The sequence below is a fragment of the Winslowiella iniecta genome (assembly GCF_001267535.1).
In the GTDB taxonomy this organism is placed as follows: domain Bacteria; phylum Pseudomonadota; class Gammaproteobacteria; order Enterobacterales; family Enterobacteriaceae; genus Erwinia; species Erwinia iniecta.
The window spans coordinates 1-57,671 of sequence record NZ_JRXE01000003.1; the positions used below are offsets into that span (position 1 = coordinate 1).

Sequence of the window (57,671 nt, forward strand, 5' to 3'; positions counted from 1 at the left end):
TGCACGCGCCGACAGCAGCGCCAGCAGACAACCGCCAATAATCGCCGGAGCGACAAAGGTCATATTGCTCAGTGAACGGATATCCAGCGTACCGGCTTGCCAGATCCGCATCTGATCGAAAGTTTGCGGATTCAGCAGCGCCAGCGAGGAGGTCATACCGCTCAGCACCGCGCTCAGCGCCACGCCGGCTAACGTCAGACGCACCGGGTTTACCCGCCCGCCGCCGAGTGAACCGATCAGCCAGACGGCAATACTGGCAATCAGCGCGCCACTCCAGGCAAAACCCAGCCAGCCCAGCACCCCGGTCACGCCAAACAGACTGATGCCAAGGGCAATGGCAAAACTGGCTCCGGCATTGACGCCTAAAATTCCCGGATCGGCCAGTGGATTGCGCGTCAGCGCCTGGATCACCGCCCCGGCTCCGCCCAGCGCCAGGCCGGCCAGAATCCCGGCGAGAGTACGCGGCAGGCGCGACTGCATGACAATTACGCTGTCGGCATTGTCCAGCTGACCGCGCAGACTGTACCAGATATCAGCGGGGGCAATGGTTTTCGCCCCTGACAGTAAACTCAGCAAGCTGACGACTGCCAGCAGCAGCAGCAGGCCGCCGACAATCGTCAGCTGACGGCGCAGGCTACTGGCGGCCAAAATGACGCTCGATGCTGCTTAACATATTGCTGGCACTGTAGTAATCCAGCCGGAAGGTATCCGGCCCCATGGCATACACGCGCTGCTGCTGTACCGCGTCCAGATGTTGCAGGAAAGGGTTGGCACTGACCTCTTTTACCGTGCGGTCGTCAGCGGAAAACAGCAGCAGCGTGTTGCCATTCAGACCGCTGGCCATATTCTCCCCCGACAACTGGATAATATCGTTACGTTTTCCCATACTGGTTTGCGGCGTGACGCTGTCAGGCAGCGTGGCAAGGGTAAAGCCGAGTTCGGATAATAATTTCCCCTGCGCGGAAGCGTCGGTCCACAGATTGACGCCGCGTCCATCCTGATAATAAACCAGGGCGGAAACCGGCTGCGGCGGTAAGTTAATGGCCTGTTTGACGGCCGCCACCCGCTGCCCGAAGCCATCGATACGGCGTTGCGCGTCAGCTTCATGGCCCGTGGCTTTTCCCAGCAATTGCGCCAGCTGCTGCCAGCTTTTATCGCCGTAATCAATCACCAGCGTTGGGGCTATCGCTGATAACTGATCGTAGAGTTTCAGCGCCGAGTCACCGCCGGTGGCGGCAATCACGATCAAATCCGGCACTTCGGCGGCGATTGCCTCTGCGTTTGGCTCCGTGATATACAGGGATTTCAGATGGCGCGCTTTGGCTTCCTGACTCCACTGGGTGAAAAAGCCCTGCTCATCCGCTACTGTGCTGTTACGGCTGGTGGAACCGGAGGCGATAACCGGCGCATCGATGGCCAGCAGTGTACCGGTCAGCGTGACGCTGGTTGAGACAATGCGGGCTGGCGGATGCGCCAGCGTCACTGGTCCTCTGGCGGTAATCAGCGTGCGCGGCCAGCCACGTTCTGCGGCGGTTTGTGTCTGAGGTAATGAAGGATCCGTCGGGCTGAAATCACAGCCGGTCAACGTCAGCAGCAACGGCATGGCAAATAACAGTGAGAGTCTGGATAACAAAATTTTCATTTATTAGCGAAATTTATGTAAATGCGTATCATTATCATACAGATAAACTGACTGAATTGAAATGTGTTTACCGCCCCATGCGGGCTGACTGGCGGTTCTGCGGGCAGGCTAAAAGGACTTTTCGTGCTCTGACTGATAAATAGATTGATTATTATGCGCTCCTTAACCATCCTTTAACCACTCCCCCTGAATTTTCTGATCTTGCTGGTACTCACTTGCTAAAGCTGCCCACAATTTTGCTGCGTGCTGTTCAACGCACGGCATGGTATCCGAAACGGCATTCCTACCGTGTTCTGCTAAAGCGTGAGATTACCCCGCTGGCGGTACCGATCTTCTTTGAAAATCTGTGCGTCTTGCTGATGGGCGTGCTCAGTACCTTTCTGGTCAGCCGGTTAGGTAAGGAAGCGATGGCCGCCGTCGGACTGGCCGAAAGCTTCAGTATGGTGATTATCGCTTTTATTGCCGCGGTCGATCTTGGCACCACGGTGGTTGTGGCATTCAGTCTGGGTAAACGCAATCGCAAGCGCGCCCGTGCCGCCACCCGGCAATCACTAGTGCTGATGACGCTGGCTTCGGTACTGCTGGCGCTGGTTATCGAATTTTCCGGGCAGTCGATTATCAATATCATTGCCGGTCCCGCCGCTCCGGAAGTCAAAGAGCTGGCGCTGACCTACTTACGCATCACCGTCTGGAGCTATCCGGCCGCCGCCATCGCGCTGATTGGCTGCGGTGCGCTGCGCGGAGCGGGCAATACCAAAATGCCGATGCTAATCAACGGCGGCATGAATATCCTGAATATTATTATCAGTAGCGTACTGATCTACGGCTGTTTTTCCTGGTCCGGGCTGGGGTTTATCGGTGCCGGAATTGGCCTGACGCTGTCACGCTATATCGGTGCGGCAGCGGTGATTTATGTGTTGATGATCGGTTTTAACCCGGCGCTAAAAATCACCCTCAGCAGTTACTTTCGCCGCATGGATATTCCGATCCTGCGCGAAGTGTTAAGTATTGGCCTGCCCGCCAGTATCGAGTCGGTGCTGTTTAACGGCGGCAAACTGTTAACTCAGGTGTTTGTGGCGGGTATGGGCACCAACGTTATCGCCGGTAACTTTATCGCCTTCTCGATTGCCTCGCTGATTAACTTGCCGGGAAACTCGCTAGGCTCCGCTTCGACGATTATTGTCGGCACCCGGCTGGGCAAAAACCAAATCGGCCAGTCGGAGCGTCAGCTTAAACATATCTTTTGGTTATCGACCATTGGACTCTGCATGCTGGCACTGCTTTCTGTCCCGCTGGCGGGCGTGCTGGCCTCGTTCTATACCAACGAAGAAGATGTGATTGAGGTGGTGAAGATGCTGGTATGGCTGAACGCCGCGTTTATGCCGATCTGGGCCGCCTCCTGGGTACTTCCTGCCGGGCTGAAAGGCGCACGCGACGCGCGCTTTACCATGTGGGTGTCGATTCTCAGTATGTGGGGATGCCGTATCGTCGCCGGTTATACGCTGGGGATTGTGTTTGGCTTTGGTGTGGTCGGTATCTGGCTGGGCATGTTCCTCGACTGGATAGTGCGCGGTCTGTTTTTCTGGTGGCGTCTGGTCAGTGGCCGTTGGTTATGGAAGTACCGCAACGTGTCGGCTGAAAAGTAACCTCTGGCGACACAGTCAGCGTGAGGGTTGCCGTCTGGAGGTGTGGAAAATGCGCAGAATACGCACTTCATTGTCAACGATAAGATAAACCAGAATAAACGGGAAATGAGGGATAACCAGTTTACGCTGGTTCGTTGCCTTGCCGGCAACCGCACCGGCATGGGGGTTATCGATAAGTATTGCCGCCATGCGGGTAAATTTTTCATCCGCCGCCAAGACAACCGGCGATCCCGCCTGCCTGGCAAGCCAGCTAAAAATTGCTTCCCGGTCAATGGCTGCCCGGCTTTCCCAACGAACCTGAGTCATAGGTCTCCTTTTAACGCCTTAGCTTTCAGCACGTCCATGCGCGTTTTCATTTCGTCATCACTGATGAAATGGGTTATCTGGTTTTCATGATATTCAAACGCTTCAGCAATCGCGTTTTCCCGCCAGCGATCCTGTTCCATGCTTTGCATCTCCTGTTCTTCGGCAGCCAGTTGCTCAACCCGCTGACGAACCAGTTTAGTCAGGTCGGTATTTTTACGTTCTGCTGCCTGCATCGCCAGACGCTTGGTGGTCTCATCAATGCGAAAATGGATATTTGACATGCTGATTACTCCAACGTGTTGTCATTTGTGTAGTCACTATGCCAGTGCGGTTCAATACTGTCACCATTCTCTGCTGCGTAAAATCAATCTGCGCCAAATTTGCGGCAGATGCCGAAAAAATGCTTCTTACGCGCAGCGGCATTACCGTTACTGCGCTAGTTAATAACCCATTGCTGAACAGGCTGCATCCGGTGATAAGCCTGATTGACAGCGACCGAAAGTTTGATTACCGTCAGAATATATTTAACCAGAATCAATTCGAATTATTATTCGGGCGCTTTCCCGCATGCGCAATAATATAAAAACCCATCATTACGCGATAATTTATTAATTTAAAATAAATATGATTAATCACTCGCCATAAGGACAGGCAAATGACCCATCGTTACCCGATTATTTATATTCGTGGTTTTACCATGACCGAAGCCGAGAGAAATAAAACCGTTGCCGATCCATTCTGTGGTTTTAATTACGGCTCGACTCTCTATCGCGCGGCGGAAAGCAAGCAGCAGCGCGCAGATAAATTCTTTTTTGAATCACCGCTGGTCAGGCTGAGTACTGAATATCAGTATCAGCCGGTTTATCACAATGGTGATGATATTGTTGATGCTGGCTGGCAAGGAAAACCGGATGAAGACGGCAATATCATCCCAGGCATCCCCGCTGCTTCAATTATTATTTATCGCTATTATGACGACGACTCAACGTTTTTGGGTGACGGTAATTCACGCTCCATTAGCGAATATGCGGCGGGTCTCAATGCACTGATCCTGCGGGTCAAACAACTGGTGCTGCAATATCCCTGCGCAGAGGGTTCATTGATGCGGGACAGTGATTTCCGCTGCTATCTGGTGGCGTATTCGATGGGAGGGCTGATAGCACGTGCTTTTCTGCAAAGTACAGAGCAGAGTTTTCATCAGGCGCAGCAAGCGGTCGCCAAACTGTTTACCTATGCCACGCCCCACAACGGCATTGATATTCTGGGGATGAATGTCCCCGGCTGGTTAACCGCTGGCCAGATGAATACCTTTAATCGCGCAAAGATGAGGCAGTACCTTAATCTGCAAACGCTCTCGCCGCACTTTGACCATCGTGTTGACCTGATCCCCGAATCCGCGCTGCCGGCCGATCGGATTTTTTGTATGATTGGCACCAATCGCAGCGATTACGAACCTTTGCAGGGCATGCTGCGCAATTTTGTCGGCCATGGCAGTGACGGGCTGGTATTAATCGATAATGCCTCACTGTGGGGAGTGAAAGAGGATAACATGCCGGTTCAGGTGGCGACGGCCTATGCTTTCCGTTCTCACTCGGGCTATTTCGGCATTGTTAATTCTGAAGAGGCGTATCAAAACCTGGTGCGTTTTCTGTTTGGTGATGTGCGGGTTGATGTCTGGGCTGATATTCATACGGTTACGTTACCGCCAGCCATCGAGCCACAAGCGGCAAAAGTCTCCGGGCTGTATCAGTTTGAGTTTCGCGCCGCACCCAAGGGCAAGCGCTGGTTTCTTACCCGGCGCGCCTCGGTGGAAGACTCCCCGGCCTGTCGCAGTCATGCGCAATTAACCGCAACCAACCACTCCGATCGGCAAGTCTATCTGTCGAGCCTGTTTTTATCCAGACACGGCAAAGTCGACCAGGTTACCCGTGATCTTTGCTACTCAATGACCTTCTCCGCCAAAGTGCCAGATTACAAAATTGAGCGAAAATTCTGGTCTGACGGGCATCACGAAGGAGCCGATCTGTTTCGCGACATGGCCATTATTACCCTCACGCCACCGCCACGACGGGACGGCATCGGCGACTGGACGGTAAAATACGGCTGGTCAGAGAATCCGACTGAGTATCAGCACACTCTCAATTTTCATATAGCCAACGATCGTCATGAATTGCGCCTGCCGTTTGAAAATAGCGCCAGGCCGGGAATTCGCGGGGCAATACGAATGATTGTCCGTCCATGGTCGTAAGCGGTTAACTGCTGGCGACCCGCTCTCTGAGTCGCAGAACCTATACCAGCAGCCGATCATTATTGATGATGATGCGCCAGTTCTCTCGCCGGTGGTAGCATCTGGTGCAGACCATCGGCAACCCGTTCGCGTATCGCTTTGTCATGGAAAATGCCGACAATCGCTGCGCCGCGATCGCGCGCTTCTTCAATGAGCCTCACGACCGCCGCACTGTTATTGCTGTCGAGCGACGCGGTCGGGTCATCCAGCAGTAAAATCGGATAGTCAGCGATAAACCCGCGCGCGATATTCACCCGCTGTTGTTCGCCGCCGGAGAAGGTCGAGGGTGCCAGCGCCCATAAGCGCTCCGGTACATTAAGACGCGTCAGTAAATGACGTGCGCGTGCCTCACAAATGGCGCGTTCGACACCGCGCTCCAGCAATGGCTGCATCACCACTTCAAAGGCAGAAATGTGGGGAGCGACGCGTAATAACGGACTGACCCAGCCAAGAGTTTCACGGCGTACCGCAAGGATCTGACGCGCCGGGGCATTCACCAGATCGATCCACTGCTGTTGATGGCGCAGCCAGATATGGCCACTTTCCGGCTGATAATTGGCATACAGCAAGCGCAGTAAGGTCGATTTACCGCTGCCGGATTGACCATCGAGCACCACACATTCTCCGGCATTTACGCTAAAACTGGCATCACGCAATACCGGCAACACCGCCCCTTGCTGATTATGTAACACAAAGGTTTTACTCAGATTTTCGACGCGAAGTTGGCTATTCATTGCATGTTCCCTTATCAGCTTAAAACCGACGACACCCACAGTTGGGTATACGGGTGGTGCGGATCGTCCAGCACCCGATCGGTGAGCCCGCTCTCCACCACGCGCCCCTGCTTCATCACCAACAGCCGGTGAGCCAGTAAGCGCACCACCGCGAGATCATCGCTGGCTATCACCACCGCCAGATCCAGCTCGCGCACCAGCTCGATCAGGCGCGACTGTACTGACATATCCAGCCCGTCGATTGGCTCATCGATAAACACCAGCCGCGGATGTTGATGCGCCAGGCTCCATTCACTGCGCAGCAAGTGACGGCGCTCACTTTCACTCAGACCATACAGTTCGTTGCCCTGATAAAGAATGCTGCCCTGCTGCGGCTTCAGCCGGGTAGAGATCGCCTGCAGCAAGGTGGTTTTCCCCGCCCCGGACTCGCCGACAATGCCGAGGACTTCTCCCGGAAACAGCTCAAATGAGACGTGCTCAAAGCCCTTGCCAGGCGCCCAGAGATGCGTCAGGTTGTTAACCGCAAGCAGCGGTTGTTCACTTTTCATCACGGGTATCCTGTCGCTGACAGGCATTGGCGACAGCCATCAGCACACCTCAACTTGCGTGGTGTGCGGCAAGGCCATCATCGCTTCACCACAGGTAAAGATCAGGTCGATAGGTTGTGGAAATACCTGCGCCCGCTGACGCAGAAACGCCAGCAATTTTTCCGGCAGCTGCGGGGCGATGGCGCGGGTTTCCCTCAGGCCGGAGCCGCGAAGGCGTAGCGTCAGCCCACCATTCAGCGACGGCACTTCAAAAATCACCGTGGTGCTTTTTTCCGGCGACAGATTGTCGCCAGCAGCAAAATGCTGCGGGTCAATATCCGATCGGGCATGCAACAGGGCAACGGGCGCCTGATACCTGTCGGTCACCGGTGCGCCGGTGTGAAAACGCAGGTTAGCCAGCAGTGTTTCGTTGTACAGTGCCTTATCCAGCCACAGCGGGGTTTCGCGATCGACCAGCGTCAGTAACACCACCGTCGCCGCAGGTGAAATCGATCCCCAACCGTGTTGCAGTGGCAGAGATACCATCACGCCCGGCTCGCTCATGGCTTTCAGTATGCGGCGAAAGGCGTGCTGCGCGTCGGCAACCGGATGGTTAAAACTTGCCAGTAAAGTCATTCATTATCTCCGCGCATCAGGGTGAGGAAATCGACGCAGCTGGCTGTTAGCGTTTCCATTTAATGCTCCATTGTCAGCTCAATCATGTCGGCGCGCGTCAGGCTGACGGAGTATTCCGCCATCTCGCCGCTCGCCATTTCGTTCAGCGTGCGTACGCATAACAGCGCGGCCTGCAAGCTGGTTTCCAGCAGCTTGCTCTCTTTAGCCTGTGCACGACGGGCGCTGATACGGGTCTGACGACGCGTCAGTGACTGATTAAGATGTTGTTGAATAAATTGATGCAGTGAGCCGCTGTGGAAATGCTGTAGTTGCGGCCACCACGTGAGGTGGGGAATAAAATGGTTTATCAGACATACCGGCACGCCGTTCGCCCGACGCAGAGTGCGCAGATGAATTACGCTGTCGCCCTCCTGACAGCCCAGCGCAGCAGCCACATCGCTGCTGGCCGGACGCAGTACCGCCAGCAGACGCTCACTGGTCGGGTGGCTGCCTTGCTCCATCAGGTTCTGACTGAAGTGTGTCCGGGCGTGCAGCGGATAATCCCACGGGCGCATCAGCACCAGGATGCCGACGCCGTGACGACGCTGTAATAATCCCTTGCTAACCAGCTCATCTACCGCCCGACGCAGGGTATGACGATTCACCGCATAACGCGTCGCCAGCTGCTGTTCCGACGGCAAATAGTCACCGCAGCGATAGCCTTTGCGCAGCTCCTCTTCAAGCTGAGTGGCAACCGCCTGATAGACAGTGGTCGGATGTCTGGACAAGTTCATCATTGGCATAACCTCCGTAACGCGAAGCTGACGACATACGAGGATCAGAAATTTTTACTGGCCAGGGATTCTGGCGTGCCATTACCTTGCCGTGGGGGTGTGACAGAGAGGTTAAAGAGAGATTACGCGCAGATGAATTTGGCAATGTCTGACGCAAACTGCCCTTGCGTCAGCATTGACTCCTTCCGCCATTTGGCTATTATTTACTATGTCAAATGGCAGCAATACGAGGCCCAATGAAAACCTACACTCCCCCTGCAAAAAGAGAGAAGCCCACCAGTTTATGGGTGGCCGCTAATCTGCCGAATGCCTCTGGTCCTGAGCTACGCTGCATGATGTCACGCGGCCTCAACATTGGTGTTATCGATAATATTCGCGATATCGTTGGTTTTAAAAAAGAGGAATTCCTCACCACGCTGGGGCTGAGCGCACGCAGCATTGCCCGGCGTAAAGATCGCCTCTCGCCCGGCGAGAGTGAATCCATTACTCGTTACGTCACGGCTTTTGATCTGGCGCTGGCGATGTTTGGTAACGATTATCATAAAACCATCAGCTGGATGGATACTCCGGCCAGAGTACTTGGCGGCGAAACACCGAATCAGGCGATGAAAACCGAAACCGGCGCCCGCGATGTAATGAGCCTGATTGAAGGCATCAAACATGGCGTCGTGATGTGATTTTATATCGATTTTGCCAGAAGCAATGGATAACCACCGCCTGGAGCGGAGTCGGCGCGGTAAATAACAGCGTGGCGCGCTGGAATAATCTCGGCACCCCGATGGTGTATCTCGCCAGCTCGGTTTCGCTGGCGATGCTCGAAATTCTGGTCCATGTCCAGGATGAATCGATTCTGTCGCTGTATCAGTTGATGAGCATTGAGGTGCCGGATTCGTTGATTGTCAAGCTTAACCCGGGCGATTTGCCAAAAAACTGGAACGCCGAAGTGCCAGGTCGGGAAACCAAAGAGATTGGCAGTGAGTGGTTCAGTGGCGGCTCCAGCGTGGCCATGATGGTGCCCTCAGCGATTGTGCCGATGGAATACAATGTGCTGCTCAACAATGAACATCCTGATTTCGCTGCCTGCCTGCCTGCCATCGGTAAAAATGCTTAATTTTTCCTTTGATGCGCGCTTAATATAGCGCAGGAAGCCAACACTTAGTCCAGCGCTTCACATACCACTTCGCAAAACCAGCGCACGCCAGCAGGGATCACATTATCATTAAAATCATACGCAGAGTGATGTAGCGGTCGGCTGTCGCCGGAACCTGGCCACAAATAAGCGCCAGGCGTTTCCTACAACATATTCCGGACGTTTTTTTCGCTGCTATGGGTAACAGGGTCAAAAAACGAAAAAAGCAGGGGTGGTTAATCCCCTGCCTTATTCAAGTTCCATCTTCCCTTACGGGCGTCCGGTCAGTTGCTTGATGGCAACGATAATCTGCAATGTCACGTGAATTATCTTCAACGCCACAAGGATAGTTGTCAGACTTATCACTTAGCTGCCTCCTTATCAGGAGAGAGCCACACGGCATAACTGCTTTTGGGCTACCCATTATGGCGTGTACCAGTAGTTAGCAGGTACAAGCAGCACTCTTTTGGGTGGAAACAAACCGGCCAGCACCACCTGTGTCCGGTCGGGATTTAAAACCTACGCGACTAAGCCCAAATCCCCTTCTGAGAGGCCACAATAACTTATAACTGATAACGGGGGTGATTATAAATCCACCTTCCAACCGCCGCAACAGTTGCATTATTGACCATTTCGTTAATTAGCAGTAAGATTGACCACAGTTAGCAGGTACAAGCAGCACCGTTGTTGAAAGCAGTCACCAACCGTTCAACAACAGAAAAACAACTCGGCTTACCAGGCCGGGTTTTTTTTCGCCTTACTTTCGCCCTTCATCCTATTCGTTCAACTCCTGACTACTTCAGGATCATCAAGTTCGCTAAAACCGCCGTTCTGTAAAATTGTCTTTTATCATCTGTCTTAACATGTTGTTATAAATCTTTGTCACTCTGTACTTAAGTGAAAAAATGGACGATCGCTCCTGCAGAACTGTCAAAGCCCTTTATGAAAAACATAGTGCGGCTTTTGAACAGTTACGGCCAACAAACCTGGTTGAAAAAGCCTGGCTGGACAGATTTATCACTAACATCAAGCCGGAAGGACACATTCTGGACATCGGTTGCGGCAACGCAACACCGATTGCCGAGTACCTGCTCAGCCAGGGATTCAGCGTGACAGGCGTTGATTCATCTCCATCCATGATCACCCGATGCAAAGCAAAATTTCCGCAACAAGCGTGGTTAATCGCGGATATGCGGGAACTGAATCTGGGCATTAAATTTGATGGCATTCTTGCCTGGGACAGTTTTTTCCATCTCCCCCGCGCTGATCAACGTCAGATGTTCAGGATTTTTTCTGCTCATGCCCAGGCCGGGGCGGCTCTGATGTTCAACACTGGCACCAGTGATGGTGAAGCTATCGGCAAGTTTGAAGGCGAGCCTCTTTATCACGCAAGTCTGGCACCTGATGAATATACATTGTTAATGCAGAACTCCGGCTTCCAGGTAATCCAACAGATTGTTGAGGATCCGCAATGTGGCGGCCGCACGGTCTGGCTGGCCGGTACAAACCCGTGAGGTCAACAATGCCAATTCTGACTGTTTCTCAGGCAGAGAAACCCACCCTGCATCTTGTATGCGGAAAAATTGCATCAGGAAAATCGACGCTTTCAGCCAGGCTGGCAACGGTTCCCGGCACGGTACTAATAAGTGAAGATCAGTGGCTCGCTGCCCTCTATGCGGACGAAATGCAGTCTGTAGCCGATTATGTTCGTTGCTCATCAAAGCTAAAAGACGCAATAAAGCCGCACCTGATTTCATTACTCACCGCAGGCATCTCTGTTGTGCTGGATTTTCCGGCAAATACCCAGGCAAACCGGGAATGGATGATGAGTATTATCAACGAATCAGGTGCCAATAATTGCCTGCATTATCTCAGGGTGTCCGATGAAATATGTAAATCCCGTTTGCAAGCCCGTAATGCAGCAGGCTCACATGACTTTTCCGCAACGGATGAGCAGTTTGAGCTGATAACTCGTTATTTTAATCAGCCAAGCGCCGACGAGGGTTTTCATATTATTGAGTACCGCTAAATCACCTTTCCGGGTGTGATACCGCCCGGAAAAACCTGATGTTATAGAATTCGACATTGTTTATATTGAAATGTCGTGGTCCCAGCTGCCGGACGTCTCTTTTCGGGAACCCTGCAATATGGTCATTATTTCTACTTTAAAACTTCAAATCCTGTGGCAGCAGCAGCCGTCAATCCAGACTAAACCTGCTCCCACAGGGCCGTTAAACGACTGCTGAAAGTCAGTGCCGAAAGAAGTGATATTGATGATATGACCGCGATCGGCTTTACGAAGGGTTGACAAGCTGTTCAAAAAGGACAGTCGCCGCTGAGCATAGCTCTATTGGAGCAAATAACTCAGGAAGATAACGATGAGAACGGTAGAATTCTTGCTAAACACGCTTGAACCCGGAACTGGCCACGATTTCCACAGAATAATGAAAGCGTTATATAACCCGTATTCCATTCCCGTCATTGTCAACCTGAAAACCGTCAGACCATCCGATTAATCAGCCCATCGCCTGAGTCATTAAGCCAAACACCTGTGTGCCACCTGCGACGGGCTGCCACGGTGTTCCTTTCACCATAATGGTCGGTGCATCCACCGCCACTAATCCCTGTGCGCTTAGCCACTCGCCCAGCCCTGAAACGGCATCGGTATCAATACGCACAAACTGGCCGGACAGGTCGCTCAGTGACTGACTTACCAGCAGGATCGCCTGTGGCAAGCTGTGGGCAATAATCGGGCCGATGGAATAACCATGGCCAAAGCGACGGACGCAGGCGAACCCAGCGATGTCGCCATCCTGTTCCAGTACCCGCACCCGCTCGGCGTGGCTGAGCAGTTCGGCAATAAGCTGTGGCCGGTACTGACCGTGCGCCTGATGATCGAGCAGGGTCAGCCGTTCAGCATCATTAGCTTGTGCATCACGCAGCTGTTGCCCGGCGGCGGGCAGTTCGGCGATGATACCGCCCAGTTCGCGGCACTGATGTTGCTGAACCTTGCCGATCGCGACAAATCCCAGTTTTTCATACAGCCCTTTGCCCGCTTCGGTCGCGTGCAACCGCACATTACTGTCGGCCAGCGTATCCAGCACCGACTGCATCAGCTGTTGACCAATGCCTTTGCCCTGCGCCGCATCAGCCACAATCACCAGCCCCAATGTGGCGTAGTCGCGGCCCCAGCGCCAGCACAGCGCGGTGCCGATCAGCTCGCCATCCCGTTCCGCGGCTACCCCTTCCCCCAGTTGCAGCGCCTGCTGCCAGTCGGCACGCCGATGCGGCCATTTCAGCTGCTGAGTCAGGACAAATGCCTGATCGAGATCGCCCTCATTCATTACCCGAAGTTGTATGCTCATCACGGCTCCTTACATCATGCCTGGCGTATCAAGGCCCGACCTATCCACCAGACGCGAATAACGGTACGGACGAGGATCGACAATCGGTTGCTTATTCATCATCAGATCGGCGGCCAGACGTCCCGCCCCCGGCCCGATACCAAAACCGTGACCGCTGTAGCCCGCCGAGATCACTAAGCCTGGCAGTTGCGGCACGGTGGAAATCACCGGAATCGCATCCGGCGCACTGTCGATCATCCCGCCCCATGCCTGCACCATGCGAAGATTGCCCAACGCCGGATACTCGTTACGCATCGCGTTAATGCCTTCCTGTACCATGGCGAAATCGGCTTGCGGATCGAGAATACGGACTTTCTCAAACGGTGAAATAGCGTCAAATTGCCAGCGTACCAGCGCTTCCGGCCCGCGTAAAAACGGCGCAAGCCCAAGACGGAGGGTGAGATTTTTGCGGCGCGCTTTGAATGTCGGATAAAACTGGCGCGCGTAGCGTAAACCTTGCGCTCCCGGCTCCAGACGCCCGCGCCCGGACACCGACACCGTGTAACTGCCATCCAGTTGCGGACGGCAGGCAAAGGCAGGCGTATACAGTGGCATGGTAATCGCCTGCTCAATCGGCGCGGTGCGAAACGCGGTGCCAATCACATTACCCAGCGGCAGATCGATGCCATGGCGACGACAGAACATCGACGTCCAGGCTCCACCGGCGCAAATCACGCTGGCGGTTTTGATCAGTCCACGTTCGGTCCAGACGCCGCTGACCCGACCAGCAGAAATATCCAGCCCGCGCACCGCACACTGCTGAATCACACTGGCTCCCAGACGCTGCGCGGCAATGGCTAAACCCGGTGCCGCCAGCGAGGGTTCAGCATGACCATCGGTCGGTGACGAGACGCCGCCCAGCCAGTCAGTGGTGCTGCCTGGCGTCATCGCTTTCGCCTGTTCAGCATTCAGGATTTCACTACGAATGTCGTAGCTTTTTGCCATTTTTCCCCAGTTATCCCAGGCATCAATTTCACTCTGGTTGCGCGTGGCGTACACCAGCCCGGTACGGCGGAAGCCCAGCTCTTCACCGGTCTCGCGGCCAAGTTCTTCCCAGCGGCGCATGGCATAAATAATCAGCGGCAGTTCACGTTCATCACGGTTCTGTTGACGACACCAGCCCCAGTTGCGGCTGGACTGCTCGCCAGCAATCAGCCCCTTTTCCAGCAGCAGCACGCTGACGCCTTGCTTCGCCAGCTCATAAGCCGCAGCGGCACCGGCGATCCCGCCGCCGATCACCACAACCTCTGCGGATTCAGGAAAATGCGTGCTGTCCTGTACATATCGAATCGGTGCTGGCATTCGGTGTGTTACCTCATGATCAGATTTTTTGTATGAATGGCGATGTTGGTCGTCAACATAATATGACCATTTACTGCTGAATCGCCACAACAACACCGACGTAAGTATCGCGGCGAGAGAGATTTTAACCAGGTGACGGGGTGTTGATAGCAACAGACGGGCGGCCAGAATGCCGCCCGTGGGAACGGAAAATTAAATCTGGAAATCGATGACTGGCGCTTCTTCATCCTCTAATGACAACGCCTGGCGCTTAATCTCTTCCAGCGACAGGTTAGCATTACATAACTCAAGGAATTGCCAGACGTAATTACGTTGCAGCTGGCCGCGTTTCAGCCCCAGCCAGACGGTATTGGATTCAAACAGATGTTTCGCTTCCAGCCGCGTCAGCCTGGAATGCTGATCCAGCTGGCAAGCCTGATCGGCCAGCACGCCGACGCCAAGCCCCAGTTCGACATAGGTTTTCACCACATCAGAATCCTGCGCACTCAGCACGATATCCGATTTTAAACCTGCGGCGTGGAAGGCGCGATCAACGCGCGAACGGCCTGTAATCCCCTGACGATAAGTGATCAGCGGATAGCGACTCAGCGCCGCCAGCGTCACCGGTTGCTGCTGTTCCAGTTCATGACCCTTCGGCACCAGCAAGGCATGATGCCAGCTAAACCAGGGAAATGCCGCCAGCGCCGGATTATTTACCACCTGCTCACTGGCAATACCGACATCCGCCTCACCGGCCACCAGCATCGCCACAATTTCCTGCGGTGAACCCTGATTCAGTTCCAGCCGCACATTGGGATACAGTGCACGGAACGCTTTAATCACGCGCGGCAGGCTGTAGCGTGCCTGAGTGTGGGTGGTGGCAATGGTCAGCACGCCGCTGGATTCATTGGTAAACACATCCGCCAGACGACGCACTTTACCCGCTTCATCCAGAATACGCTCGGCAATGGTGAGTAACGCTTTACCCGGCTCGGTCATGCCTAACAGGCGCTTACCGCGACGAATAAAGATTTCCACGCCCAGTTCATCTTCCAGATCGCGTATATGTCGGCTGACGCCAGATTGTGAGGTGAACAGCGCATTAGCGACTTCGGTGAGGTTAAATTCGCAACGGGCGGCTTCTTTGATAATTTTAAGTTGCTGGAAATTCACGCGCTTTCCCCCTCTGTTATTTGTTAAGTTGCCTTTATGTTAAGGAGGCAAATTGATAGCAACAAATAATAAAAAAGGGTTTCTTATGCGATTTAGTGATAAGGCTTGCGCCGCTTCCCTGCGCGCCCGGCTGCTGGTGAAGCATTTGATTAGCTGACTAACATCAGGCCACGTTCTTCCAGCTGCGGTTTATTCAGTAGTGACAGCAGGATATTTTTCACTGCCTGTGCCGACGGAGACAGCGGCAGTCGTGCAGAGATATTCAGTGACAACGGCAGATTCAGTGACGGGCTGGTGATCCGCGCCATCCACGCATTCGTGGCGCTGACCAGCGCACGCGCCGCCGATTCGGGAAGTACCGTTACGCCCATCCCGCTGGAGATCGCCGCACTCAGCGTGGCGATGGATTCAATTTCGCCGATAATCCGCGCACTGAGGCGGCGCAATGAAAAGGCTTCATCAACCCGTTTACGAACCGCACTGTAGTCGCGAGGCAGAAAAAGATTCATTTGCGCCACATCGGCCAGATCGATGCTGGATCCCGGACAAGGCGTCGCCCCGACCAGATACAGCTCCTCTTTCATCAGTGGCATACTGGTGATGCCGGCCATCGGCGCACGGTCATAAAGTACCGCCATATCCAGCTGACCATTCAGCACTTTTTCATTAAGGGATGCGCCGCTGTTTTCATGTAAATAGACCAGCACATCAGGAAACTGCTCGCGCACCGTTTGCAACAGTGGCATCGTCAGCGATGACGCTGCCGTACCGGGAGCCAGTCCGATAGAAACCTGGCCATTCAGCGCCTGTCCGGCGTTAATAACCGCCGTTTGTGCCTGCTCACACTGGCGCAAAATCGTACGTGCATGGGCATAAAGAATTTTGCCCGCCTCGGTCGGCGTGACGCCGCGCTTGGTGCGGATCAATAACTGCTGATCCAGTTCATTTTCCAGCGTCGCCACCTGCTGACTGAGCGCAGGCTGTGCAATATGCAACACTTCTGCCGCCTGAGTCAGGCTGCCGATATCGACGATTTTCACGAAATATTTCAGTCGTCTTAAGTTCATTTTGCCCCCGTTGCGAATCTCTGAATGCCTGATTTCGGCCGTTGCTAACAGATTGCAATTTACAGGCCAGTTTTTTTAGCCGAAGCCGTCAGAAAATAGCGGCGGCCGCTAAACGCCGGTAAAATAAGAGAATCTGATTACCTCCGAAGAGGTAATCAGTATCAGTAATACTCTACCGGGCAGAGCAGTCAGGCAGGACGCACTATTCTGGTGCGCGAAATGCGTTAGTGATGTGCAATACTAGTACGCTAAGTCACTATGACTCATTGCAGGCAATGTGAACCCGCTCAGTGTGCAACAGCCTATAACCAATTATCTTTTCTTACGGTTACGGTGCATATCAATGGAAACTGCCGCCACAATAATGATGCCTTTAATAATATCCTGCACATAGGCATCAACACCGACAAAGGTGAAACCGCTCTTAATCAGCCCGAGAATCACCGCGCCGATCAGCGTGCCGGTGATACGACCCACGCCACCCATCAGGCTGCTGCCGCCAATAACCGCCGCGGCAATCGCGTCGAGTTCGTAGGACATACCCATGCTCGACTGGCCGCTGCTGACGCGTGCCGCCAGCACCACGCCCGCCAGCCCTGCCAGGCCACCGGCAATGGTATATACGATCACCAGATACTTATTAACGTTGATACCGGAAACTTTGGCTGAGGTCATATTACCGCCAATGGCGTAAACATATTTGCCGTAGCGGGTATGCTTCAGGGCGATATGAAATATCACTGCGACCACCAGAAAAATGATCACCGGCATCGCGCCCTGCCCGATGGCGGTAAAACCATCAGAGAGGAAACTGATCGGATTCCCCTGCGTATAGTATTGCGCCAGGCCGCGAGCCGAGACCATCATCCCCAGGGTGGCAATAAAAGGGGGAATACCGGTTTTAGTAATTAAAAATCCGTTAAAAACTCCGCACACCAGCCCGACCCCAATCCCGGCGACAATCGGCACCACCGCTGGCAGGTTAACCAGTGACGGGAACATCGGTGACAGACTGTCGGAGGTTTGCGCCAGACTGGCCGCCACCACCGCGCTCAGTGCAATCAACGAGCCGGATGAAAGGTCGATGCCGGTGGTGATAATCACCTGCGTCACCCCGACGGCTATAATTCCGATAATCGCCACCTGCAACACGATTAACACCAACCGGTTAGGGTTCAGCAAAAACGACTGGTCGCGCACATACCAACCGGCGATTTCAAAAATCAGTGCAATACCAAGCATCACCACAAAGATGCCGGTATCTTTCGGCATTTTGCTTTTTAAATTGCCGAACAGCGAACCGCGTTCCGCTGGCTGCTGCTGAGAGCTGACTTTTACGTTACTCATAATTTTTCCTTACGCCTCACTCGGATGCCAGCGACATAATGGTTTCCTGATCGGCGTTCTCTTTATCGAGGATGCCGGTTATACGACCTTCATGCATCACCATGACCCGGTCGCTCATGCCGAGAATTTCCGGCAGTTCCGACGACACCATAATGATGGCGACACCGCGGTTCGCCAGTTCACTGATCAGACGGTAAATCTCAGCTTTGGCACCGACATCAATGCCGCGCGTTGGCTCATCGAGAATCAGGATTTTCGGTTGTGCCAGCAGCCAGCGAGCAATCAACACTTTCTGCTGATTACCGCCGCTGAGGTTATTGATAATTTGATCCATGGTGGGGGTTTTAATATTGAGCCGCCGAATCTGCTCCATACAATCTTTCGCCATCTGCACGTGGCTGACAAAACCGGCTTTGGCGCTGTATTCCGGCATATTGACGATGCTCATATTCTCCATCACCGACAACACCAGAAACAGCCCGGACTTTTTGCGATCCTCAGTCAGAAACGCCAGCCCTTTCTCTATCGCCACTGAGGGAGAATCGATTTTAGTCGGCACGCCATCAATCAGCACTTCACCGCTGTCAAAAGCGGTCATGCCAAACAGGCTCTCCATCACTTCGCTGCGCCCGGCACCGACCAGCCCGGCGACACCCAGAATCTCGCCGCGCCGCACGCTGAAGCTGATATCGTGAAACTTATCTTTCTGCGTCAGGTTGCGCACCGTCAGCACTTCTTCACCGATATCGTTATTAAATTTCGGAAACAGCTGAGTAAGCTCCCGCCCGACCATTTGGGTGATCAGCGACTGACGCGTGTAGCTGGCGGTCTGATCGCTGGCTACCCAGGTTCCGTCGCGAAACACACTGACTTCATCGGTAATGGCAAAGATCTCATCCATTTTATGGCTGATATAGATGATGGCTTTACCCTGCGTACGCAGGTCACGAATAATGGTAAACAGGTGAGCCACCTCACCTTCGGTCAGCGCCGAAGTCGGCTCATCCATAATCACGATATCGGCATTCCACGATACCGCTTTGGCGATCTCCACCATCTGCTGCGCGGCGATACTCAGATCCCCCACCATCTGCTCGGCTTTCAGACGAATATTCAGTTTACTCAGCAGATCCTGGGTAATTTTGTTGAGCTTTGCGTGGTCGACAAAACCGTATTTCATCGGTTCGCGGCCTAGCCAGATATTTTCGGCTACCGTCATATGCGGCACCAGATTAAGCTCCTGATGGATCATCGAGATACCTGAACGCAGCGCGTCCAGGGTATCTTCAAACTGCACCGGCTCCCCTTTAATGCGAATCAAACCGTCATCGGGACGGTAAATCCCGATGAGGCATTTCATTAAAGTGGATTTACCCGCGCCATTCTCTCCCATCAGAGCATGAACCGTTCCTGGCTTAACGCGTAAAGACACCTTATTCAGTGCTTTTACACCCGGGAAAAATTTGCTGATGCCTTCGGCTTCAAGCGCATAAGCGGCCATACATCACCTCCGTACCACTGGGTCAGGAACGATTATTTTTGATTCATGCTGGTAAATTTTTCGTAGTTATCTTTATTAATCAGCTGGAAGGGAATATCGACAATTTTCTCTACTTCCTCACCTTTCACCAGTTTGATCGCCGTTTGTACCGCACCTTCACCCTGGCCTTTGGCATCCTGGAATACCGTCGCCACCATCTTGCCGTTTTTGATCATCTGCAACGCATCAGGCGTGCCATCAACACCGGCAATCAGCACCTTATCGTTATTTTTGCCCAGTGCCTGCAAAGCACCAATGGCCATTTCGTCGTTATTCGAGGCAATCGCATTGATATCATCGCCCGCCGTCATCCAGTTACTGACCACATCCACCGCGTCATTACGGGTGAATTTCGCGGTTTGTTTCTGCACGATTTTGATATCCGGATATTTCGCCACCACCGCTTCCACCCCTTTGGTGCGCTCACGCGTGGATTCGTTGGCTAAATCCCCTAACAGGATGGCCACATTTCCTTTACCCTTCATCTCTTTAGCCAGCGCCTCCATTTGCAGACGTCCCGCCAGTTCAGAATCCGAACCCACATAGGCCATTTTGCCGGTCAGCTCAGCCTGCGGGCGACGGTTAACAAAAATCAGTGGAATACCGGCTTTAGTGGCTTGATCCATAATCGGTTTTACCGCATTGGTATCCACCGGATTGACGATAATTGCGTCAACACCCTGACCAATAAAGTTCTGCACCTGTTGCAGCTGCTGGGCAACATCGCCTTTCGCGTCCTCAACCTGGCCTTTAACACCGTCTTTTTGCATCTCTTTCTGCATCGACGTTCTGACGATAGTCAGAAAGTTGTCGTCAAACAGCGCCATCGACACGCCCAGCTGAATATCTTTGGCCCAGGCGGCGGCTGGCAACATACAAGCTAACAAGGACGTTACGATCGCTTTTTTAAAGTTCATAGGTCACCCTTTTAATCGTTAACATGCGAAGGCTGGCTGGACCACGAATGAAAAATATCTTTTACATTCACTCAACGTCACCGACGGATTTATTAGTAGTCAGAGGTCAGATATAGCGTTATTGCAGTTTATGGTGCTGGTCACTCCTGTTAAGCAATCTGTTGATTATCAGACTTTTAATTTCAAACCACTGTTTCATTTTCACCGGACAAAAAACCACACCCGGCGAAATAGTTCATTTGTTTCATAATCATACGGTTTGAAATTTTCATCATGAAAGCATTGAAACGCGTGTTTTAAAATCGCTAAACAACAAAAATTTGACACACCTCTAACATCTGCGGCGAATTCGCTTTAAAGTGAGATCCAGCTCAGCAGATTACCTTTGCGCCATATCAGTCGTAAAAACAGCAATTCGCTGTTTTTGCCAGCAAACGCACCGAAAAGCCCGATCTGCCCTTTGACATCTGTGCGGCGCATCGCTAATATTCGCCCCGTTCCAACGATTCCTCTGTAGTTCAGTCGGTAGAACGGCGGACTGTTAATCCGTATGTCACTGGTTCGAGTCCAGTCAGAGGAGCCAAATTCTTGTTTTCATGCCGCTTTGCGAATGCTTATGTGATTTAGATTCAATAGGTTGGCGTGAAAAGTCTTCCCGATGCATTTTCATTCCCCCCTCCGCATCGGGCAAGATTGGTGGTCTGATTTGCGGTCATTTCAGTTCGATTATGGTGTGACCACCATATGTCTCTGAACAACACTAAAATCCTCAGGATTAACCGACGTATCCGCCCGTGACAAACAGGCGTCAGTGTCAAAGATATCTGATTAGTGTACGGCTCAGGAGCGGTTCACCTGAACGATTATCTCCTGTCGCAGATGTCGCCCCCCTGTTGTTATCACGCGAGTATCTTCACGACCACTTTGCCCTTCGCATGTCCCCCGGCCAGGTAAATAAGAGCATCTTTTGCTTCGGCAAAGGGAAACACCTTGTCGATCACCGGCCTGATTTGTTCCGCCTCAATGAGTTTGCCGATTTGTGTGAGTTGATTGCCATCTGGACGGACAAAAAGAAATGAATAGCTCAGGCTCCGTTTTTTCGTAAGACGCATAATCTTACGGCTCATCAGCCCGAATACTAAACGCAGGAGGAAGTTTAATCCCCGCGCCCGGGCGAACGCGGCATCTAACGGGCCGATGAGAGAAACAATCTTTCCACCTGGCTTGAGAATTTGGGTAGACTTTTCAATTGAATCGCCTTTAATAGTGCCGAGAACCATATCGTAGCCACTCAGTTCATTTTCAAATTCTTGCTTTTTATAATCGACCACTTCGTCTGCGCCAAGATGACTCACCCACCCGACGTTGTCTGTACTGGTTGTCGTTGCCACCTGTGCGCCAAGGTGCTTCGCCAGTTGGATGGCAAAACTGCCAATCCCCCCGGAACCTGCCGGGATGAATACCTTCTGACCAGGCTGCAACCCGGCTCGCTCTGTCAGCGCCTGCCAGGATGTGAGGCTCACCATCGGGAGGGAAGCCGCCTGCACGAAATCCAGGTTTGCGGGTTTCATCGCCGCAGCGCTTTCAGGCACTAAAGCAAATTCGGCAAGAGAACCTGTTCCCCTGTCGAAAATGCTGGCAAAAATTTCGTCGCCTGGCTTGAAACGCGTCACGCGACTCCCCGCTGCGATGACAACCCCGGACAAGTCGCTGCCCAATGTGGCGGGGAGCCTGAAATGCAAAACCGGCTTGAATATTCCGGTTGGGATCATGTTATCAATCGGGTTCAGACCCACAGCGTAAACTTTAACCAGGATTTCATCAGCATCGGGAGCAGGGTAATCGATGTTATCGAATCCCAGCTCAGGAGATTTACCATAACGTTTAAACGTAAACGCTTTCATCGTCTTAGCCTCCATTTATTCTTTCGCATCAAGCTGAAGACTTTTGCGCACCACCTTATCCAGGAATGACGCAGGGGCGAATCTGAGAATAAAATTCAATTGATCTGCCAGCCTTCCCGCCGTGTAGCGCATCTTCGGATGTAAAGTCTGAGCTGCTTTAACCACCACGTCAGCCACCACCTCCGGACTTTCCGCCTCAGCCATTGCCTTGCTGACCACTTTCGCCAGCTTAGCCCGGATCAGGTCATATTCTTCAAGCCTGACATCCGGCTCGATATTATTGGCTGCAAACTGTGTTTTTATATAGGCAGGTTCAATGACAGAAACTCTGATGCCCTGCGTGCGCAGTTCATGATCCAGTGCGCCCGAATACCCTTCTACCGCATGCTTACTGGCCGCATAAAGTGCCATATAAGGCAGCGGAACGATGCCGAGTATCGAACCGATGTTAATGATGCGCCCGCTGCCCTGACGGCGCATATGAGGAATCACTGCCCGGCTCAACCTGACGATGCCCAGAAAGTTGGTGTCGAAAATGCTCATGGCCTGTTCCGCAGAACTTTCTTCTGCCGCCGCCGGAGCGATCCCAAAGCCCGCATTGTTCACCAGAACATCGATCCGCCCCTCCAGACGCAGCAACTCCTCAATGGCAGCTCCGACAGAAGCGTCGTCCGTCACATCAAGCGTCAATAAAGGAAACGGACGTTTTCCCGCCTGGGAGCCACGCCGGCTGGTGCCATATACCCTATACCCTGCGGCTGAAAGTTTACGGGCAGACGCTTCGCCGATACCAGAGGACGCGCCGGTAACCAGTGCTACACGTTTTTTTGTCATGCTGAATAAGGCCTTTATGATGTGTTTGAGGTTTCTCATCGCTGATGAGACGACAGGCTGTAAGGGATTTATGTCGGATTTATCTCTGTGCAGAACAACCGGGAGACCGTTCTGCACAGTGCACCTCATTGACTACAGTGCTTTATAACGTTCGGCGGCCTCACTTGTTTGATATCTGAAAGCAGAGCCTGACGCGAAGCATCGAGGGAGTCCCAGCGGGCAGCATTATGTAAAGGCGGGATGGTGACCAGTTCACGGCGATCAAAGCCCAGCAGTGCGGCATCCACTAACTCGCCCACTTCCATTAATTTTGCCGAGTTACTGAGGTCGATACCCGCACGGTCCCAAATTTCCGTGTAAGTGCCGGCAGGGAGCACAGCCTGGATATAAATGCCCTTAGATGACAGCTCCACATTCATTCCCTGAGACAGGAAAAGAACAAAGGCTTTGGTTGCGCCGTAAACCGTCATGGCAAATTCCGGAGCCAGGCCTACGACGGAACTGATATTGACGATCGCGCCCTCTCCGGCTTTTACCAGGCGTGGTGCCACGGCACTGGCAAGTCTCGTCAGGGCGGTGATGTTAAGCGCGATAAGGCTTTCTATCGAATCAGGCGTCTGCTGTGTAAAACTGCCGGACTGCGCGATACCCGCGTTATTGATAAGGATGCCAATCCGTGTGTCTTCACGCAGACGAGCTTCAACCGCGGCTAAATCATTCGTTTGCGTAAGGTCGGCAGGCAGAACGTCGACAGAAATAGCATTTTCTTGTCGCAGACGCGCGGCCAGTATCTCTAACTTCGCTTTGTCGCGTGCGACCAGAACAAGGTCGTGGCCCCGGCGGGCAAACCGTTCAGCATAAACAGCACCAATACCTGTGGATGCGCCGGTAATGAGAACTGAAGCTTTAGTCATAAGTTGTCCTTCTTTATTAAGGTGTAAACAGAAGCCGCAATGTGCGATGTATGTAGAACCGTGACACCGAAGCTTTACTTGCTGGTCTCAGTAAGCGAGGGGTAATCGGTATATCCCGCTGCGCCACCGCCATAAAGTGTTTCAGGATTGAGTGAGGCCAGAGGTGCACCCGTTTTAAGCCTTTCGACCAGATCCGGATTGGAGATGAACGGGCGACCAAACGCGAACAGATCGGCTTTACCCTGCGCAAGCTGAGCGGACGCCAGTTCCAGGTCATAGCCATTGTTGCCAATGTAGGTGTTTTTAAAACGCCGGCGCAGGGAGTCGTAATCGAACGGTGATACATCACGCGAGCCGCCCGTAGCACCTTCAACCACATGGAGGTACACGATGCCTAATCCATCGAGTTGTTCAGCGAGGTAGTCATATTGTGGCTGCGGATCACTGCATGAAATCGCATTAGCAGGTGAAACCGGTGAAATACGTACGCCGATGCGTTCTGCGCCGATCTCATCTTTTACGGCCGCCGTGACTTCCAGCAGCAGGCGCGCACGATTCTCAACAGAGCCGCCGTATTCATCAGTACGCTGATTTGCACCATCTTTAAGGAACTGTTCCAGCAGATAACCATTCGCGCCGTGGATCTCTACACCGTCAAATCCGGCGGCAATGGCATTGGCCGCTGCCTTTCTGAAATCGTCGATAATCCCCGGTATTTCATGCACCTCCAGCGCACGTGGCTCAGAGACGTCAGCAAAACTGTTGTTCACAAAGGTCTTAGTCTCGGCACGGATCGCGGACGGAGCAACCGGCGCAGCGCCACAAGGTTGTAAATCGACATGCGAAATTCGTCCTACGTGCCATAGCTGTACAAATATGTGCCCACCTTTGGCATGCACCGCGTCGGTCACTTTGCGCCAGCCATCTATTTGAGCCTGCGTGTAGATCCCCGGTGTATCCTGATAACCCTGCGCCTGTGCAGAGATCTGCGTCGCTTCGGTAATCAGTAAGCCTGCTGTAGCACGCTGGGCGTAATAAGTTGCTGCCAGTTCGCTCGGTACCAGCCCTGCGCCAGCCCGGTTACGTGTCAGCGGTGCCATCACGATGTGGTTGGCAAGTGTTATTGAACCAAGATCATAGGGTTGAAATAGTGGTCGATTCGTCATGTTTATTCGCCTGCTAAGTAGTGAGCCAAAGGTCAATATAATGATGATGATCATAATCTATAAAGTCAACCAGTTTGATTATGGTCATCATCAATGTATACTTAAACCCTATTTTTGAGAGGGGCAGGAAAGCATGAAAGTGTCAAAAGAGCAGGTTCGGGAAAACCGGATGCGCATTGTTGAAACGGCCTCAGAACTTTTTCGTGAACGCGGTTACGATGGCGTGGGCGTCGCGGAATTGATGTCTGCGGCAGGCTTAACCCACGGCGGGTTCTACAAACACTTTGGTTCCAAGACTGATCTGATGTCCGAGGCGATGAGCTGTGGTTTTAGGCGATCCGCAGAAAGCACGGCAGGTGTGAACCGGGAAAAATTTATTGAATACTACCTATCCCGACAACATCGGGCTGATATGGGAAAGGGTTGTGTGATGTCGGCACTTGGCACCGATACAGCCCGTCAGTCTGAGTCAATCAAGGCGGCATTTGCAGCCGGAATTGAACGTCAGCTTGCAGTTTTAGGAAACGAAAAAAATGTGGAAGGCAGCACGCGCGCCGACCTGATTGACACTATTGCCCATCTTGTCGGTGCCCTGGTGCTGTCTCGTGCCTGCCCGGATAATTCCGCTCTGGCTGATGAAATTCTGGATGTCTGCCGCGCGCGTCTTATCAGTCATGAAGCCAGTAAGGACTGAATTTGCTGGCTAAAGGATTTTTCTGTGCAGTGCATCTAAATAAATCGCCAACGTCCGCTGGCACTAAGCGGTCAGAATCAGGGTGGGCCGCTCCGCTCTGGTCGAAGAGCGGAAGTGCAAAATTGTTCTCTCAATTGGTGGAAGAATTACTAACATTGCAGTGTTTTAATCAACGGGTAGCAGATCATCCCGTTTCGTTTAATGCAAAACAACGGGAAATGTTTCTTCTGCGTACCCTCGGTGAACTGGAGGATACCTCCGCCAGAAACGATTAAATGCCACTCTGCTGACGCTCATTTATCAGTAAGGTTTTCACTTCATCTTCGTCCAGGCCTGTCATTTCCTGCACTTTCTCAATATCCCACCCTTTTGCTAACATATTGCGCGCCACATCCTGTATCCCTTCCTTGCGGCCTTTTTCCAGGCCTTTTTCCAGGCCTTTTTCCACACCTTTCTGCTCGAATTTTTCTGCGATTGTCATCAGTATTTCCTTCTGTTGCGGTGACCGTACTGCCAGCTCACGGATAAAGGATTCCGGGTCGGCAGTTTCTCCTGCCTGGACGATATAGTTCATCAGCACGACCAACTGTTCATTAGTAGTGTAACCACTGCTCATCAACGTGACCAGATGCTCAAGCAACTCCGACATGTCGCGCAGACGGATATGTTTCTGGAGCAGCTCAAGCGCCGCCATACGCCGGTGAGTCATAATTTCATCATCAGGGATAACCGTCACATCCACCAGCGGAAAGTCGCTGCCATAAATCTGTCCGGCGAGCTCTGGATCGCCGAATCCAACTAGCCAGTTCATCGAATGCGGATAGGGGCTTTTCTGTCCATGATAAAAATGAATCGGAATCACCAATGGCAGCTGTTTATGCCCAGCCTTGAGGTGCTGCTGCATGGCCGCGATGGCATAACGCATCAGCCGGAAGGCCATCAGTTCATCTTCGGTACTCTGATGTTCGATAAGGCAGTAGATATACCCTTCGCCGCTATCTGTTTTTAGTGAATACAGCACATCCGAGTGAAATGCTCGCAGATGATCCTCAACAAAACTGCCAGAGGTGAGTTGCAGGGTATCAAGATCGCAACGGTTCAGCAGCGACGGAGGCAAATGTATCTGCAGAAAGTCGCGCGCAGTTTCTCTGTCAGAAAGAAATTGTTTGAATACAGCATCATGCGGGGTTGGAGTAATACCCATTTTTTTTTACCTGTCATCCAAATTGACAAGTAGCGACTCTAACATAACTAAATAGTGGTTAAAATATGCTCACCCCGCCTGACTGAAGTAAAAATATCCCTGATTTGCGCGCATCAGTTGATGACCTTCTACACTAAGTAGCAAGCGCGCAGGCTTAATAATATCTGAATATCTCCCAAAATTAATGGCACGGTTTACCGGGATGCTTACACAGGCTGATGTGCATATATGTATTCAGAGTTGGGACAACGAACTGTCAATAACCGCTGTGATGGAGGACAGGAACCAGACACAACCGGCGTACGGACTGCCCCCACTGCATTTACCGCATCATATCCAGTCCCTGCCTCAGTGATACATCAGGAAAATAACCGAGTTCATTCCTGGCTTTAGTGATATCCAGTGAAACCTCAACAGCTGATGTGGCATAGACCTGCATATTCAACGGACTTTTTATTCGACCACATGATATCCAGTTTATTCCATCACCCAACTTTGCCAGTAAATAAATGAGTCCTCGGGGTACGCTTTTGTCAGGCACAGCAATCCCCTGAGTGGCCAATAATTCGCTCACAAACTGACGGAAAATAGAGGGCTTTTCGTCAGTTATGAAATAGGCCTCGCCATGACCTCCATACTCTGCGGCGCGGCTTATCCCCTGGCAAAGATTATCGATATGTGTTGTAGACGTTAAATAGTTACCCTCGCTAATCCAGGCAAATTTACCGGATTTCACAGCTTCCATCAGTTGCGGCAGGGCGGTAGTGTCTCCTTTACCCCAGACAAAGCGAGGCCGGACAATGACTACGCTGAAATCCTTGTCCGACTGCTTTAACGCAGCTAGTTCACCCTCAGCTTTTGAACCGGAATACGCGCCAACAAACTTATTCGGGAACGGTAGCGACTCTTTAGCCATGATAAGCGGTTTACCTGTGAGCAGTACTGACTCAGTACTGACGTGCAAAGCTCTGTTGATACCTGCTTTTCGCGCAGCGTTGAATACCCGTTGCGTACCTTCGACATTGACCCGCCATTGATCTGCTGAGTGACAGGCGTGTGAGGTATTGGCGGCAGCATGTATCAAAAGGTCGCAGCCCTGCATCGAAAGATACAGGTCTGAATCGAACAAACTTTTTCGTACCGGCTGCCCCCCTGCTTCAATGATTGTCCGTTCTGCTGCATCACTCCTTGCCAGTGCCCGAACTTCCGCCCCCGCATTTTTGTAATAGCGAATCACATTTTGGCCTATAAAGCCGCTGCCGCCGGTAATGAATACCCGCCGGGTACGCATTGCTGCCGCTAAATCTGCGTGGCTTTTAGTCATCTTTTTCTCCTGTTGCCGCTGCAACCGGAACATCCTGATCCGCCAGCCAGTTAAGCTCTGCCAGAATTTGTGCACGTTCGGTGGCACTCCACTTATGAAAATCCAGATGATCGAGAAATTTGAATCCCTCCAGCGCCAGATAAGCCAGCAGCGCGCCACGAGGATAAGCGGATGTGGTAATGATGCGTTCAATGACTTCAGACTGATGTTGCTGCATCGTTCTACGCAATTCGGTATTCAGAATAAGCGCAGAACTGAGATTTAATGCTATTGGTCGAAATTCTTCTGGCGGCGGCGTTTTGGCCACCTCAATGCGGCCTCTGAGCGCTACACTGTCATTTTTATCAAGCCTCAGTTCGGCTTCACGGTGTATACCGTCATCTCGTTGCATTGCACGAGTGACTAACGCTTCCAGCAGTGCCTGCTTGGTTTTGTGAACATACAATACACTGGCCTTACTGATTTTCGCCTGTGCCGCAACGGCCTCGATTGTCAGTCTGGCGACACCTGACTGCCCGATAACCTGTTCAGCCGCATCAAGAATACTGTCAGTACTAATCTCTTTTTTTCGTCCCATTTACCCCTCCTGATTTATAACCATCTGGATGGATATTAAATAAGGTAGATTTTTTATGCAATCCCCCACGGCTAAGATCGATTAGCGCTCGTAACAAAGAAGATAATCCACTGCGCAAAGCGGCGATGGCTTAGGGAATTAAGCTGGCGTCGTGATCTGCGTGACAGGTTGTCACCCTTAGCCCGTCAGGCCAACAGCAAGATTCGTCAGTCGGCTTAAAATTGGTTATCATCCGCTGCCACTCTCCAGCCGGGTAGACAGATGTCCAGCATAATCGATACTTTTATTGCCCCACCGTGCCATGACGAGATCGAGTATCTTTATCAGGACGATCACCTGGTGCTGATCAATAAACCCACCGGGCTGCTCAGCCTCTCGGGGAAAAATCCGCAAAATCGCGATTCAGTGCACCATCGGCTGGTAGAGATATTCCCCGGCTGCACCCTGATCCACCGCCTTGATTTCGGTACTTCCGGGCTGATGGTGATTGCCCGCAATAAAGCGATCAATGCCGCGCTCTGCCAACAGTTCAGCCAGCGCACAGTGACTAAAGTGTACAGCGCACTGCTCTGCGGACATCTGGAAGACAACGAAGGGGTGATAGACGCAGCAATTGCCAAAGACCCGACGCTGTTCCCGCTGATGTCGATTTGCGCAATCAACGGCAAGCCCGCTCGCTCAGGCTATCGGGTTGTGGAGCGCTTTTACCATAAGCATGAGGACGGGACGTTACTGCCCTTGACGCGAGTACAACTCACCCCGGAAACCGGGCGCACTCATCAACTCCGCATCCACTGTCAGCAGTTGGGCCACCCTATTTTGGGCTGTGACCTGTATGGCGGTCGCCTGCTGCCCGGCACCGAACGGACACCGCGGCTGATGCTGCACGCTAGTGAACTGCATTTTATTCATCCCGTTAGCCAGCAGTGGATCAAAGCCCATAATCCCGTCCCGTTCTGAAAGTAACCCTACCGCCCGAAGACGCCCGGCGTGGCGGCAAAGTACATAAGGAAAGGGTTAATCAGATGACGGCGATCGTCAAAACCGACATCTGTCACCGTTAACTACCACATTAAATCATCGGGCACTTTAAAGTCGGCATACGGATCTTCTTCATCTTGCTCTTCCTGACTCAGCGCGCTATTTAAAACAATACTGTCTGCATCACGCTGCGCAATTTTATCGGCTACGCTCGCCGGGATAATCGCGTATTCGCTGCCACCATTATTATCAACCACCAAACGCGCGATGGCGAGGCGACCACTAATCAGTTGAGCCTGGGTGGTGCTGTCCACAACAATTTTTTTGATTAAATTATTGTCAGTGAAGTTAAAACCGATATCGCCTTTTGGCAGGGGAATTCTGTTCATTTCAATAAGCTGCTTCACCTGAGCTTTATATTCCTTAGATAACGCGGCCTGTTTTTGCTGTTCGCTTAGCTGTTTATCACGCTCAAGTTGCGCTTTTTTATTCTCTTCCACCGCCTCTCTGGCCTCACGAGCCTGAACGCGTGATTTTTTGGCCGTTCTCTGGACTTTGGCCATTTTTTTGCTGGACACTAATCCAGCTTTTAACATCTGCTCTTGTAGGGTAAGTTTTGTCATCTTCGTTTCTAAACCAGTTGAATAATGAGTGGGATTATACCTGTAATTTTTGAGACTTTACCAGGTTGCAGGAACTGACCACGATGTGGCTTGAGTTGGCGTGCTATCAGTGGCTGGCGCGACCGGTTTTCAGGAGTCGATACAACGCCATGGTAAACAGAGCCAGATCGCGTGTTCTTCCTTCCAGCTCGAGTCCGATGCGTGACCTGCTCCCCTCTAATTAATGCAGTGCGGACTTAGCAACATCCGCTTCTGGCACAAAGCTGCCTGCAACAACAATCAGGGTCAGCTACGAGCGAGGTACGGACGTTGGTTATGGGTTGAAATGCTCCCGAAATTTCTGGATTCTCAGTGGAGTTTTATTTTTTAAAGTTTTTTCGATCAAAATACTGGATTTCATATCAGAAGACTTCACTTCTCTATTCATAACAATCGACTTGATTTACTGTACTCTTCAAACTCAGCATAGCGTGATAGTGAACGATCTTTTCGGAGCATATTTCTTATAAAGAAACAGCACCAACATGCTAATACGACGAAGGGCACCCAATGCATGGAAAATATAGAAAACGCCATGTAAATAGCAATCTCCCCAAGATAGTTAGGATTACGGCTATATTTAAATAATCCATCAGTAATTAATCCTTTTTTTAAACGCAAAGTATAAAATTTCTGTGCATCACTAACGTAATGCAGATAAATCCCGATGATATAAATCGATAATGCCAGACAGATCAGCCATGGTTGAACTGTTACATTATTGCTAATCAACAGATACGGAGTCAGGTAATAACCAGCCAAGGGAGTAAAGATAAATAACCATCCCACCCACGCCCGGGGAAACTCATTGGCAAACCGCTGGTCAGGAAAAGTCGACTCTTTAACCAGCCACAGGATGGAATATGTGCCATGCAATGCCAGATAGGTGCAGGCAGTCATTGAGTCATTTTGGTAATACCACATAAGGAATAAATCACTGGTATCACTAAAATCTTGTGTAAGTTTATGAAAAATAAAGTGCTCATAAGTCCGGCCTCATCTTAAATTTAAGGATATGAATGGATGCACGCCACAATTTGTCAGTGACAAGATTAAATTCACAGATCATGTTGTCAGTGTCAAGTTGATTTGATTAAATGGATAGAAGCTACGCTTAGGGAGAGATCATGACTTCATCAAATGCAAAAAAGAGTTACCACCATGGTGATTTACGCGCCACGCTCATTAATGCGGCACTTGAGATCATTGAAAATGAAGGAATAGACAGGCTTTCTCTGCGCGCCTGTGCAAGAAAAGCCGAGGTTTCGCACGCTGCACCGGCCCATCATTTTGGAACTATTACGGGGCTGCTGGATGAACTTGCCGCCGAAGGGTACCGCCTCCTGACGCAAGAAATGCAAAAAAAAACGCAGAATTCCACGGCAGAGAGTTTGCTCAATGCGGGTACAGGCTATATTCGTTTTGCGGTAACTCACCCCGGTCTCTTTCGTGTTATGACAAAAATGAAAACCAGCCCCTTACCTTCGGAAAGACTTTCGAAAAATAGCGATGAGGCCTTAGAGTTTCTGAAGTGTGCATTGAAACAGTCTTACAAGGCTGAATATGGCACTTTGCTGTCGGATAACGCGCTGGCAACAAGAACAGAACTGGCCTGGTGTACGGTACACGGATATGCACACTTGTACATTGAGGGTATGTGTCAAAAATTTACTTTCCAGGATCCTGAAATAATCCTTAAACACCTGCGAGTCGCTTTACTGGCAAGAGATTAATAAACAAAACATGGATAGTTTCTATCCACCACATTTTTACTCAGTAGCCAGAAATATTTAAAGGCGTACTTTTCACCGCCCTGATATGTTTGCTTTTGTCCGACGCTGCCGGCAGCACAATTTGCTGATGAAATAAGCGGATTGACTCTGACCAGTCAGATTTTGCCGCTTCTGTAAGCAAACGCACTCAAAAGGTGAAATCCGGCTTTGACATCCGCGCGGCGCATCGCTAATATTCGCCCCGTTCCAACGATTCCTCTGTAGTTCAGTCGGTAGAACGGCGGACTGTTAATCCGTATGTCACTGGTTCGAGTCCAGTCAGAGGAGCCATATTTAAGAAGCCCGCTCAGGGAAACCTGAGCGGGCTTTTTGCTCTTTAGCCAGACGGTTGCTAATCGCATCACGGCACCTCCGGCACAGTTAGCCCCCCCTTCCCCGACAAACTTTCTACAATTCGTTTAACCCAGGCGGATTGTGTCACGCCGCCAGCAACGTTACCCTAAGCCCAGCCCTAAACATTATCAGGATGTCCCCCTATGCCAGCTCCAGCCAAGAGAAAGAACGATCCGGAAGGACTAAAAAAACGCATTATCGCCGGAGCCCTGAAAACCTTTGCTGAATTTGGTATGCAGGGCGCACGGCTGGAGCAGATTGCCGAACAGGCCGACACCACCAAGCGTATGGTGGTCTATCACTTTGGCAACAAGGAAAGCCTCTATATCGAGGTGCTCGAACATGTCTATCATCAGATTCGTCAGCACGAAACTGCACTGAATCTGTCAGCACTGGCACCGCAGGAAGCGATGATCAAACTGGTGGAAGAGAGTTTCGATTATCATGCTTCTCACCCGGATTTTATTCGTCTGGTATGCAGTGAAAACCTGTTGCGTGGCCGCTATATCAGCCAGTCCGCGCGTATCCAGTCACTGAATAAAAGTGCGGTGGATGTGCTCGACGATATTCTTAACCGTGGTCGCGCCGCGGGTTTATTCAGGGACGATGTGGAAACGCTGGATGTGCACCGCCTGCTGAGCAGCATTTGTGTCCACCATGTCTCAAACCACTACACTTTCAGCACCCTGTTTACCCGTGATAAAAGCGATACCGAAATTGCCACACGTAATCGTCATTTAGCCGTTACCGCGACCCTGCGCTATATCCGCTGCGACTGATTGCCGCGAAAAATGGCGTTTTTGAGCGAAATTTTGCCAATTGCGTCACAGATATAATGACTGAGACAGTAATCTCTTTGACTTTCCGCTGCGGCAAAATATACAACTAGTCCCAGGCGTGTAACTGGTTATCCAGGCAAGACCTGAAGCTCTCTCTTAAAAAAGGGGGCTTCAGGTCTTTTTTTTTGGGCGGCAGGAGAGTCGTGACATGAATTACCTTCAGACAGCGCAGGAAATTATTAATCTGGTGGGTGGCAGTGACAATATCGATCATACAGATCATTGCTCTACCCGACTGCGGCTGACTCTCCGTGATAATGCGCGGGTTAATCAACCGGCGCTGGAAAAGGTGCCGGGCGTACTGGGTGTCAGAATTAACGCCCAGTGCCAGGTGATTATTGGCAGCGAAGTGATTGGTGTTTATCAGGCGGTGAAAAGTCTTACCGACGATCAGCCCAAAAGCGAAAGCAGCACGCCGGTTCGCACCAGCCGGATGTCATATATTATCGATTTTATTATCAGCGTCTTTCAGCCGCTGGTGCCGGCAATCGCCGGTGGCGGCGTACTGAAATCAATACTGCTGTTACTGGATCTGATGGGCTGGTTAAGCCGCAATAGTTCAACTTATAAAGTGCTGGATAATATCGGCTCCGCCCCACTCTACTTTTTACCGATCCTGGTGGCGATAACCACCGCGATGAAATTAAAGGTCAATATTCTGGTCGCGGTATCGGCGGTTTCGGTGATGGTATTACCGGCGATGTCGAAGCAACTGGCGGAAGGTGCCGAATTCTTCTCGCTTGATTTGAAAAATATCGCCTACGCTTCTCAGGTATTTCCGGCAATTCTATGCGTTATTTTTTATGCGCAAACCGAGAAATTCTTTAATCGCTATTCTCCTGGCGCACTGCGTATTTTCCTGTCCCCGATGCTTTCTTTACTGGTTACCGTGCCGGTTACCCTGTTGTTCCTTGGCCCGCTAGGTTATGAAGTGGGTGCCGGCCTGGCAACGGTGATTCTCTGGCTGTATGGCAAGTTAGGTTTTGTTGCTACCGCGCTGTTGGCAGGTGTACTGCCATTTATGGTGGCCTCCGGGATGCATAAACCGATGATCCCCTACGTTGTGGCGTCGATGGGGCAATTTGGCCGCGAGATGTTATATCTGCCGGCTTCGCTGGCGCACAATATTGCCGAAGCGGGTACCTGTCTGGCAATTGCACTGAAAACCAAAGACAAAGTACTCAAATCCACCGCCCTCTCCTCCGGTATTTCGGCACTATGCGGCATTACCGAACCCGCGCTGTATGGTATTACCCTGCTGCATAAAAAAGCGCTCTGTTCGGTGATTATCGGCAGCGTTATTGGTGGTGCTTTTATTGGCTGGATGGCGGTCGAGGCGTTTGCGCTGGTCGGTCCGGGTCTGCCCAGTATTTCATTGTTTGTTTCACCGGATAATAAATGGAATATCGTCTGGGCCTTGGCCGCAGCGGGTATCGCCTTTAGCGTCTCGTTCTTTATCACCCTATTTATCTGGCGCGAAGAGCAGCAGGCCACTCCCGCCGACAGCCTGCAAGCCACGCCGGAGCTGCGCTTTAACAGCCCTGCCGAAGGCCAGGTGATCCCGCTTGAACAGGTGAATGACGAGGTGTTTTCCACCCGCATTATGGGCGACGGTATTGCGATTCGTCCGGTCAAAGGTGCGCTGTATGCGCCAGCAGACGGGGTGATCAGCAATGTGTTCGATACCGGCCATGCGCTCAGCATGTTAACCAACGGTGGCGTCGAGCTGATTTTCCATATCGGTATCGACACCATCAAAATGAATGGCGCGGGATTTGCGCCGCAGGTCAGCGCACAGCAACCGGTGAAAACCGGCGATTTGCTGGTGGAATTTGACCTCGAAGCCATAATCACCGCAGGTTATGACCCGGTGATTATGATGGTGGTCACTAACAGCGAACGTTTCAGCGTCTCGGCTGAAATCCCCCGACTCAGTATCAATAATCATCACAACATCATGACGTTAAAGGAGTCTGTATGAAGGACACGCAATCTGGCTTTCCTGAACACTTTTTATGGGGTGGCGCTATCGCCGCCAACCAGGCTGAAGGCGCATGGAACCTGGATGGTAAAGGGCCTTCTGTCGCGGATGCAATTACCTATAAAGCTAATTTAGATCTGACTAACTATGAAGGCCATATGGCGCTCAGCGATCAGAATATTGACGATGCGCTGAACGGCCACAATGATGCGCTCTACCCGAAACGGCGCGGCATCGATTTTTACCATCGTTACAAAGACGATCTGGCGCTGTTTGCCGAGATGGGCTGCAAAGTGTTGCGCGTGTCGATTGCCTGGGCGCGCATCTTCCCCACCGGTGAAGATGCCGAGCCCAATGAGGCCGGGCTACAATTTTATGAAGATCTGTTCCGTGAGATGCGCAAACATCAGATTGAACCGCTGGTGACGTTGTCCCATTACGAAATGCCGCTGGTGCTGAGTGAAAAATATAACGGCTGGGTACACCGTAATGTTGTCGACGCCTTTGTGCGTTACAGCAATGTGTGCTTCGATCGCTACAAAGATCTGGTGCGTTACTGGCTGACGTTTAATGAAATCGACAGTATTCATCGTCATCCCTTTACCACTGCCGGTATTCGTCATGAAAAAAGCGCGCCAGGACGAGAAACCCGCGATGTTTATCAGGGGCTGCATCATCAGTTTGTCGCCTCAGCGCTGGCGACGCGCGACTGCCACGCGAAAATTCCCGGTAGTCAGGTGGGTTGTATGCTGACTAAACTGACCACTTATCCGCGCACCTGCCATCCGGCCGATGTCGAAGCCACGCTAAAGAAAAATATCGAGAACTATTTCTATACCGATGTGCAGATTCGCGGTGCTTACCCGCCACTGATTAAACGCGATCTGGAACTGCGCGGCATTCAGATTGAAATGCAGCCGGGCGACGAGGACATTCTGCGCCAGTACACCGTGGACTTCCTGTCGTTCAGCTATTACATGTCGCTGACCGAATCAACCCAGCCCGACGCCGAGCGTATTGCCGGCAATACCGTGTTGGGGGTGAAAAACCCGTACCTGCCGGCATCGGAATGGGGCTGGCAGATAGATCCGGTCGGGCTGAAAATTTCACTGCTGGAACTCTACGATCGCTATCAGAAACCGCTATTTATTGTCGAAAACGGCCTTGGCGCGAAAGATAGTATTGAGGATGGCAAAATCCATGACGGCTATCGCATTGACTACTTCCGCTCACACTTTGAGCAAATGGAGCAGGCAATCAATGAAGGCGTTGAGCTGATGGGCTTTACCAGCTGGGGCACCATCGACATTATCAGTGCCGGTACCTCACAAATGACTAAAAGATATGGATTTATTTATGTCGATCAGGATGATGACGGTAATGGCTCACTGGCGCGCCTGAGAAAAGACTCGTTCTGGTGGTATAAAAAAGTCATCGCCAGCAATGGCCGCGACCTCGACTGACTGTGAATTATCGCCGCAGGGAAATATCGTGATTAAAGTGAAGAAATCGCTGAACAACAGCATGTTACTGGTAGACCATGACCAACGGGAAATGATTCTGTTTGGCAAGGGTATTGGTTTCGGCACCAAACCCGGCACGCTGGTTGATGTGGCAGAGGTTGAGCAGGTTTTTATACCGCTGGATAACCTCAAGTCGAGACACTTTCTTTCGCTTACCGATACCATTCCTGCGGCATTTTTTGATGCCACCCATGACATTATCACCATGGCTCAGCAGCATTATGTTGAGAAACTCAATTCCGTACTGTTTTTTACGCTGGCAGAACATCTGTACTTTGCCGTTGAGCGCTGCAAAAACGGCAGCAGCTTTGCCAATAAACTCAGCTGGGAAGTGAAGCGGTACTATCAGCGTGAATATGAGTTAGGTGTGTTGGCAAAGAACAGCGTCAGCCAGCGCTTTAACATCGAGCTGCCCGAGGATGAAGCGGTGAATATCGCTTTTCATCTGATCAACGCTTCCGGCGACAGCGAAAACAGCGATGCGCACTTGCAGGTGCAGCTGGTGAATCGCATTGCAGAAATTGTCCGTTATAAACTGAATAAAAACATCGATATTAACGCGATAAATTACATCCGTTTTATCACCCATCTGCGCTATTTTGCCGAGCGGATTATTACGAAAAAAATCGCGCCAAAAAACAGCGACGACTTTTACCACGAGCTGCTGAAGTTCTATCCTGCGGCGATGAACGTCTCCTGGGCGATTCGCGACTATATCGCCGAGAAGTATCAGATTGCCCTGCCAAAAGATGAGCTGACCTGGCTGACGATTCATATCAGCAGGCTGGCGGACAGTAATGAGCCGGAAGAAAACCTTAGCTGACCCACGCCCGATATCGGCTGTCAAAACCTGGCATTAAACCAAATGGTCTACGCTACAGAGAGCGGCGGATAAATGTATCCGTCCTCTGTCAGTCACGCTCTTCACTCTGCCAGAGGCGCTGACAATTCACAGACCAGATGGAAGGAATGTTGTAGTGGAAACAGACGATAAGCGCTTCCCGCTCAGAAATACCGAATCAAACCATAGTGATACTCAGGTGTGGAACTGGGCGCAAAATGCTCAGTTAGGTGACCGTCGTGCGGTTTGTCGGCCAGAGAGCGAGGCAGAATTACAGCAACTGCTCGCCAGCCACAGTGGCAAAGTTAAGGTGATCGGCAGCAGACTGGCACCTGGCCGCATGCTGAAAATCGATCATCAGCAGGATATGTTGCTGGATCTCAGCCAGCTGTCAGGCGTGCTGGATTCCACCGATAACAGTGTGACCTTTGCCGCCGCCACGCCGCTTGGTAAGGTCTATCAGACGCTCAGCGAGATGGGACGCATGCTGGCCTCTTCGCCGGGAGTGATCTCAATACAAACGCTGGCGGGCGCGATGGCGACCGGCACCCATGGTCAGGGATTGCAACAAAGCTCGCTGGCCGATGAGGCACTGAATATCCGTATGGTGCTGGCCGATGGCAGTATCCGCGAATTCGACCGTCAACATCCGTGGTTTGGCGCGGTACAGGTGGCGCTCGGCTCGCTGGGTGTGGTGACGGCGGTGACGTTGAAAACCATTCCGTCACGTATCTACACCTGCTTTAAAAATGCCGTCAGCGCCAGCAATCTGGAACAAGATCTTTATCAGTGGAATGAAAATTATGCGCTGAGTAAAGCCTGGTGGTTTGTCGATGAAGATCAGATGCATGTCTGGTGCGCCCGTGAGGCCACGCCGGAAGAAGAACAGGTTTATCGCCTCAATTACGGCGATCTGGTTAAACAAGCCGACAGTGACAGCTCGCTGAACAACACCATCGAGCAGACGCTGGAACATATGCATAACGATACTCAGATTCGCGGTGAAGGCGGCAAACAGTTTAAAACCGTCACCCGGTTTAAAGATTTTTCGAATGTGACCGGCGATATCTATCAGGTGTTCTGCCGCGGAATCGCGGTGCCACAAATTAATGTGGAAATCGGTATCCCGCTGGCGCGTGCCGCAGAAGTGATCGGCAAAATCAAACGCTGGTATGCAGAAAAGCATCCACATATGCACTATCCGATTATTCTGCGCTGTACCGGCCCCTCTTCCGCCTGGCTCAGCCCGGCGTATCAGCAGGCCACCTGCTTCTTTGGCTTTGTGGTCTATTACGCCGATGACGGCAGTTTGTCAGCAGAAGGCACCCATTTTCTTAGCGAAGTGGAGAAACTGCTGGCGGCAGAAGGCGGGCGCCCGCACTGGGGCAAATATTATGACTCGCACCTTTATCACTGGCGGGAAAATTATCCGCAGTGGGATGCCTTCCGTGAAGTGCGTCACCAGCTTGATCCACAGAGAAAATTCAGCAACGACTACCTGTCACAACTTTTTGACTAAGACACAACCGGGGGAAACGCTATGCAGGCATGGATAACATTGCTGACTCAGCCCGACTATCTGACGGGTGTACAAACGCTGCATAAATCATTACGCCAGAGTGGCAGCCGCTATCCGCTGGTAGTGATGGTGACCGAAAATATTGAACCGGCGATCGCCGACCGACTGAAAGCTGAGGGCTGCAAAATCGTGGCGGTCTCGGCGCTGAATCCGCAAAGTGAGCTGGCGCATCATTACGCTTCGGCGCGCTTCTCGGAAGTCTGGACTAAACTGCGCGCCTGGCAGCTGACCGACTATCAGCGACTGGTGTTTCTCGATGCCGATATGCTGGTGTTGCAAAATATGGATGAGCTGTTTGAGCTTGAACTGCCGGAAAACGGCATCGCCGCCTGTCACGCCTGCCGCTGCAACCCAAATAAAATCACCAGTTATCCGCCACACTGGGTACCGGAAAACTGTTTCTATAGCTGGCAGGATCGTCAGCAACCTGCGCCAGCGCACCTCGACGCCTATTTAAACGCCGGATTTCTGGTGCTGACGCCAGACGCTGAGGTTTTTGACCAGCTGGAGCGAAAAATCGCTGCAATTGACGATCTCTCCCGCTACCCGTTTTCGGAACAGGATCTGCTAAATGAGTTTTTCGCCGGATGCTGGAAAGCGTTGCCGTATATCTATAACGCGCTGAAAATGCTATCAGTTCAGCATGCCCGAAGCTGGAATTTGGCGGAGGTGAAGAATCTGCATTATATCCTGGCCAAGCCGTGGGAGCGTGACTGGCAGCAAGCGGCTGATGAAAGCGACCGCTATTACGAACTGGATAAGTTATGGTTGCAGGTTGCCCGCAATAACTGAGTCGGTTTACGTCAAATAACCGGGAATAAAGTTACTCTGTAGGGGAGCCGTTTTCGGCTCCCGTCCTGATGGTATGCAGGGTGCAAAACGCAGCCTCTGGGAAAAACGTCGTTAAACCTTCATCCAGCGCCGTTCAATGGCCGATACCGCAATCGCTTCCAGAACTTTCGACACCTGCAAACCTTCGGCGAAATCTGGCCACATCCGGTCATTCGCGGCAATGCCGTTAATCAAATCACGGATCTCAACGGTTTTCTGATCGTTAAAACCAATTCCATGCCCGGCTGAAATGCAGAATGCGGCATAATCCGGATGTGCGGGGCCAGTGAGAATGGTTTTAAATCCTTGCCGCCCGGCGGGATCGTCATGCAAATACAGCTCCAGCTCTGCCATGCGCTCCTGGGTATAACGCAGGGTTCCCTTAGTACCGGTCACCACATAGGTCAGACCCATTTTGCTGCCGCAGGCGATACGCGAGGTTTCAATCACGCCATGCGCACCCTGCGAGAAACGCAGTAAAGCGCTGGCCTGATCCTCATTTTCTACCGGCAATAACCGTGCCGGATCTTTCGGGTCGGGACGTTGCTTAATCACCGTCAGCATATCACCGCTGACCTCGTCGATATCGCCCACCAGATAGTGCGCCATATTGACGATATGCGCCGCCAGATCGCCCAGTGCACCCAGCCCGGCCAGCGCTTTCTGGCAGTGCCAGTCGAGCGGTGTGTCAGGGTTCGCCAGATAATCTTCATTGTGAGTACCGTAGAAATGCACCACTTCGCCGATTTCACCACGAGCAATGATCTCACGCGCCAGCTGGCTGGTCGGGTTCTTCATATAGTTGAAGCCCACCAGCGTTTTCACCCCGGCCTGTTCGGCAGCGCGGGTCATCTCTTCGGCATCCGCTACCGTTAACGCCAGCGGTTTTTCTGAGTAGACATGTTTACCGTGACGAATCGCCTCCAGCGCCATCTCTTTATGCAGGAAGTTCGGCGCACAGATATCGACCACATCGATATTGGGGTCGCTGACCAGCTCGCGCCAGTTACCCGTTGAGCGGTTAAAACTGAACTCATCAGCCTTACTACGCGCCAGTTCCGGCGTTACTTCCGCCAGCATTTCACGCACGATCTCGCCTTTTAACTTAAACACTGTCGATGCCTGAGCATAAGCAATTGCGTGACAACGACCAATATAGCCCGTACCAATAAGTCCGATTCTCACCTTTTCCATGCCGATTTCCTGCCGTTGATAAACCCTGTGAATGGAATGTATATTTCAAAAAATGATTCCACAATATGAAAATGAAATAAATGTGATCATTCTTCCGAAGATGAATGCAAAACTTTTGCAACAGGATGATGTGTTCAAACGGTTTTAACCGCGTCAACAGCACAAATTTGCCGCTAAACAATCCGGAAAACATCACGACTGGTGCTTTATTCGGCAGTCAGTGGCATTTTGTGAAAACAGGTTTGACATCTGTGCGGCGCATCGCTAATATTCGCCCCGTTCCAACGATTCCTCTGTAGTTCAGTCGGTAGAACGGCGGACTGTTAATCCGTATGTCACTGGTTCGAGTCCAGTCAGAGGAGCCATATTTAGAAAAGCCCGCTCAGGGAAACCTGAGCGGGCTTTTTGCATTGATTTCAACAGTCTGATATTCAGCCGGTGGCATGCAGCAGCAGCAAATCAATCAGCATCACCAGGTTGGATTCAAATGAGGTGATCTCGCCAACGTCCACCGCTTCATTGCTGGCATCGTCATATAACTGAAAGTGTATATCCGCCAGCCTGCTGAGTGAGTTGAAAGACGCACGGGTAAACACCACCACCGTCATGCCAGAACTCAGCGCAATACGCGCTTTATCCAGCACCTGCTCCGTTTCACCGCTGCGCGAAATAGCAATAAATACCCGGTATTTTGCGGCGTTATTCAGAAAGATACTGCGGCTGTCACCCAGGCCTGAGGCGAAAGCCGTTTTGCCGAGAATCTGTAACTTTTTCGCCAGATATTCAGCAAATAGATGGGAAAAGCCAGTACCATACAGGAAAAAGCTCTCTTGCTGATGCAATAGCTGACTGAAGGCACTGATACTTTCGGCGCTGATAAAATCAAACGTTCGCTGGTAGTTGGCGACAAATTGCGGGAATGCCAGCGGCGTGGGCTGATGAGTTTCTGACGGCGGCAGAGGCGGCTGCGTCGGGTAGTCATTTAGTAGCAGCTTGATGTGAAAGATAAATTCGCTGAATCCACTGAACCCCAGTTTCTGGCACAACCGCATAATGGTGGCGGTGGAAACAAATGTCTCCTCTGCCAGCATTCTTACCGTCAGTTTATTGATGCGATATGTATTGTCGGCGACAAAGGCCAGTGCACGGTATTCAGCGCGGGTAAGATCGCGACCCCGTTGCAGCAGTGGCGTGAGACTGTTATGCATAACGCCCCTCGGTAAGCAGTGATGCGCTATCCTAAAGGCGGATCGGACAGGATTCAATAACGCTATGATAAGTTTGGGACGCAGCACGCTGCGCCCCGTTCGGTTTTACTTAGCTTTGCGGCTGGCCATCTTTAAATGCCTGTTTTAGCGCTGGCCAGTAATCCTGGTTCGCCGCGATCATCTCGTCGAGAATGGCTTTGGCATGCTGCATGGTCGGCACCGTGCGGTTAAGGGTAAATGCCTGTAATGCCTTCTCGTAGCTGCCTTCCATCGTCGCTTCGACCAGCAATTGTTCCGAAGCCAGCTGCTGTTCCAGTAAGGCTCGGTGGAACTGCGGCACATTACCCATCCGCACCGGCTCCGGCCCCTGCGCTGTAATATAAGCAGGCACTTCAACCATCGCATCATACGGCAGATTGGCGATGGCGCCGCGATTTTCAACAATCACCAGATGGCGCTGGCGCAAATCGAACGCCAGCGAGCAGGCGACATCGACAATAAACGCACCGTGCACGCCAACGTGGAACGCATCCGGCAGAATACCGGTCTGCTGATATTCCGCGGCGGCGGCAAACAGTTTCTTTTCACGGCCATCCATCACTTCATTGGCGCGGGTGTAATCAGGATCCTGATGCTCAACAATTTGATTCGGCATCAGATAATATTGCAGATAGGGATTCGGCAGGAAATCCGGAAAATGGTCCATTATCGGTTTGATATTACGCCAGGTTTTCACCCATGATGGATCGGCATGCTGTGGATCGGTGGCCGCTGCATCCTCCGTCAACAGGCCGAAACGCGCCACATGCTCACGCACTTCCGCCAGGCGGTCGACACCGTCGACATATAAATGCGTAAACCAGCCAAAATGGTTCAGGCCGAAGTAATCGACGGTCACCTGATGACGATCGACGCCCAGGATCGCGGCGATATTTCGCATCGCTGCCACCGGCATATCACAGATATTCAGTACCCGCGCCTGCGGGCGAAGACGCCGGACGCCCTCGGCCACAATTGCTGCCGGGTTGGAATAGTTAACAATCCAGGCATTGTTATCCGCATAGCGCTCGACCAGGTCAATTAACTCCACCATCGGCAAAATGGTACGCAGGCCATAGGCCAGACCGCCCGGCCCGCAGGTCTCCTGCCCCACGACGCCATGACGTAGTGGGATTTTTTCATCCTGCTCGCGCATTTTATATTGCCCGACGCGCATCTGGGCGAAAACGAAATTCGCCTGACTGAACGCCACTTCGGCATCGCTGGTGACGGTGAACTTGATACTGTCACTGTGATCGCGAATCACTTTCTCCACCACCGGTGCGATAATCTGCTGACGCTGACTGTCGATGTCATACAGCCGAATCTCTGCCAGTGGAAAATCAGCCAGACGCACCATCAGGCTCTTAACAATACCAGGCGTGTAAGTGCTGCCACCACCGGCAATCGCGAGAATAAACGGGGACTTTTTCATGTACTTCTCCTCTCAGAGCGCGGTTTCAACAGCTTCACGCATTTTCTTAACGTGCAACCCATACACCACCTGGACAGTGTTACCCTGACGGATAACCCCTTTCGCACCGGTGTCTTTGAGCTGCTGTTCATTGATAGTATTGATATCTTTTAGCGTCACCCGCAGACGGGTATAACAGTTGTCGACCACCTCGATATTTTGCTTACCGCCCAGTCCGGCGATAATATTCAGACCGAGGGCATTAGCGTCCGGCGCAGATTCAGCGCGGGCTGAACGCCCGTTTTTACCCTGGTAATCATTCTTCGAGTAGAGTCGGGTTTCGACCTCATCGTCTTCACGGCCTGGCGTTTTCATATCAAAACGCAGGATCAGAAAGCGGAAGATAATGAAGTAGAGTGTCGACATCATCAGGCCCACCACGATGTACATCGGCCAGTCAGATTTGGCGATGCCCAGCGGCAGATTGTACAAAATGAAATCAATCGCGCCGTTTGCGCCGATGGCATGTACGCCGAACAGATAAAACAGCATCATGCCAATACCGGTCAGTACGGCATGTACGCCGAACAGCATCGGGGCAACAAACAGGAATGAAAACTCCAGCGGTTCCGTTACGCCCAGCAGGAACGAGGTGAAAGCCGCCGGAATCAGAATCGCTTTGGCCGCATCCTTGCGTTCCGGTCTGGCGGTGAGATACATCGCCAGTGCCGCCGCCGTCAGACCAAACATCTTGCTGATACCACGCGCGTCCCAGACTGCCGTCGGGCTGAGCTGCGCCACACTGTGACAGGCCATTTCGGCGAAATAGATATTGCGGGCACCCTGATAAACTGTGCCGCAGACCTCGCGTGTGCCACCCAGCTCGGTATACAGAAACGGGGTGTACACCAGATGATGCAAACCGGTCGGGATCAGAATACGTTCCAGAAAACCGTAGATCGCCACGCCAGCCGCACCAGCACCGTGAATGCCATAGGCCATCGCCGTAATCGCATGCTGGGCGAACGGCCACAGATAGCTCATGGCAAAACCGAGCGCAATGGACAGCGGGATGCCGATAATTGCCACAAAACAGTGGCCGGAGTAAATCGCCATCACGCCGTTAAACTGAATTCCCGAGAAACGGTTATACAGATAACCAGAAATCGCCCCGGTCAAAATCCCGGCAAACACCCCCATTTCCAGCACCTGCACGCCCAGCACCATGCTCTGGCCAGAAGCCCGCAGCGCCTCGCTGTTCACCAGCTTGTCCTGTAATTGCAGCGTGATATTCATCGCATTGATAAAGATGATAAACACCACCAGCCCAATTAATGCGGCATAGCCTTTATCACGTTTCGCCAGACCAATCGGAATGCCAACGGCAAATATCAGCGCCAGATTAGCCAGAATGGCGACAGCAGATTTTGAAATCAGTTGACCAAAATCCTGCACCAGCGGATGCGCCAGAAAAGGCAGATATCCGGCAAGATTACCGTTACCGAACACATTACCGAGGGCAATAAATAGCCCGACAATCGGTAATATCAGTACCGGCGCGTACAGCGACTTGCCAAAATTTTGCAGCGCATTAACGGCTTGGTTCATGGCATGCCCTCATTATTGATAGTGGTTATCGGGTCGTGAGTGGTGATGGATACCGCTGGAATGTAGCAGTATCGGCAGAAGTAAACACGCTATCTTGCTGATTTAAAAACATATAACCCTAAAGGTTACATGTAACCTTTTAGTTTGTGATCGGCGCAACGTTTATTCCGGCGCGGCAATAATGGCTATCTTCCGCTATCACGCCTATGCTTCCATTTACTCCTCAACAAGATAATGATAACCATTATCATAAAGAGCAGTGATTAACGGAGTGAAGGTATGCAACCCGCTGCACCAAAAGTGTTAACCACCGACTGTTGTATTGTCGGCGGCGGCCCGGCCGGAATGATGCTCGGGTATCTGTTTGCCCGGGCGGGGGTAAAGGTGGTGGTGATTGAGAAACACGATGATTTTCTGCGTGATTTCAGAGGCGATACGATTCACCCCTCGACCCTGCAAATCATGCATCAGCTCGGATTACTGGAGGAACTGCTCAGCCTGCCCCATCAGCGTGCCGAAAAATTACAGGCAGAGGTGGCGGGTGAAGAAGTCACCCTTGCTGATTTTTCCCGGCTGCCGGTGAAATGTCGCTTTATCGCTTTTATGCCACAGTGGGATTTCCTCAACTTTCTGGCGGCAAAAGCCTCGCTGCTGCCTGAATTTACCCTGCTGCAATCCACCCGCTTTGACGAGTTTATCTATCAGCATGACAAGGTTTGCGGCGTCAGGGCGTTGGCGAATGGCGAGAAAACGGAAATCCGCGCGCAACTGGTGATCGGTGCCGACGGGCGTCACTCGCAGGTGCGGCAAAAAGCCGGTCTGACCGCCCGCTCGTTTGGCGCTCCGCGTGACGTGCTGTGGTTTAAGCTGACAAAACAGCCCGACGATCCCGAGTGGAGCATGGGCCATAAAGGGCCAAAGCAAAACTTTATTATCATCGATCGCGGCGACTTCTGGCAGTGTGGCTACTCGATTAGAAAAGGACAGTATGAGCCGATAAAGGCCGCCGGTCTCGCGCCGCTGAAAAGTCAGATTGCCGGGGTGTCGCCCTTCCCGGCCGAACGGCTGGAGGAACTGAGCGACTGGCAACAGCTAAAGCTGCTGATTATCCGCATTGACCGGCTGGATCAATGGATGATTCCTGGCGTGCTGTGCATTGGTGATGCGGCTCATGCCATGTCACCAATTGGCGGTGTCGGGGTCAATCTGGCGATTCAGGATGCCGTCGCTACCGCTAATCTCCTGACGTTGCCATTGCGTAAAGGTAAGGTGAGCGTGCGGCAGCTGAAGAAAGTGCAGAAGCGACGCCAGTTTCCGACCTGCGCAACACAATTTATTCAGATAAAAATGAGTGGTAAGAACAGAGATAAGAATAAGCCCAGCCCGCTACCCCGACTGGTCAGGCGTCTGCCTTTTCTGCCGACGGTTTTTGGCTGGATTATTGGACTGGGATTTCGCCGGGAAAAACCGCGCTATATCGGTTAGCGGCACGGGCGACGAAAACTGGCATGGGCGGCAAGAATGCCGCCCTTACGGGATTATTCCTGAGGCTTTGGCTCGCCCATCGCTTTCAGTTTCTTCGACAGCTCGCGACGCTCTTTGGACAGGTCGGCATTTTTGATGATGTAGTCATCAACACGATCTTCATAGTCACTGCGCATACTGGCAATGATTTCCTGAATGGCTTCGATACTCATGCCCGGTTTGATGTATTCGCTCAGGTTGTCGAGCAGCAGTACACGCTTCTGGTTGTCACGAACTTTCTTTTCGTTATCGTGAATTTCACGCTGCAGTTTGTTCTTACGACGGAACATACGGACGAATTCCAGAACGTCCTGAAAAGATTGCTTTGCATTTTCCATGATGACACCCTTCATTGGGCCTGCAGAAACAGGCGTAATTGTCGTAGCCTTCAGCTTAGCGGCTCACTATTACCGATGGCAATTTTCACATTCAAATTCGGACTGATGGCTATCTTAACGCGAAACCGGTTGTCGACGCAGTAAGTTGTTGCTTAGACGGTTATTTACGCATCGCCAGACGGATCAAATCCGACAGCCTTTCCAGCTGGCGCGTCAGTTCGAGGCTTAGCCAGACATAGCCATGGATCGGCGTTTCAATACCGTAATCGCCGTTCGACTCACTGATTAACTGCCGCAACTCCTGCGAAATTTCTGCCAGTTCAGCGCTGTTCGCCGCCACTTTACGGGTATCGCCATTCAGCAATGCCCCGGCGAGCGCCTGCAACGTATTTTCTGTCATCTGCTGGGTACGACGCAGCGTCGGCGCATTCAGCATTATCAGATGGCTTTCGCGCGACGACCACCAGGCATTGATTTGCAGTTCGAGGGTACAGAACATATTGCGGTTAATGGTCTGAATCGCGTCCAGCACCGACTTCGGTATCCGCGTCTCTTTACTGGCCGGTTCCAGCAGCGCACGCATTTTCACCACGTCGCTCAGCAGCCGCTGTAACGGTTTGGTTAGCCGCGGCTGCTCAACCAGGTTAGGAGAAAGCCCCGCCTGATGCAGCTTCGCCATTGATGACAGCGAGTCCGACAGCTTAATTCGCCAGTGGGTATAGGCTTTTTGCGGGTAAATGCTGCTGAACAACAGCGCCAGCAGCGAACCGAGAATCACATCGCCGCCACGCCATAACGCCGTTTCCATATCGCCCGCCGGCGCACCACACACTACCGCCAGCGTAATACCGATCAGCAACGCCATATAAGGGTGTTTCCCCAGCGTCAGATAGCCACAGAGAAACATCACGGTGGCGCACCACACCAGCATCCACGGCAGTGAAATCAGTTCGAGTTTCAGCGCGATCAGACCGGATATCGAGCCAAAAATAGTGCCACCAATGCGTTGCACCGCGCGCGGTAACACGGTGCCCCACGACGAAATTGGCCCCATCACCACCACCAGCGTAATCAGCGGCCAGCTGCCTTCGGGAATATTCAGTTCGCGCACCAGCAAAAATGTCAGGATAAATGCCAGCGCAATTCGCACGCCATGCACCATGCGGTAGTGGCGGTAAACGCTGAACTCAATCTTCGAAAGGGGCTTATCGGGACGCAAAGGTCTCCTCCAGTGCCTGATGGTTAACTCACCGCATATCATACCCCATGCGATGGCCAGACCTCAGACTCCAGTCTTATTTTACTGACAGTTTTTCCTGCTGTTTACATCACGCCGCCATTTCCGCAACGTCAGGGCAATAACAATGCTAACCCTGCTGCTTATGCTTTACTTTTACCGGCGAAAATGAAGGAAGGCAAATCAAGCGGGCGAGACTGGTGCTCGCCCACAGGGGTCAGAATTTCAGTTTGAGATAGTCATGCATCCGGGTAAACAGACCTGCGGTCTCCACCGGCTGCAAGGCCATCAGCGGATAACTGGCAATCTGCTTATCGTGATCGATCAACTGGATAGTACCAACCTGCTCATTGGCTTTCAGCGGCGCTTCCAGATCCTTCCGCTCAATGACATATTTCGCCTTAATATTTTTTAGCTGATCACGGGGCAGTGACAGATAAATATCTTTATCGCTGCCGACATCCACCTGATGCGGATTACCGTACCACACGGTTTCATGGCCGATGGCTTTGCCTGCGTGGAACAGCTGCACGGTATCAAAGTTATTCTGACCCCAGGTCAGCAGCTTACGCGCTTGTTCTTCGCGCCCCTTCGGACTTTTTCCGCCCATGATGACCGCAATCAGACGGCGCTGCCCCTCAACGCTGGAGGCAATAATATTAAAACCAGCGCTTTCAGTATGACCGGTTTTCAGGCCGTCAACGTGCAGAGTTTTATCCCACAGCAGGCCGTTACGGTTCTGCTGCGTGATACCATTCCAGGTCAGTGATTTCTCACTGTACATCTGATAAAAATCGGGTTCGCCTTTAATGATGGCGCGTGAAAGTTTTGCCAGATCGCGCGCGGTGGTGTATTGCCCCGGCGCATCAAGGCCATGTACCGTTTCAAAGTGGGTATTGGTCAGGCCAAGTTTGCCGACATATTCATTCATCATTTTAACGAAGTTGGCTTCACTGCCGGCGACATAGTCCGCCAGCGCCACGCAGGCGTCGTTACCGGAGTCGATAATCACGCCGCGACTGAGATCCCGGACTGACACTTTTTCACCGGGTTTCAGAAACATCAGCGATGAACCTTTGAACACCGGGTTGCCAGCGCCCCAGGCATCATGACCGACGGTGACCCTATCATCACGCGTGATATGGTGATTATCAATCGCGCGATCAACCACATAGCCGGTCATCAGCTTGGTCAGGCTGGCAGGATTGCGACGATCGTCAGCATGGCCTTCGGTAAGGATCTGCCCGGTCGTCGAGTCCATCAGTACCCAGGAAGCCGCATCAATCGTCGGCGGAGTGAGCGGGAAAGGCATCGCGTTCTCATCGGCATGCGCCTGGGAGACCAATACTAAAAACAGAGTAACACTTGCAAGCTGACGCCTTTTCAACGATTTATCCTCAAATTAGCCACATCAATAAACTGGCCGATGTTGTACGGCAATGAAGAGCGGATTGTGTTAATTAATTGCAAGAAAGTATTAATAGTCTTATCAATTTCAGGCTCACTTCTTACCCGATTGCGCCCGACGATCCAGCGCTTCACGTTGCACCGCAATTCGCACCATTCGCCGGTGCTGGCGTAATGCCTCTTCAGCTTCACTTTGTCTGCGCGTCGGCATGATCGGTGCCGGGCGTCGGGCTTCAATCAGTCTGTCGAGCTGCTGACGCTGTAATGTCGGCTCGGCTGCCGCAGAAAACATTGAGGATCGCTGAGCATGCACCACCATATCGCGGTGAACCTCTCGCACGGGATCAACCGGCGTGATGGCCGCCGGACTGCGGCTGCGTACAGATTGAGATAACGGCGGGCAGTCACTGCCGGCAACAGCGCGTAAGGGGCGTCGCGATGAAAAATGTAAACTATCCAGCGGCATCTGTGGATGGGCTGCGCCGCGATCACTTCGCCGGATAAAATCAACAAAGTGCATGATGTTCGCCGCGCCGCTGTTGGCCGGGTAAGCGGGACGGCGTGTCCAGACCGGGTTACGCACAACGGGCCTGTCTGACTGTCGAGTCACGGTGGCGGGCGCCAGCAGCTGGGTGGCACTGAAATTGCTGTTAATATTGAGTAAGACTCCGGCACTTTCTGCTATCCCCGGCGTCACTGGGGCTACCTTACTGTATTGCAGTTCGTGCTGTGGCGCGGCCAGTTGCAACGGAGGCTGCGCAACCCCTTCAGGCCCGGCTTCCAGCCTGGCAGGACTGGCTTCATCATCCTCTGATAGCGGATCACTATGCACTGCATCGCGGTGGCGACTGCCGATTAACGTCTGGCGTTGCACGCGCTCAGCCCGCCTCTTTCTCTCCAGCAGTGCCTGTTCCAGCTGAAAATTTAAACGTTTCACGTCATATATCTGGTGCTCAGCGTGACGTAGGTGGCTATCGCGGACATCGCGCCCCGCCTGCCAGGATTGCTGTTGTAACCTATCGCGCATCACACAATCTTGCTGATGCGCCACACTGAATGCCGGCTGACTCAGCGCCATAAGCCCTTCACTAAACACGCTGGCGAAGTTGCCGGGCAAAGCAGCAGCATCGCTGGCTCGGCGGTTCTCAGACGACTGATGGTGTAGCAGACTGGCCAGATAACGTGACGGCTTACCCTCACTGGCCTCGCTCGATAACGAGTGAATTTTACCTTTGGCTTTCAGAGTGCAGCTCATTCCCTCGCGGGTGCTTTTGCTAATCTGTTTAAGTTGACGTTTAACCGGGTCTGTTTTGTGGCGCTTATTCTGCCCGCTTTCCGAGCGTAAATTTAAGGAATGCTGGCGGATCGAATGAAAATGCTGCGGCAGCGCGTTGAAGTAGCTCAGGCGTCGGTCAACACCGGTAAAGTGCTGCATCGCTTGCAGATTCTCTTCAATATCATCCAGATGCGATGAGATCGATTGCAGTTCAGCGTCGTCAGCGTCCCTTTTTTTACTGCCGTTAATCTCGCTCAGCGCCAGTTTAATTTTCCTGAGCGGCGCCTTTTTGCCGTGCTGGGTAAAGCGATGGTGATCGGCAGTCATATCGGCATGATATTTATTCAGTTGCTGATTAATCCGTGCGGCGTTTTTTTCAATTTTGCTGGTATTGGTTAACGCAGAGAATCCCTCTGCCTGGTTGCTTTGCGCTGCTGGCGACAGCGCGATATTACTGGCTGACATACGGCGTAAAAATTGCTGGCTGAGTAACGATGGCGCCTGAGCGAGAGAATGTCCGCCAATCTGCTGAGCGGCGGCAATCAACGAAGCGTTGTTACCCGGTTGCCAGGTGACCTGTGCCATTTCCCGTGGCCCATCAGCGGTTTGTTGCAGCAGATTAAGCGTATTATTTCGCACCACCAGTACAAGTTGGTTATCACTGAGCAGTGGCGGATGAGCGAGAATGCTTTGACCTTGCGGATCAAAAAAATAACGTGCCTCCCCCTCTTCGTCCTCGCCCACCACATACCAGCCATGCTGTGTCGCCAGTCCGGCTAACATTTCGGCATCGTTCAGTCTGGTAATGTATTCATCGCTAATTACCTGACTAAACTCTTTGACATAATTTAATAGCGCAAAGATGTCCGGTGATACGACCGGCTGCGGCGGAAAAATTGGTGAGTTTGGCGATAGTCGGTTGATATCCATGGCAATTTGATAACTGGCGGGTATCAGCCCGTCGGCGATCATCCTCTGCAAAGCGGCAATCACCTCACGGTTACCCCCGCTCACCAGACCGGGTAGCTGATGCGCAATGTGTTGCAAAAAACGGCGACCGCCAGCGGAAGAGGTAAACTCATGCAGATAACTCTGGCGCTGTGCACGCGGCAAAGGTTTCAGGCAATCACTGACCAGCTGTTGCCAGACGATCAGTTTGCCATCCTGCCCAATCCGGTGTGCAACCGCATCACTCAGACTCCAGTGGAAATCACGCTCATGGGGCGAAATAATGCGCAAAATCTGCAACGGCGTCAGCAACTGCTCCACCAGCATTTTCCTCAGCGTCGTCAGGTACAAGGTGCTGGTGATACCTGGAAGTGCTGAGCGGTGAGCAGCCAGATATCCGAGGCGACTGCCAATGTTCCGACCATAGTTGATAATAAACGGGCTGACCGACAGCATGTCACTCATTCCGGCACCGGACGTATTGGCCAGGGTGGTAGCAACTTGCGCCAGATCCTCCAGCGCATGATGAAGCTGAAACGGCGTCAGTCTTTCTGGCTGAGCCAGTGAGCGATAATCGGGTTCATCGGTGAGACTGCTGGCTGACCCGGTGTCGAAACTGTCTGACGATAATTCACGCCGGATAAATTGGTAGCCATTAAGTTTGGTATATTGCGCCAGATAATCAGCATCATATTCCAGCACCAGCATCACCAGTGAATCCGCATTTTGCAGAATGACTTTTAATAACGCTAATTTGTCAGCATGCAGTTCGGTCAGCAGCTGGGCCGGATTGTGGTAGGTCAGACCGCTGATATTGGCAATCACCGTCCAGACCGGATCGTTGAAGATCTCGCGTCGGGTGGCTCTTAACCATGCAGGCGATAAACCATACTCCTGCTGCTGGTGCTGCATAAATGCCCGCCACCTGGCGTCATCCAGCGTCGCCCCTTTCGCTTTTTCCAGCATTTCCAGAAAACGCATTCGGCTAATACCGGCTGGCGTTGGCGTCTTCATCATAATGGCATCGTAGATTTTTGACAGTAACAGATCCGCCAGCCCCTCAAGGGATGAGGTTTCATGCTGCTCTTCGCTCATTGCGTTAAGGGCGGAGACCGTGGTTCTTAATTCATTCGGTAAGCCATAGCCGATTAAATAGAACATATCTTCGGTCGACAGGACGCCTGGCATCATATGGCTGACTTCGTGGGGGACAGTTTGCAGCAATTTCACGAAGCTGGCTTGCTGGTTCAGGGTAGTAAACACAATGCGACGTTGGTGATCGTCGGGAAAAGCGGCAGCGTCGACGCCCGGTTGTTGCTCATTCGGCGACGACAGTAAAAACTGATTAAAATCTTCGTTAAGATAGCGCTGACATACCTGATAATAATGAGTCAGACGCTGGTGGATCAGCTCCAGCATTTCGCCACTGACTTCAGGTGGTGTAATGCCCAGCTGGCGGGCAACAATGTGCGAAATACGTGACGTGTTTTGCGAAACAGTGCTCAGCATATTATACAGGCTGTTATCGAACAGATTTAGCGCCTCGCGAATAAACGGCATTTGCTGTTGCACATCACTCCCGCGCGCTATCAGGTTGTATCCCTGCCCATGAAGCAGGGTTTCAAAATCGTCATTGGCCCCCCGATAAGGCGCATGAGTGATCGACGGTCTTGGTGCCCAGTGGTGGAAATAGCGGTTGATATAGTGCTGGCAGTTGCCGTCATGATGCAGTGTCTCGACCAGAGACTGGCGGAAGCGCAGAATTTCCAGACTACTGACCTGATCGGGCATCAGATTATATCTGGCGGTATATAACGCCAGCATAAAATGGTCGCCGTAAGGCACGTCATCCATCGCCTCAAAGTGGCCGCTCAGCAAGGGCGTATAAAATATCTGTTCATGCTGATTAACCGTCTGGCGTAGCACCAAAACGCTACTCGCCTCGCCGGTTGGCGGCGGTAAAAACAGCACGCGGTTACTCTGCTGATCCTCAATACGCAGCGCCACGCCCTGCCAGCCCGGAAGATTAAGCGCAATAAACGCTGCCAGTTCCATCACTTCGATATTCCATAATCCGTTATGACCCATATCATTGATAATGCCACCGTAATGTTGATCGCTGAGTGTGAGCAGATAGTTACTGCCTGCGGGCGGCAATACGGGAGAGCTGGCCGGGCTGCGAGGCTCGCGCACGGGTTGCTGACTGCCGGAAGCGACTGGTTCCATGGAACTCCTGAGATTATGCGATTATCCGTCATCTTTAGTGTTACTCTTTTGCGCTTCACTCCGTTGGTAGTAGCCGCTGTGCAAGCTTTCGTTTTGCATCACACGGCGGTTAAACCGCCGGCTGGTTTCCGCCTGCGGCTGCAAAAGATCGACCAATGTCCGGCGGTTTTGTAGATAGCGATCGAGCTGTTGTCGCTGAGAGGTGCGCTCGCCAGTGGCCGTAAATAGCTGATTACGTTGGGCGCTGACCACCATACGGCGATGGCTGAGAATATCCTGACGGAGCGGTTCATTCGCTGCAGGAGCGTCGTTCCGCCGGCGCATCCTCAACGTCGGTTCGCGCCGGGTGGTGTAGCAGGGAATGACCGGCGGACGCCGGGTGGACAGCCGCAGAGTGCGAAATCTTTCAGATTGTGGCTGCTGAGGGCGGTTATTACGCCGGATGATCTGCGTGAAGGTCATAATATTCGCGTCACCGCTGTTGGCAGCAAAAGAGCGCGGCTGAGAACGGGCATGATGCCAGATATTTCGCCCGCTATCGGCTTGCTGCACAACCGTGCCAGGCGCCAGCATCAGCGTGGTCGTTCCGCTACTCTGCGTATTCAGTATCACCGCGCTGGCTGCCGCCACAGATTGCGCAGCAGCATCCGGGGAAACAAAAACCCGCTGCTTAACCGGCTGTGATGATTCCGCAGCCAGACCCGACTGCGGATTTAACGCGGCTGACGCCGCTTCTGAGACGGGCGCGGATCCCTGCGGGACGGCATTTTCACTCTTTGCATTATCTTGATCAGTACTGGTCTGATTGCCTGCTCCCCTGGCATTGCTACCCGGTCCACGCCCATACGGCACCGTCAGCCGTTTTGGTGGTTTTTTCTCTCCGTTCGGCTGCCCGGCATTGACCAGCTGCTTAATCATCAGTTGGGTATCCATTCGTACCCTTTCACGCAGCTGCAACTGAATATCATCCCGCTGTGCACGGTTCTGCAACCATTGCTGCTTCTGCTCAACATCACGGTCTTCACATTGCCGGAAGTGCTGTTCGCTAAAGGCGGGTCCGCTGATGATTTCCAGAGCGCTGGCAAACATATGACTCAGTGTGCCGCCCGCCGCGTCACTGCGCTGGCCACTTTGCGGCTTTTTCGCCAAGCGCAGCTGTGATCTTGGCGGCCTGCCGTCACTACATTGACTGATCAGGGAGTGGATCTCCCCTTTGGTTTTCAGGGTAAGACTCATCCCTGCCAGCGTATTCTTTTCCAGCTGTTTAATCTTTTGCATCGAATCGCGACGGTTTTTCGTCTTTTTTCCCGCAGGAATTGCCGCCCTTAAGTTTAAAATATGCTGACGGATTGAATGGAACTGGCGCGGTAACTGATGAAAATAGTTTAAGCGTGAATCGACCCCGCGCCAAAGTTGCATATTACGCAGATTATTTTCAATCGCCTCAATATATGCAGAGATAGAACTGACATCTTGCTGATTATTTTCACCCCTCTCCGATACGGTTATTTCGTTGATATTTTCTTTCATCTTTTTTAGCGGCGTGGATTGCCGTGGCTCCAGCGTCGGAATATCTTCAGGCGCCATTTGATAAAAGTAATAATGGAGAATGTCATTTATTGCCCTGGCATTGCTGTTGATCTTTTCGACATCCACTAATTGCGTCATTCCCTGAGGCGCTGGCTGCAAAGCGTGATGATCGTCAGGCGCGACAGCCGGGCGCAATTTCATTCGTGTTAAAAAACCGCGAATCAGGGCATTATCATCAACCAGTCCGCCAGAGCCACTCAGTTGTTCCATTGCTTTGAGTAATGCCAGGTTATTATCAACACTCTCCGTTTGCTCAATGATTAACTCCGGGCCTTGCGCCGTTTGCTGATATAAGCTCAGTGTATTCTGTCCAAGCACCAGCACTGTTTCATCATGAGTTAATCGTGGTGGATCGGCGCTGATATCATTTCCCTGTGGATCAATAAAAATCCCGGGATCACCTTCACTGTTTTCACTGACCACATACCAGCCATAAAAATTCGCGATCCCCGCCAGCATATCGGCTTCGTTAAGTTGCAGAAGATAGTCGTTATAAATATGCACCCGGTTTTCATCAGTATATTTTAATAACGTGTCGAGGTTAATTAATCGCCGACCCGGCGGCAAGTTAGCAGTGCGCAAACGGTTAATGCTGATCGCCACTTCATAACTTGCGGGTATCAGACCGTCCTGCACCATCGCCGCAAGGGTATTAATCACCTCCGGATAACGGGCAGGATCGTTTTCAATCACCGCAAGCTGCGATTCAATCTGGCGATAAAATCCCCGCCCGCGTTCTGAGGAAGTAAAACCAGCGCGATAACTCGCGTGCAGATGCGGCGGCAGCTGGCTGAAACAGTCGCGAATCAGCTGCTGCCAGGCCAGTAACTTGCCGTCACGCCAGAAATTATCCGCGATGGCGTCGCTTAAGGCATAAGACGAAGAGTCATCATCCGGTGAAATAATATTCAACACCTGTTGCGGGGTCAGGTGATGGCAATCCAGCAATCTTTTCAGCGAGGCAAGGTAAAGGGTATGGCTTAATTGCGGTATCACGGCGCCACGATGAAACAGCGCCCCCATGGCGCGCGAGATCATCCGTCCGGCAGTACGGATAAAACGCCCGGCCATCATATTGCAGGGAGTATCCGCGGAAATTTGTAGTGAAGAGGTTGCCGATGCCAGCGCAAAATCTTCCAGCGCATGAAAAAACTGAAATGGCGTGAGGGTTTCCGGATGGATTAATGCATCATAATAAGCCTCCTCGGTCGAACTCATATCCGATAAGATCTCAGTGCTGTCCAGTCGCTGCTGCGGATCGAGCTGACGATGA

48 protein-coding genes, 3 tRNA genes and 1 pseudogene (1 of these 52 running past the window's edge) are annotated in these 57,671 nt (G+C 52.1%); 19 read left to right on the plus strand and 33 right to left on the minus strand.

Annotated features, from left to right (window positions below):
- Together NG42_RS02320 and fepB are read right to left on the minus strand one after the other, a co-directional pair.
- Window positions 1–648: iron chelate uptake ABC transporter family permease subunit (locus NG42_RS02320; RefSeq protein ID WP_053116351.1), on the minus strand; the 648-nt coding region annotated here is incomplete at its 3' end.
- Entirely contained in the window at window positions 635–1,642 is a 1,008-nt protein-coding gene (fepB, locus tag NG42_RS02325; protein WP_052897408.1) for a Fe2+-enterobactin ABC transporter substrate-binding protein, read from the minus strand. The genes NG42_RS02320 and fepB, both read right to left, overlap by 14 nt.
- Before the next feature lie 215 nt (window positions 1,643–1,857).
- Here fepB and NG42_RS02330 point away from each other — a divergent pair, with 215 nt between their 5' ends.
- Window positions 1,858–3,288, plus strand: a complete 1,431-nt coding sequence (locus NG42_RS02330; RefSeq protein WP_052897410.1) for an EmmdR/YeeO family multidrug/toxin efflux MATE transporter — start codon at window positions 1,858–1,860, stop codon at window positions 3,286–3,288.
- Between the two features lie 15 nt (window positions 3,289–3,303).
- Here the strand turns inward: NG42_RS02330 and NG42_RS02335 are convergent, their stop codons facing one another.
- A complete protein-coding gene (locus tag NG42_RS02335) occupies window positions 3,304–3,594 on the minus strand; it encodes a type II toxin-antitoxin system RelE/ParE family toxin (RefSeq protein WP_052897412.1) in 291 nt (96 codons plus the stop codon).
- A complete protein-coding gene (locus NG42_RS02340; protein ID WP_052897414.1) occupies window positions 3,591–3,875 on the minus strand; it encodes a damage-inducible protein J in 285 nt (94 codons plus the stop codon). Before NG42_RS02340 ends, NG42_RS02335 begins: the two co-directional genes overlap by 4 nt.
- A gap of 374 nt (window positions 3,876–4,249) precedes the next feature.
- On the opposite strand from NG42_RS02340, the gene NG42_RS02345 reads away from it, so the two are divergent.
- Window positions 4,250–5,842, plus strand: a complete 1,593-nt coding sequence (locus NG42_RS02345; RefSeq protein WP_052897418.1) for a lipase family protein — start codon at window positions 4,250–4,252, stop codon at window positions 5,840–5,842.
- Window positions 5,843–5,901: 59 nt separating this feature from the next.
- Here NG42_RS02345 and phnL read toward each other — a convergent pair whose 3' ends face one another.
- The 4 genes from phnL to phnF are packed head-to-tail and all read right to left on the minus strand — an operon-like array spanning window position 5,902 to window position 8,551.
- Window positions 5,902–6,615 carry a phosphonate C-P lyase system protein PhnL gene (gene phnL / locus NG42_RS02350; RefSeq protein ID WP_052897420.1) on the minus strand — a complete coding sequence of 238 codons (714 nt, stop codon included), beginning with the start codon at window positions 6,613–6,615 and terminating at the stop codon, window positions 5,902–5,904.
- A gap of 14 nt (window positions 6,616–6,629) precedes the next feature.
- Window positions 6,630–7,163, minus strand: a complete 534-nt coding sequence (locus tag NG42_RS02355) for an ATP-binding cassette domain-containing protein (RefSeq protein ID WP_052897422.1) — start codon at window positions 7,161–7,163, stop codon at window positions 6,630–6,632.
- Between the two features lie 39 nt (window positions 7,164–7,202).
- A complete protein-coding gene (gene phnH / locus NG42_RS02360) occupies window positions 7,203–7,778 on the minus strand; it encodes a phosphonate C-P lyase system protein PhnH (RefSeq protein ID WP_052897424.1) in 576 nt (191 codons plus the stop codon).
- 59 nt (window positions 7,779–7,837) lie between these two features.
- The gene (gene phnF / locus NG42_RS02365) at window positions 7,838–8,551 is read right to left on the minus strand and encodes a phosphonate metabolism transcriptional regulator PhnF (protein WP_052897787.1); all 714 of its coding nucleotides are present in this window, start codon (window positions 8,549–8,551) and stop codon (window positions 7,838–7,840) included.
- A 236-nt stretch (window positions 8,552–8,787) separates the two neighbouring features.
- Between phnF and NG42_RS02370 the strand changes: the two genes are divergently transcribed.
- The 4 genes from NG42_RS02370 (at window position 8,788) to NG42_RS02385 (ending at window position 11,709) form a co-directional block, all read left to right on the plus strand.
- Entirely contained in the window at window positions 8,788–9,228 is a 441-nt protein-coding gene (locus NG42_RS02370; protein WP_053115895.1) for an antitoxin Xre/MbcA/ParS toxin-binding domain-containing protein, read from the plus strand.
- Window positions 9,225–9,662, plus strand: a complete 438-nt coding sequence (locus NG42_RS02375) for an RES family NAD+ phosphorylase (RefSeq protein WP_053115894.1) — start codon at window positions 9,225–9,227, stop codon at window positions 9,660–9,662. Before NG42_RS02370 ends, NG42_RS02375 begins: the two co-directional genes overlap by 4 nt.
- Window positions 9,663–10,585: 923 nt before the next feature.
- Complete coding sequence (locus NG42_RS02380; protein ID WP_052897427.1) at window positions 10,586–11,194, plus strand: class I SAM-dependent DNA methyltransferase; 609 nt, start codon at window positions 10,586–10,588, stop codon at window positions 11,192–11,194.
- An 8-nt stretch (window positions 11,195–11,202) separates the two neighbouring features.
- A complete protein-coding gene (locus tag NG42_RS02385) occupies window positions 11,203–11,709 on the plus strand; it encodes a P-loop nucleotide/nucleoside kinase family protein (protein WP_053115893.1) in 507 nt (168 codons plus the stop codon).
- 487 nt (window positions 11,710–12,196) lie between these two features.
- On the opposite strand, the gene NG42_RS02390 is transcribed toward NG42_RS02385, so the two are convergent.
- The 7 genes from NG42_RS02390 to NG42_RS02420 form a co-directional block, all read right to left on the minus strand.
- Window positions 12,197–13,045 carry a GNAT family N-acetyltransferase gene (locus NG42_RS02390; protein WP_052897430.1) on the minus strand — a complete coding sequence of 283 codons (849 nt, stop codon included), beginning with the start codon at window positions 13,043–13,045 and terminating at the stop codon, window positions 12,197–12,199.
- A gap of 9 nt (window positions 13,046–13,054) precedes the next feature.
- On the minus strand, window positions 13,055–14,386 hold the full coding sequence (locus NG42_RS02395) for an NAD(P)/FAD-dependent oxidoreductase (RefSeq protein ID WP_052897433.1): 1,332 nt from the start codon (window positions 14,384–14,386) through the stop codon (window positions 13,055–13,057).
- 192 nt (window positions 14,387–14,578) lie between these two features.
- Window positions 14,579–15,538, minus strand: coding sequence for an HTH-type transcriptional regulator Cbl (cbl, locus tag NG42_RS02400; RefSeq protein ID WP_052897436.1), 960 nt, complete (start codon window positions 15,536–15,538; stop codon window positions 14,579–14,581).
- Between the two features lie 149 nt (window positions 15,539–15,687).
- On the minus strand, window positions 15,688–16,605 hold the full coding sequence (gene nac, locus NG42_RS02405) for a nitrogen assimilation transcriptional regulator NAC (RefSeq protein WP_052897439.1): 918 nt from the start codon (window positions 16,603–16,605) through the stop codon (window positions 15,688–15,690).
- Window positions 16,606–16,917: 312 nt separating this feature from the next.
- Entirely contained in the window at window positions 16,918–17,952 is a 1,035-nt protein-coding gene (locus NG42_RS02410; RefSeq protein WP_052897442.1) for an ABC transporter permease, read from the minus strand.
- 16 nt (window positions 17,953–17,968) lie between these two features.
- Window positions 17,969–19,453, minus strand: a complete 1,485-nt coding sequence (locus tag NG42_RS02415; RefSeq protein WP_052897445.1) for a sugar ABC transporter ATP-binding protein — start codon at window positions 19,451–19,453, stop codon at window positions 17,969–17,971.
- 32 nt (window positions 19,454–19,485) lie between these two features.
- On the minus strand, window positions 19,486–20,409 hold the full coding sequence (locus tag NG42_RS02420) for a sugar ABC transporter substrate-binding protein (RefSeq protein ID WP_052897447.1): 924 nt from the start codon (window positions 20,407–20,409) through the stop codon (window positions 19,486–19,488).
- A gap of 507 nt (window positions 20,410–20,916) precedes the next feature.
- On the opposite strand from NG42_RS02420, the gene NG42_RS02425 reads away from it, so the two are divergent.
- A tRNA-Asn gene (locus tag NG42_RS02425) sits at window positions 20,917–20,992 on the plus strand.
- Window positions 20,993–21,308: 316 nt separating this feature from the next.
- Here NG42_RS02425 and NG42_RS02430 read toward each other — a convergent pair.
- The 4 genes and pseudogenes from NG42_RS02430 to NG42_RS02445 form a co-directional block, all read right to left on the minus strand.
- Complete coding sequence (locus tag NG42_RS02430; RefSeq protein WP_052897450.1) at window positions 21,309–22,328, minus strand: NADP-dependent oxidoreductase; 1,020 nt, start codon at window positions 22,326–22,328, stop codon at window positions 21,309–21,311.
- Window positions 22,329–23,147 carry an oxidoreductase gene (locus NG42_RS02435; protein ID WP_052897453.1) on the minus strand — a complete coding sequence of 273 codons (819 nt, stop codon included), beginning with the start codon at window positions 23,145–23,147 and terminating at the stop codon, window positions 22,329–22,331.
- Between the two features lie 132 nt (window positions 23,148–23,279).
- Window positions 23,280–24,061 (minus strand): annotated as a pseudogene (locus NG42_RS02440) (SDR family NAD(P)-dependent oxidoreductase).
- Window positions 24,062–24,135: 74 nt separating this feature from the next.
- On the minus strand, window positions 24,136–25,227 hold the full coding sequence (locus tag NG42_RS02445) for an alkene reductase (protein WP_052897456.1): 1,092 nt from the start codon (window positions 25,225–25,227) through the stop codon (window positions 24,136–24,138).
- A gap of 133 nt (window positions 25,228–25,360) precedes the next feature.
- Between NG42_RS02445 and NG42_RS02450 the strand changes: the two genes are divergently transcribed.
- Window positions 25,361–25,921, plus strand: coding sequence for a TetR/AcrR family transcriptional regulator (locus tag NG42_RS02450; protein WP_052897459.1), 561 nt, complete (start codon window positions 25,361–25,363; stop codon window positions 25,919–25,921).
- A 271-nt stretch (window positions 25,922–26,192) separates the two neighbouring features.
- Here NG42_RS02450 and NG42_RS02455 read toward each other — a convergent pair whose 3' ends face one another.
- The 3 genes from NG42_RS02455 to NG42_RS02465 form a co-directional block, all read right to left on the minus strand.
- The gene (locus NG42_RS02455) at window positions 26,193–27,125 is read right to left on the minus strand and encodes an Rpn family recombination-promoting nuclease/putative transposase (protein WP_052897462.1); all 933 of its coding nucleotides are present in this window, start codon (window positions 27,123–27,125) and stop codon (window positions 26,193–26,195) included.
- 322 nt (window positions 27,126–27,447) lie between these two features.
- A complete protein-coding gene (locus tag NG42_RS02460; RefSeq protein ID WP_053115892.1) occupies window positions 27,448–28,449 on the minus strand; it encodes an NAD-dependent epimerase/dehydratase family protein in 1,002 nt (333 codons plus the stop codon).
- The gene (locus NG42_RS02465) at window positions 28,442–29,026 is read right to left on the minus strand and encodes a TetR/AcrR family transcriptional regulator (protein WP_052897465.1); all 585 of its coding nucleotides are present in this window, start codon (window positions 29,024–29,026) and stop codon (window positions 28,442–28,444) included. Before NG42_RS02465 ends, NG42_RS02460 begins: the two co-directional genes overlap by 8 nt.
- Before the next feature lie 261 nt (window positions 29,027–29,287).
- On the opposite strand from NG42_RS02465, the gene NG42_RS02470 reads away from it, so the two are divergent.
- The gene (locus NG42_RS02470; protein WP_052897471.1) at window positions 29,288–29,986 is read left to right on the plus strand and encodes an RluA family pseudouridine synthase; all 699 of its coding nucleotides are present in this window, start codon (window positions 29,288–29,290) and stop codon (window positions 29,984–29,986) included.
- A gap of 104 nt (window positions 29,987–30,090) precedes the next feature.
- Here the strand turns inward: NG42_RS02470 and NG42_RS02475 are convergent, their stop codons facing one another.
- Both NG42_RS02475 and NG42_RS21815 read right to left on the minus strand, forming a co-directional pair.
- Window positions 30,091–30,630 (minus strand): DUF2058 domain-containing protein, encoded by a 540-nt coding sequence (locus tag NG42_RS02475; protein WP_052897474.1) that lies wholly within the window; start codon window positions 30,628–30,630, stop codon window positions 30,091–30,093.
- 423 nt (window positions 30,631–31,053) lie between these two features.
- Window positions 31,054–31,569: a DUF1295 domain-containing protein gene (locus tag NG42_RS21815; RefSeq protein ID WP_162231010.1), complete on the minus strand. Its 516-nt coding sequence runs from the start codon at window positions 31,567–31,569 to the stop codon at window positions 31,054–31,056.
- A gap of 227 nt (window positions 31,570–31,796) precedes the next feature.
- Here NG42_RS21815 and NG42_RS02480 point away from each other — a divergent pair, with 227 nt between their 5' ends.
- From NG42_RS02480 to NG42_RS02515, 8 genes are all read left to right on the plus strand, one after another.
- Window positions 31,797–32,402, plus strand: coding sequence for a TetR/AcrR family transcriptional regulator (locus NG42_RS02480; protein WP_052897479.1), 606 nt, complete (start codon window positions 31,797–31,799; stop codon window positions 32,400–32,402).
- Between the two features lie 254 nt (window positions 32,403–32,656).
- Window positions 32,657–32,732, plus strand: a tRNA-Asn gene (locus NG42_RS02485).
- Between the two features lie 206 nt (window positions 32,733–32,938).
- Entirely contained in the window at window positions 32,939–33,574 is a 636-nt protein-coding gene (locus tag NG42_RS02490; RefSeq protein ID WP_052897481.1) for a TetR/AcrR family transcriptional regulator, read from the plus strand.
- A gap of 208 nt (window positions 33,575–33,782) precedes the next feature.
- Complete coding sequence (locus tag NG42_RS02495; protein WP_052897483.1) at window positions 33,783–35,615, plus strand: beta-glucoside-specific PTS transporter subunit IIABC; 1,833 nt, start codon at window positions 33,783–33,785, stop codon at window positions 35,613–35,615.
- Complete coding sequence (locus tag NG42_RS02500; protein WP_052897485.1) at window positions 35,612–37,078, plus strand: glycoside hydrolase family 1 protein; 1,467 nt, start codon at window positions 35,612–35,614, stop codon at window positions 37,076–37,078. The genes NG42_RS02495 and NG42_RS02500 overlap by 4 nt, the downstream gene beginning before the upstream one ends.
- Before the next feature lie 28 nt (window positions 37,079–37,106).
- The gene (locus NG42_RS02505) at window positions 37,107–37,961 is read left to right on the plus strand and encodes a PRD domain-containing protein (RefSeq protein ID WP_052897793.1); all 855 of its coding nucleotides are present in this window, start codon (window positions 37,107–37,109) and stop codon (window positions 37,959–37,961) included.
- Window positions 37,962–38,115: 154 nt separating this feature from the next.
- A complete protein-coding gene (locus NG42_RS02510) occupies window positions 38,116–39,498 on the plus strand; it encodes a D-arabinono-1,4-lactone oxidase (RefSeq protein ID WP_052897487.1) in 1,383 nt (460 codons plus the stop codon).
- Between the two features lie 21 nt (window positions 39,499–39,519).
- Window positions 39,520–40,350, plus strand: a complete 831-nt coding sequence (locus NG42_RS02515; protein ID WP_052897489.1) for a glycosyltransferase family 8 protein — start codon at window positions 39,520–39,522, stop codon at window positions 40,348–40,350.
- A gap of 111 nt (window positions 40,351–40,461) precedes the next feature.
- Here the strand turns inward: NG42_RS02515 and NG42_RS02520 are convergent, their stop codons facing one another.
- On the minus strand, window positions 40,462–41,583 hold the full coding sequence (locus tag NG42_RS02520; protein WP_052897491.1) for a Gfo/Idh/MocA family protein: 1,122 nt from the start codon (window positions 41,581–41,583) through the stop codon (window positions 40,462–40,464).
- 289 nt (window positions 41,584–41,872) lie between these two features.
- Here NG42_RS02520 and NG42_RS02525 point away from each other — a divergent pair.
- A tRNA-Asn gene (locus tag NG42_RS02525) sits at window positions 41,873–41,948 on the plus strand.
- A 66-nt stretch (window positions 41,949–42,014) separates the two neighbouring features.
- Here NG42_RS02525 and NG42_RS02530 read toward each other — a convergent pair.
- The 3 genes from NG42_RS02530 to NG42_RS02540 all read right to left on the minus strand — a co-directional run bounded on the left by NG42_RS02530 (window position 42,015) and on the right by NG42_RS02540 (window position 45,852).
- Entirely contained in the window at window positions 42,015–42,791 is a 777-nt protein-coding gene (locus NG42_RS02530; protein ID WP_052897493.1) for a MurR/RpiR family transcriptional regulator, read from the minus strand.
- 109 nt (window positions 42,792–42,900) lie between these two features.
- The gene (locus NG42_RS02535) at window positions 42,901–44,265 is read right to left on the minus strand and encodes a 6-phospho-alpha-glucosidase (protein WP_052897495.1); all 1,365 of its coding nucleotides are present in this window, start codon (window positions 44,263–44,265) and stop codon (window positions 42,901–42,903) included.
- 12 nt (window positions 44,266–44,277) lie between these two features.
- Window positions 44,278–45,852 carry a PTS transporter subunit EIIC gene (locus NG42_RS02540; protein WP_052897497.1) on the minus strand — a complete coding sequence of 525 codons (1,575 nt, stop codon included), beginning with the start codon at window positions 45,850–45,852 and terminating at the stop codon, window positions 44,278–44,280.
- Window positions 45,853–46,131: 279 nt separating this feature from the next.
- Between NG42_RS02540 and NG42_RS02545 the strand changes: the two genes are divergently transcribed.
- Window positions 46,132–47,337, plus strand: coding sequence for an FAD-dependent oxidoreductase (locus tag NG42_RS02545; protein ID WP_052897499.1), 1,206 nt, complete (start codon window positions 46,132–46,134; stop codon window positions 47,335–47,337).
- Between the two features lie 53 nt (window positions 47,338–47,390).
- On the opposite strand, the gene NG42_RS02550 is transcribed toward NG42_RS02545, so the two are convergent.
- The 5 genes from NG42_RS02550 to NG42_RS02570 all read right to left on the minus strand — a co-directional run.
- Complete coding sequence (locus NG42_RS02550) at window positions 47,391–47,714, minus strand: DUF496 family protein (RefSeq protein ID WP_052897500.1); 324 nt, start codon at window positions 47,712–47,714, stop codon at window positions 47,391–47,393.
- Window positions 47,715–47,874: 160 nt separating this feature from the next.
- Entirely contained in the window at window positions 47,875–48,933 is a 1,059-nt protein-coding gene (locus tag NG42_RS02555; RefSeq protein ID WP_052897502.1) for an FUSC family protein, read from the minus strand.
- 235 nt (window positions 48,934–49,168) lie between these two features.
- Window positions 49,169–50,338 (minus strand): serine-type D-Ala-D-Ala carboxypeptidase DacD, encoded by a 1,170-nt coding sequence (dacD, locus tag NG42_RS02560; protein WP_052897504.1) that lies wholly within the window; start codon window positions 50,336–50,338, stop codon window positions 49,169–49,171.
- A 114-nt stretch (window positions 50,339–50,452) separates the two neighbouring features.
- Entirely contained in the window at window positions 50,453–54,808 is a 4,356-nt protein-coding gene (locus NG42_RS02565; RefSeq protein ID WP_052897506.1) for a hypothetical protein, read from the minus strand.
- Window positions 54,809–54,829: 21 nt separating this feature from the next.
- Window positions 54,830–57,671, minus strand: the 3' portion of a protein-coding gene (locus tag NG42_RS02570; protein ID WP_156322174.1) for a hypothetical protein. 1,559 nt of this gene lie beyond the right edge of the window; the window shows 2,842 of its 4,401 coding nt (coding positions 1,560–4,401); its start codon lies off the right edge, out of view; its stop codon occupies window positions 54,830–54,832.

Excerpts from the sequence above, each read along its gene's own strand:
- NG42_RS02465 (WP_052897465.1), bottom strand. The coding sequence starts at position 29,026 with ATGGGACGAAAAAAAGAGATTAGTACTGACAGTATTCTTGATGCGGCT.
- NG42_RS02565 (WP_052897506.1), bottom strand. The coding sequence starts at position 54,808 with ATGGAACCAGTCGCTTCCGGCAGTCAGCAACCCGTGCGCGAGCCTCGC.
- phnL (WP_052897420.1), bottom strand. The coding sequence starts at position 6,615 with ATGAATAGCCAACTTCGCGTCGAAAATCTGAGTAAAACCTTTGTGTTA.
- fepB (WP_052897408.1), bottom strand. The coding sequence starts at position 1,642 with ATGAAAATTTTGTTATCCAGACTCTCACTGTTATTTGCCATGCCGTTG.
- NG42_RS02470 (WP_052897471.1), top strand. The coding sequence starts at position 29,288 with ATGTCCAGCATAATCGATACTTTTATTGCCCCACCGTGCCATGACGAG.
- NG42_RS02435 (WP_052897453.1), bottom strand. The coding sequence starts at position 23,147 with ATGACAAAAAAACGTGTAGCACTGGTTACCGGCGCGTCCTCTGGTATC.
- NG42_RS02480 (WP_052897479.1), top strand. The coding sequence starts at position 31,797 with ATGACTTCATCAAATGCAAAAAAGAGTTACCACCATGGTGATTTACGC.
- NG42_RS02415 (WP_052897445.1), bottom strand. The coding sequence starts at position 19,453 with ATGGCCGCTTATGCGCTTGAAGCCGAAGGCATCAGCAAATTTTTCCCG.
- NG42_RS02545 (WP_052897499.1), top strand. The coding sequence starts at position 46,132 with ATGCAACCCGCTGCACCAAAAGTGTTAACCACCGACTGTTGTATTGTC.
- NG42_RS02390 (WP_052897430.1), bottom strand. The coding sequence starts at position 13,045 with ATGAGCATACAACTTCGGGTAATGAATGAGGGCGATCTCGATCAGGCA.
- NG42_RS02410 (WP_052897442.1), bottom strand. The coding sequence starts at position 17,952 with ATGAGTAACGTAAAAGTCAGCTCTCAGCAGCAGCCAGCGGAACGCGGT.
- NG42_RS02520 (WP_052897491.1), bottom strand. The coding sequence starts at position 41,583 with ATGGAAAAGGTGAGAATCGGACTTATTGGTACGGGCTATATTGGTCGT.
- NG42_RS02540 (WP_052897497.1), bottom strand. The coding sequence starts at position 45,852 with ATGAACCAAGCCGTTAATGCGCTGCAAAATTTTGGCAAGTCGCTGTAC.
- NG42_RS02430 (WP_052897450.1), bottom strand. The coding sequence starts at position 22,328 with ATGGAGGCTAAGACGATGAAAGCGTTTACGTTTAAACGTTATGGTAAA.
- phnH (WP_052897424.1), bottom strand. The coding sequence starts at position 7,778 with ATGACTTTACTGGCAAGTTTTAACCATCCGGTTGCCGACGCGCAGCAC.
- NG42_RS02445 (WP_052897456.1), bottom strand. The coding sequence starts at position 25,227 with ATGACGAATCGACCACTATTTCAACCCTATGATCTTGGTTCAATAACA.
- NG42_RS02515 (WP_052897489.1), top strand. The coding sequence starts at position 39,520 with ATGCAGGCATGGATAACATTGCTGACTCAGCCCGACTATCTGACGGGT.
- NG42_RS02450 (WP_052897459.1), top strand. The coding sequence starts at position 25,361 with ATGAAAGTGTCAAAAGAGCAGGTTCGGGAAAACCGGATGCGCATTGTT.
- NG42_RS02530 (WP_052897493.1), bottom strand. The coding sequence starts at position 42,791 with ATGCATAACAGTCTCACGCCACTGCTGCAACGGGGTCGCGATCTTACC.
- NG42_RS21815 (WP_162231010.1), bottom strand. The coding sequence starts at position 31,569 with ATGACTGCCTGCACCTATCTGGCATTGCATGGCACATATTCCATCCTG.
- NG42_RS02455 (WP_052897462.1), bottom strand. The coding sequence starts at position 27,125 with ATGGGTATTACTCCAACCCCGCATGATGCTGTATTCAAACAATTTCTT.
- NG42_RS02550 (WP_052897500.1), bottom strand. The coding sequence starts at position 47,714 with ATGGAAAATGCAAAGCAATCTTTTCAGGACGTTCTGGAATTCGTCCGT.
- NG42_RS02340 (WP_052897414.1), bottom strand. The coding sequence starts at position 3,875 with ATGTCAAATATCCATTTTCGCATTGATGAGACCACCAAGCGTCTGGCG.
- NG42_RS02500 (WP_052897485.1), top strand. The coding sequence starts at position 35,612 with ATGAAGGACACGCAATCTGGCTTTCCTGAACACTTTTTATGGGGTGGC.
- NG42_RS02380 (WP_052897427.1), top strand. The coding sequence starts at position 10,586 with ATGGACGATCGCTCCTGCAGAACTGTCAAAGCCCTTTATGAAAAACAT.
- NG42_RS02335 (WP_052897412.1), bottom strand. The coding sequence starts at position 3,594 with ATGACTCAGGTTCGTTGGGAAAGCCGGGCAGCCATTGACCGGGAAGCA.
- NG42_RS02395 (WP_052897433.1), bottom strand. The coding sequence starts at position 14,386 with ATGCCAGCACCGATTCGATATGTACAGGACAGCACGCATTTTCCTGAA.
- NG42_RS02385 (WP_053115893.1), top strand. The coding sequence starts at position 11,203 with ATGCCAATTCTGACTGTTTCTCAGGCAGAGAAACCCACCCTGCATCTT.
- NG42_RS02535 (WP_052897495.1), bottom strand. The coding sequence starts at position 44,265 with ATGAAAAAGTCCCCGTTTATTCTCGCGATTGCCGGTGGTGGCAGCACT.
- nac (WP_052897439.1), bottom strand. The coding sequence starts at position 16,605 with ATGAACTTAAGACGACTGAAATATTTCGTGAAAATCGTCGATATCGGC.
- NG42_RS02475 (WP_052897474.1), bottom strand. The coding sequence starts at position 30,630 with ATGACAAAACTTACCCTACAAGAGCAGATGTTAAAAGCTGGATTAGTG.
- NG42_RS02420 (WP_052897447.1), bottom strand. The coding sequence starts at position 20,409 with ATGAACTTTAAAAAAGCGATCGTAACGTCCTTGTTAGCTTGTATGTTG.
- NG42_RS02355 (WP_052897422.1), bottom strand. The coding sequence starts at position 7,163 with ATGAAAAGTGAACAACCGCTGCTTGCGGTTAACAACCTGACGCATCTC.
- NG42_RS02345 (WP_052897418.1), top strand. The coding sequence starts at position 4,250 with ATGACCCATCGTTACCCGATTATTTATATTCGTGGTTTTACCATGACC.
- NG42_RS02370 (WP_053115895.1), top strand. The coding sequence starts at position 8,788 with ATGAAAACCTACACTCCCCCTGCAAAAAGAGAGAAGCCCACCAGTTTA.
- NG42_RS02490 (WP_052897481.1), top strand. The coding sequence starts at position 32,939 with ATGCCAGCTCCAGCCAAGAGAAAGAACGATCCGGAAGGACTAAAAAAA.
- phnF (WP_052897787.1), bottom strand. The coding sequence starts at position 8,551 with ATGAACTTGTCCAGACATCCGACCACTGTCTATCAGGCGGTTGCCACT.
- NG42_RS02460 (WP_053115892.1), bottom strand. The coding sequence starts at position 28,449 with ATGACTAAAAGCCACGCAGATTTAGCGGCAGCAATGCGTACCCGGCGG.
- NG42_RS02495 (WP_052897483.1), top strand. The coding sequence starts at position 33,783 with ATGAATTACCTTCAGACAGCGCAGGAAATTATTAATCTGGTGGGTGGC.